This is a genomic window from Haloferax denitrificans ATCC 35960 (assembly GCF_000337795.1).
Lineage (GTDB): Archaea > Halobacteriota > Halobacteria > Halobacteriales > Haloferacaceae > Haloferax > Haloferax denitrificans.
This window is the reverse complement of record NZ_AOLP01000004.1, coordinates 168,044-224,716: the sequence shown is the minus strand read 5'-3', so window position 1 is coordinate 224,716 and position 56,673 is coordinate 168,044. Positions and strand designations below refer to the sequence as shown.

General features: G+C 62.2%; 55 protein-coding genes and 4 pseudogenes (2 of these 59 only partly in view). 25 read left to right on the top strand and 34 right to left on the bottom strand.

Annotated features, from left to right (window positions below; translation table 11 throughout):
- The 3 genes in view from C438_RS03910 to C438_RS03905 are tightly spaced (at most 10 nt apart) and all read right to left on the bottom strand, a layout consistent with a single transcriptional unit that may run on beyond the window.
- Positions 1-165, bottom strand: the 5' portion of a protein-coding gene (locus C438_RS03910) for a hypothetical protein (protein WP_449271564.1). 99 nt of this gene lie to the left of the window's left edge; only the first 165 of its 264 coding nucleotides appear in the window; the start codon lies at positions 163-165; its stop codon lies beyond the left edge, outside the window.
- Positions 116-238, bottom strand: coding sequence for a DUF7837 family putative zinc-binding protein (locus tag C438_RS20305; protein WP_449271563.1), 123 nt, complete (start codon positions 236-238; stop codon positions 116-118). Before C438_RS20305 ends, C438_RS03910 begins: the two co-directional genes overlap by 50 nt.
- Positions 239-248: 10 nt before the next feature.
- A complete protein-coding gene (locus tag C438_RS03905; protein WP_083899941.1) occupies positions 249-1,634 on the bottom strand; it encodes an ATP-binding protein in 1,386 nt (461 codons plus the stop codon).
- Positions 1,635-1,959: 325 nt separating this feature from the next.
- Here C438_RS03905 and C438_RS03900 point away from each other — a divergent pair, with 325 nt between their 5' ends.
- Together C438_RS03900 and C438_RS03895 are read left to right on the top strand one after the other, a co-directional pair.
- Positions 1,960-2,934: an aldo/keto reductase gene (locus C438_RS03900; RefSeq protein WP_004967966.1), complete on the top strand. Its 975-nt coding sequence runs from the start codon at positions 1,960-1,962 to the stop codon at positions 2,932-2,934.
- 355 nt (positions 2,935-3,289) lie between these two features.
- The gene (locus tag C438_RS03895) at positions 3,290-3,970 is read left to right on the top strand and encodes a helix-turn-helix domain-containing protein (RefSeq protein WP_004967965.1); all 681 of its coding nucleotides are present in this window, start codon (positions 3,290-3,292) and stop codon (positions 3,968-3,970) included.
- A gap of 45 nt (positions 3,971-4,015) precedes the next feature.
- Here the strand turns inward: C438_RS03895 and C438_RS03890 are convergent, their stop codons facing one another.
- The 5 genes from C438_RS03890 to C438_RS03870 form a co-directional block, all read right to left on the bottom strand.
- On the bottom strand, positions 4,016-4,777 hold the full coding sequence (locus tag C438_RS03890) for an SDR family oxidoreductase (RefSeq protein WP_004967964.1): 762 nt from the start codon (positions 4,775-4,777) through the stop codon (positions 4,016-4,018).
- Between the two features lie 1,288 nt (positions 4,778-6,065).
- Positions 6,066-6,269, bottom strand: coding sequence for a hypothetical protein (locus tag C438_RS03885; RefSeq protein WP_152421741.1), 204 nt, complete (start codon positions 6,267-6,269; stop codon positions 6,066-6,068).
- Between the two features lie 208 nt (positions 6,270-6,477).
- Complete coding sequence (locus C438_RS03880; protein ID WP_004967962.1) at positions 6,478-7,473, bottom strand: aldo/keto reductase; 996 nt, start codon at positions 7,471-7,473, stop codon at positions 6,478-6,480.
- Between the two features lie 139 nt (positions 7,474-7,612).
- Positions 7,613-8,464, bottom strand: a complete 852-nt coding sequence (locus C438_RS03875) for an aldo/keto reductase (RefSeq protein ID WP_004967960.1) — start codon at positions 8,462-8,464, stop codon at positions 7,613-7,615.
- A 52-nt stretch (positions 8,465-8,516) separates the two neighbouring features.
- A complete protein-coding gene (locus tag C438_RS03870; RefSeq protein WP_193363624.1) occupies positions 8,517-9,194 on the bottom strand; it encodes a helix-turn-helix domain-containing protein in 678 nt (225 codons plus the stop codon).
- Between the two features lie 284 nt (positions 9,195-9,478).
- Here C438_RS03870 and C438_RS20245 point away from each other — a divergent pair.
- From C438_RS20245 to C438_RS03865, 3 genes and pseudogenes are all read left to right on the top strand, one after another.
- Positions 9,479-9,680 (top strand): annotated as a pseudogene (locus C438_RS20245) (SWIM zinc finger family protein); the annotation flags it as partial.
- Positions 9,662-9,880 (top strand): annotated as a pseudogene (locus tag C438_RS18920) (transcription initiation factor IIB family protein); the annotation flags it as partial. The pseudogenes C438_RS20245 and C438_RS18920, both read left to right, overlap by 19 nt.
- Positions 9,881-10,382: 502 nt before the next feature.
- Complete coding sequence (locus C438_RS03865; protein WP_004967957.1) at positions 10,383-11,837, top strand: amidase; 1,455 nt, start codon at positions 10,383-10,385, stop codon at positions 11,835-11,837.
- A 438-nt stretch (positions 11,838-12,275) separates the two neighbouring features.
- Here C438_RS03865 and C438_RS03860 read toward each other — a convergent pair whose 3' ends face one another.
- The 4 genes from C438_RS03860 to C438_RS03845 form a co-directional block, all read right to left on the bottom strand.
- The gene (locus tag C438_RS03860) at positions 12,276-12,995 is read right to left on the bottom strand and encodes a cyclase family protein (RefSeq protein ID WP_004967956.1); all 720 of its coding nucleotides are present in this window, start codon (positions 12,993-12,995) and stop codon (positions 12,276-12,278) included.
- A 167-nt stretch (positions 12,996-13,162) separates the two neighbouring features.
- Positions 13,163-14,068 (bottom strand): ABC transporter permease, encoded by a 906-nt coding sequence (locus C438_RS03855; protein ID WP_004967955.1) that lies wholly within the window; start codon positions 14,066-14,068, stop codon positions 13,163-13,165.
- A gap of 103 nt (positions 14,069-14,171) precedes the next feature.
- Positions 14,172-15,710, bottom strand: coding sequence for a sugar ABC transporter ATP-binding protein (locus tag C438_RS03850; protein WP_004967954.1), 1,539 nt, complete (start codon positions 15,708-15,710; stop codon positions 14,172-14,174).
- Positions 15,711-15,843: 133 nt separating this feature from the next.
- Positions 15,844-17,232 carry a sugar ABC transporter substrate-binding protein gene (locus C438_RS03845; protein ID WP_239640634.1) on the bottom strand — a complete coding sequence of 463 codons (1,389 nt, stop codon included), beginning with the start codon at positions 17,230-17,232 and terminating at the stop codon, positions 15,844-15,846.
- A gap of 153 nt (positions 17,233-17,385) precedes the next feature.
- On the opposite strand from C438_RS03845, the gene C438_RS18915 reads away from it, so the two are divergent.
- Positions 17,386-17,787, top strand: a complete 402-nt coding sequence (locus C438_RS18915) for a VOC family protein (protein ID WP_004967952.1) — start codon at positions 17,386-17,388, stop codon at positions 17,785-17,787.
- Positions 17,788-18,050: 263 nt separating this feature from the next.
- Here C438_RS18915 and C438_RS03830 read toward each other — a convergent pair whose 3' ends face one another.
- From C438_RS03830 to C438_RS03820, 4 genes and pseudogenes are all read right to left on the bottom strand, one after another.
- Positions 18,051-18,914, bottom strand: a complete 864-nt coding sequence (locus tag C438_RS03830) for an MBL fold metallo-hydrolase (protein WP_004967950.1) — start codon at positions 18,912-18,914, stop codon at positions 18,051-18,053.
- 741 nt (positions 18,915-19,655) lie between these two features.
- On the bottom strand, positions 19,656-19,910 hold the full coding sequence (locus tag C438_RS20240) for an iron-containing alcohol dehydrogenase (RefSeq protein WP_204365895.1): 255 nt from the start codon (positions 19,908-19,910) through the stop codon (positions 19,656-19,658).
- 303 nt (positions 19,911-20,213) lie between these two features.
- Complete coding sequence (locus C438_RS03825; RefSeq protein WP_004967949.1) at positions 20,214-21,083, bottom strand: SDR family oxidoreductase; 870 nt, start codon at positions 21,081-21,083, stop codon at positions 20,214-20,216.
- A gap of 454 nt (positions 21,084-21,537) precedes the next feature.
- Positions 21,538-21,855: pseudogene (locus C438_RS03820) on the bottom strand (acyl-CoA dehydrogenase family protein); the annotation flags it as partial.
- A 37-nt stretch (positions 21,856-21,892) separates the two neighbouring features.
- Between C438_RS03820 and C438_RS03815 the strand changes: the two are divergent.
- Complete coding sequence (locus tag C438_RS03815; protein WP_004967947.1) at positions 21,893-22,549, top strand: ABC transporter ATP-binding protein; 657 nt, start codon at positions 21,893-21,895, stop codon at positions 22,547-22,549.
- 211 nt (positions 22,550-22,760) lie between these two features.
- Positions 22,761-23,282, top strand: coding sequence for a helix-turn-helix domain-containing protein (locus C438_RS03810; RefSeq protein WP_004967946.1), 522 nt, complete (start codon positions 22,761-22,763; stop codon positions 23,280-23,282).
- A 99-nt stretch (positions 23,283-23,381) separates the two neighbouring features.
- On the opposite strand, the gene gdoA is transcribed toward C438_RS03810, so the two are convergent.
- The 7 genes from gdoA to C438_RS03780 all read right to left on the bottom strand — a co-directional run bounded on the left by gdoA (position 23,382) and on the right by C438_RS03780 (position 31,692).
- A complete protein-coding gene (gene gdoA, locus C438_RS03805) occupies positions 23,382-24,458 on the bottom strand; it encodes a gentisate 1,2-dioxygenase (protein ID WP_049917710.1) in 1,077 nt (358 codons plus the stop codon).
- A gap of 103 nt (positions 24,459-24,561) precedes the next feature.
- On the bottom strand, positions 24,562-24,738 hold the full coding sequence (locus tag C438_RS19615; protein WP_004967944.1) for a Trm112 family protein: 177 nt from the start codon (positions 24,736-24,738) through the stop codon (positions 24,562-24,564).
- 70 nt (positions 24,739-24,808) lie between these two features.
- Positions 24,809-25,219, bottom strand: coding sequence for an acyl-CoA thioesterase (locus C438_RS03800; protein WP_004967943.1), 411 nt, complete (start codon positions 25,217-25,219; stop codon positions 24,809-24,811).
- Entirely contained in the window at positions 25,216-25,917 is a 702-nt protein-coding gene (locus C438_RS03795) for an acetate--CoA ligase family protein (RefSeq protein WP_004967942.1), read from the bottom strand. Before C438_RS03795 ends, C438_RS03800 begins: the two co-directional genes overlap by 4 nt.
- Entirely contained in the window at positions 25,910-27,325 is a 1,416-nt protein-coding gene (locus C438_RS03790; RefSeq protein WP_004967941.1) for an acetate--CoA ligase family protein, read from the bottom strand. Before C438_RS03790 ends, C438_RS03795 begins: the two co-directional genes overlap by 8 nt.
- A gap of 111 nt (positions 27,326-27,436) precedes the next feature.
- A complete protein-coding gene (locus C438_RS03785) occupies positions 27,437-30,463 on the bottom strand; it encodes an FAD-binding and (Fe-S)-binding domain-containing protein (protein ID WP_004967940.1) in 3,027 nt (1,008 codons plus the stop codon).
- Between the two features lie 350 nt (positions 30,464-30,813).
- On the bottom strand, positions 30,814-31,692 hold the full coding sequence (locus tag C438_RS03780) for a fumarylacetoacetate hydrolase family protein (protein WP_004967939.1): 879 nt from the start codon (positions 31,690-31,692) through the stop codon (positions 30,814-30,816).
- Between the two features lie 116 nt (positions 31,693-31,808).
- Between C438_RS03780 and C438_RS03775 the strand changes: the two genes are divergently transcribed.
- From C438_RS03775 to C438_RS03745, 7 genes are all read left to right on the top strand, one after another.
- A complete protein-coding gene (locus tag C438_RS03775; RefSeq protein WP_004967938.1) occupies positions 31,809-32,318 on the top strand; it encodes a gamma carbonic anhydrase family protein in 510 nt (169 codons plus the stop codon).
- A 339-nt stretch (positions 32,319-32,657) separates the two neighbouring features.
- On the top strand, positions 32,658-33,161 hold the full coding sequence (locus tag C438_RS03770) for a hypothetical protein (protein ID WP_004967937.1): 504 nt from the start codon (positions 32,658-32,660) through the stop codon (positions 33,159-33,161).
- Positions 33,158-34,669 (top strand): UbiD family decarboxylase, encoded by a 1,512-nt coding sequence (locus tag C438_RS03765; RefSeq protein WP_004967936.1) that lies wholly within the window; start codon positions 33,158-33,160, stop codon positions 34,667-34,669. Before C438_RS03770 ends, C438_RS03765 begins: the two co-directional genes overlap by 4 nt.
- Positions 34,669-36,174 (top strand): UbiD family decarboxylase domain-containing protein, encoded by a 1,506-nt coding sequence (locus tag C438_RS03760; RefSeq protein WP_004967935.1) that lies wholly within the window; start codon positions 34,669-34,671, stop codon positions 36,172-36,174. Before C438_RS03765 ends, C438_RS03760 begins: the two co-directional genes overlap by 1 nt.
- Entirely contained in the window at positions 36,171-37,148 is a 978-nt protein-coding gene (locus C438_RS03755; RefSeq protein WP_004967934.1) for an MBL fold metallo-hydrolase, read from the top strand. Before C438_RS03760 ends, C438_RS03755 begins: the two co-directional genes overlap by 4 nt.
- A gap of 56 nt (positions 37,149-37,204) precedes the next feature.
- Entirely contained in the window at positions 37,205-38,359 is a 1,155-nt protein-coding gene (locus C438_RS03750; RefSeq protein ID WP_004967932.1) for an acyl-CoA dehydrogenase family protein, read from the top strand.
- Between the two features lie 9 nt (positions 38,360-38,368).
- Positions 38,369-38,800 (top strand): pyridoxamine 5'-phosphate oxidase family protein, encoded by a 432-nt coding sequence (locus C438_RS03745; RefSeq protein WP_004967931.1) that lies wholly within the window; start codon positions 38,369-38,371, stop codon positions 38,798-38,800.
- Positions 38,801-38,836: 36 nt separating this feature from the next.
- Here the strand turns inward: C438_RS03745 and C438_RS03740 are convergent, their stop codons facing one another.
- Genes C438_RS03740 through C438_RS03720 form a run of 5 tightly spaced genes read right to left on the bottom strand, consistent with a single transcriptional unit; the run spans position 38,837 to position 41,324 of the window.
- Entirely contained in the window at positions 38,837-39,100 is a 264-nt protein-coding gene (locus tag C438_RS03740; RefSeq protein WP_004967929.1) for a PaaD-like zinc ribbon domain-containing protein, read from the bottom strand.
- Positions 39,097-39,876, bottom strand: a complete 780-nt coding sequence (locus C438_RS03735) for a Phenylacetic acid catabolic protein (protein ID WP_004967928.1) — start codon at positions 39,874-39,876, stop codon at positions 39,097-39,099. Before C438_RS03735 ends, C438_RS03740 begins: the two co-directional genes overlap by 4 nt.
- Positions 39,873-40,034, bottom strand: a complete 162-nt coding sequence (locus C438_RS03730; RefSeq protein WP_239640632.1) for a phenylacetic acid degradation PaaB family protein — start codon at positions 40,032-40,034, stop codon at positions 39,873-39,875. Before C438_RS03730 ends, C438_RS03735 begins: the two co-directional genes overlap by 4 nt.
- Before the next feature lie 38 nt (positions 40,035-40,072).
- Complete coding sequence (locus C438_RS03725; RefSeq protein WP_004967926.1) at positions 40,073-40,447, bottom strand: metal-sulfur cluster assembly factor; 375 nt, start codon at positions 40,445-40,447, stop codon at positions 40,073-40,075.
- Position 40,448: 1 nt separating this feature from the next.
- Entirely contained in the window at positions 40,449-41,324 is an 876-nt protein-coding gene (locus C438_RS03720) for a Phenylacetic acid catabolic protein (RefSeq protein WP_004967925.1), read from the bottom strand.
- A 198-nt stretch (positions 41,325-41,522) separates the two neighbouring features.
- Here C438_RS03720 and C438_RS03715 point away from each other — a divergent pair, with 198 nt between their 5' ends.
- The 4 genes from C438_RS03715 (at position 41,523) to C438_RS03700 (ending at position 44,338) form a co-directional block, all read left to right on the top strand.
- Positions 41,523-42,008 carry a GNAT family N-acetyltransferase gene (locus tag C438_RS03715; RefSeq protein ID WP_004967924.1) on the top strand — a complete coding sequence of 162 codons (486 nt, stop codon included), beginning with the start codon at positions 41,523-41,525 and terminating at the stop codon, positions 42,006-42,008.
- Between the two features lies 1 nt (position 42,009).
- On the top strand, positions 42,010-42,294 hold the full coding sequence (locus C438_RS03710; RefSeq protein WP_004967923.1) for a 2Fe-2S iron-sulfur cluster-binding protein: 285 nt from the start codon (positions 42,010-42,012) through the stop codon (positions 42,292-42,294).
- A gap of 438 nt (positions 42,295-42,732) precedes the next feature.
- Positions 42,733-43,554, top strand: coding sequence for an enoyl-CoA hydratase/isomerase family protein (locus tag C438_RS03705; RefSeq protein WP_004967922.1), 822 nt, complete (start codon positions 42,733-42,735; stop codon positions 43,552-43,554).
- 4 nt (positions 43,555-43,558) lie between these two features.
- Positions 43,559-44,338 (top strand): SDR family NAD(P)-dependent oxidoreductase, encoded by a 780-nt coding sequence (locus tag C438_RS03700; protein ID WP_004967921.1) that lies wholly within the window; start codon positions 43,559-43,561, stop codon positions 44,336-44,338.
- A gap of 70 nt (positions 44,339-44,408) precedes the next feature.
- On the opposite strand, the gene C438_RS03695 is transcribed toward C438_RS03700, so the two are convergent.
- From C438_RS03695 to C438_RS03685, 3 genes are all read right to left on the bottom strand, one after another.
- Positions 44,409-46,049 (bottom strand): acyl-CoA synthetase, encoded by a 1,641-nt coding sequence (locus tag C438_RS03695; RefSeq protein WP_193363623.1) that lies wholly within the window; start codon positions 46,047-46,049, stop codon positions 44,409-44,411.
- A gap of 139 nt (positions 46,050-46,188) precedes the next feature.
- On the bottom strand, positions 46,189-47,034 hold the full coding sequence (locus C438_RS03690) for a thioesterase family protein (protein WP_004967919.1): 846 nt from the start codon (positions 47,032-47,034) through the stop codon (positions 46,189-46,191).
- A 59-nt stretch (positions 47,035-47,093) separates the two neighbouring features.
- Positions 47,094-47,555: a MaoC family dehydratase gene (locus C438_RS03685; protein WP_004967918.1), complete on the bottom strand. Its 462-nt coding sequence runs from the start codon at positions 47,553-47,555 to the stop codon at positions 47,094-47,096.
- Between the two features lie 224 nt (positions 47,556-47,779).
- On the opposite strand from C438_RS03685, the gene C438_RS03680 reads away from it, so the two are divergent.
- The 3 genes from C438_RS03680 to C438_RS03670 all read left to right on the top strand — a co-directional run bounded on the left by C438_RS03680 (position 47,780) and on the right by C438_RS03670 (position 51,031).
- Positions 47,780-49,063: an ABC transporter substrate-binding protein gene (locus tag C438_RS03680; RefSeq protein WP_004967917.1), complete on the top strand. Its 1,284-nt coding sequence runs from the start codon at positions 47,780-47,782 to the stop codon at positions 49,061-49,063.
- Between the two features lie 85 nt (positions 49,064-49,148).
- Positions 49,149-50,009, top strand: a complete 861-nt coding sequence (locus tag C438_RS03675; protein ID WP_004967916.1) for a branched-chain amino acid ABC transporter permease — start codon at positions 49,149-49,151, stop codon at positions 50,007-50,009.
- Positions 50,006-51,031, top strand: a complete 1,026-nt coding sequence (locus C438_RS03670) for a branched-chain amino acid ABC transporter permease (RefSeq protein ID WP_004967915.1) — start codon at positions 50,006-50,008, stop codon at positions 51,029-51,031. The genes C438_RS03675 and C438_RS03670 overlap by 4 nt, the downstream gene beginning before the upstream one ends.
- Positions 51,032-51,224: 193 nt before the next feature.
- On the opposite strand, the gene C438_RS03665 is transcribed toward C438_RS03670, so the two are convergent.
- Positions 51,225-51,917 carry an ABC transporter ATP-binding protein gene (locus C438_RS03665; RefSeq protein WP_004967914.1) on the bottom strand — a complete coding sequence of 231 codons (693 nt, stop codon included), beginning with the start codon at positions 51,915-51,917 and terminating at the stop codon, positions 51,225-51,227.
- Complete coding sequence (locus tag C438_RS03660; protein WP_083874953.1) at positions 51,914-52,639, bottom strand: ABC transporter ATP-binding protein; 726 nt, start codon at positions 52,637-52,639, stop codon at positions 51,914-51,916. The genes C438_RS03665 and C438_RS03660 overlap by 4 nt, the downstream gene beginning before the upstream one ends.
- Positions 52,640-52,854: 215 nt before the next feature.
- On the opposite strand from C438_RS03660, the gene C438_RS03655 reads away from it, so the two are divergent.
- The gene (locus tag C438_RS03655; RefSeq protein ID WP_083899939.1) at positions 52,855-54,084 is read left to right on the top strand and encodes an FAD-dependent monooxygenase; all 1,230 of its coding nucleotides are present in this window, start codon (positions 52,855-52,857) and stop codon (positions 54,082-54,084) included.
- Here the strand turns inward: C438_RS03655 and C438_RS03650 are convergent.
- Positions 54,078-54,419, bottom strand: a complete 342-nt coding sequence (locus C438_RS03650) for a hypothetical protein (protein ID WP_004967911.1) — start codon at positions 54,417-54,419, stop codon at positions 54,078-54,080. The genes C438_RS03655 and C438_RS03650 overlap by 7 nt on opposite strands.
- 977 nt (positions 54,420-55,396) lie before the next feature.
- On the opposite strand from C438_RS03650, the pseudogene C438_RS03645 reads away from it, so the two are divergent.
- Both C438_RS03645 and C438_RS03640 read left to right on the top strand, forming a co-directional pair.
- Positions 55,397-55,660 (top strand): annotated as a pseudogene (locus C438_RS03645) (SDR family oxidoreductase); the annotation flags it as partial.
- 527 nt (positions 55,661-56,187) lie between these two features.
- Positions 56,188-56,673, top strand: partial view of a hypothetical protein gene (locus C438_RS03640; RefSeq protein WP_049917707.1) — the 5' portion only. It continues 204 nt past the right edge of the window; the window shows 486 of its 690 coding nt (coding positions 1-486); its start codon is at positions 56,188-56,190; the stop codon falls past the right edge of the window.

The following is a 56,673-nucleotide window of genomic DNA, read 5'->3' as shown; positions in this document are numbered from 1 at the left end:
AATCGTCGCCTTCGTAGGGACATCATCTGGAAGGTCGTCCGACCGTTCTTCGAACTCACCTTCCGGTGGCTCTTCCTCAAGACGAGCCTCGCGCTCCTTGTATTCGGCCAGTTCGTCACTCTGGGCGGACGACCTTGTCGCAGGAATCGAACTCAGCGAACACATCAGTTGACCCATTGCTATCCTCGACCTCAATGATTGACTGGTGTTTCGGAATGCTTGCACCTCGGACTTCCAAGAACTGTGTGTTACACGTTATTGGTTATGTGATCTAATCCAAACAGCCGCAAGTCATCCCGGTTTGCAACTGCCTCTTGAACAGTCTGGGTCGCCCCGCTCCGGGTGAACAGCGCATACTCTTTGTCAACACTCTCCTCTGTGTCAGGAGTCCACCTGATCTCTTCTGTATGTTCTTCGAGCGACGCAAGAGCACTATAGTCGAGCGGAGCATTCGTGAATTTACATTCCCCGACGACCATTGTTCCATCCGTAGTGAAACCAACGACGTCGACTTCGTGTTCTTTGTACCACCACCGACCGATATCTAAGAACGTTTTATTTGGATACAATCCAGGAAGTGCGTCTTGGCAGAGGATCTCAAACTGTGAACTCACGAAGTCAGGGAGTTCGGGCTCGATGACTGCCTCATACGCTTCGTCGCCCAATCGCTCGTATCGGTCTTCATTCCCGTATACAAATCGGAACCAGAACCGAAACAGTGGGTCGAGAATTCGGTAGCGGCCACGGCGAGAGCGAGCTTTCTCCTCTGTGAGTGGGACTTCGCGCTCGATGAGCCGAAGGCGCTCTAGTTTCTGGGTGTAGGTCGAAATCTGCTTTCCGTCGATCCCAACCATTTGTGCAATCTCGTTTGACATGGTATTCCCTGCAGCAATGGCCTTGAGAATTGCAAAGTATCGGTTCGGCTCAGTTAACTCAGTTCGAAGGACGTACTCCGGTTCGTTATGGAGGTATCCTCGCTGTGAGAGGAGGGATTCAGAAATCACGGTTCCGAGGTCGTGATCAAGATCGATGCCGTCGAGATAGTATGGGACACCACCGAAGACGCCCCACGCAAAAACCCGGTCTTCGGGTGTGTAGCTTTCGGGGAAGAACTCCTGAGCAGCAGCAAATCCGAGTTGCCGAAGATCAATCTTCTCGGTGAACCGCCCGTAAAGTGGGCTGTTTCCTAACAGCGTCGCCTCCTCCATCATACTAATCGATGAACCAACGAGAATGAGTGTTCCACTCGTGTTCTGCAGGCGTTGGTCCCACAATCGCTGAATTACCGAAGGGATGCTCTTGTCGGCGTCGATGAGATACGGGAACTCGTCGAGTACGACAACCCCTCCTTGTTCGACGAGGTACCCGAGTAGTGACTCCCAATTCTGTTTGATATGTTCAATTCCGGGAAAGGAACCGGTGGCCGTGTCAACGAATTCATCGAGTTGTACCTGTGGTGTTGTCTGCGTCGCTTGGTATACGACGGCGTCATCTCGCTGCGTGAGTGAGTGTTGAACGAGTTGCGTTTTTCCGAGACGACGCCGTCCAAAGATGACAATCATCTCTGGGCTGTCGGACGTGTAGCACTCTCGCAGCCGAGATAGTTCGACTTCCCGATTCACAAAGCGTTCCATAATCCTCAGTTATTCTTCTAAGAAGTTAACCGTGCCGATAACCAAATTCAGAATAGGCTATTCTGAAATAGGCTATTTCCGATCACTCTGTCAGACACACCACTATTGCCAGTAAAACCGGCAACCAACAACGAACGAGTACTCCGGCAAGTCTATTACTCCTCTCAACACCCGGTGAGTAGCGTCGAGGTTCGTTGGTTGAGGTCGTGTTCTCTTGCAAGGCCGACCCCAGTCTCGGTGGGGGAGTCTTTCAGCTTATAAAAACACTTCTTAGTTAGCAGAGGGCTCAAATGATTCCCGACTGTTCTTCGAGACGACTTCAATCATGGAATACACGACACTCGGTTCGACGGGCGTGACGGTCAGCAAAATCTGTCTGGGCTGTATGAGTTTCGGCGGGTCAGACCGTGGCGACATGTTTGATTGGACTGTAGGCGAGGAACAGGCCACCGAGGTAATCGACCGGGCGATCGAACTTGGGATCAACTTCTTCGACACAGCGAATGTCTACTCCTACGGAGATAGCGAGCGCATCCTTGGGAACGCGCTCTCTGAGTACAACCGCGACGAACAGGTCGTCGCCACGAAGGTTTACAACCCCATGCGTGAGGAGGATCCTAACTCAGGAGGTCTCTCTCGGAAAACCATCGAACAGGAACTCGATAACTCGCTCGAACGATTGGGAATGGACACGGTCGACCTCTATCAGACCCATCGCTGGGATTACGATACCCCTGTCGAGGAGACACTTCGTGCCCTCGACGATGCAGTTCGACGAGGTAAAACCCGCTACATCGGCGCGAGTTCGATGTGGGCACACCAGTTCGCCGAGGCACTCCATACCAGCGACAAATTGGGCCTCGAACGCTTCGCCACGATGCAGAACCACTATAACCTCGTCTACCGCGAGGAAGAGCGCGAGATGAACCCGCTGGCTGAAAAGGAAGACATCGGCCTCATTCCGTGGAGTCCGCTCGCGGGTGGCTACCTCGCTCGTCCGCACGAAGAACAGGACCAACTCCGAGATGTGGGTGAGGCAGGTGTGGAATACGATAACGGTCCGAGCCGGGAGATCAACGAACGGGTCGAGGAACTCGCCGACGAAATGGGTGTGTCGATGGCCCAGATCGGCCTTGCGTGGCAGCTCTCCAAAGACGGCGTAACCGCGCCGATCTACGGCACATCGAGCGTTGAGCATCTTGAAGACGCCGTTGAAGCCGTCGACCTTGACCTCTCCGAGAGCGATGTCGAGTATCTCGAAGAGCCATACGAAACGATGGAAGTCGTCGGTCACGACTAAACCGGAAAATCGACTACTAAACTACTCCCGAAGTCAGTTCTTGCAAAACAGGGTAAGGTGAGCGGTATTCGTCAGCGCTTTCATCGAATTCGACGATAGATGATCGTTAGAACGAACCGTCTGTGCCGATAGCTTCTGCCTCTGCCACATCTATGTGACAATTAAAAACTACAGGCAGTACGGTCTTCATACGGTTCCTGTCTGTTAAACTGGCTGAGAAGATCATCCAGCCGGTGATGAACTAATGGGCTACTCGTCCCAGACTAGATCTGGGACGAGAGTATATCCTTGTCGGACTATCGCCAGATTGCGGTTCTCGAGTAGGGGTTATAAGCATGGAGGGCAACCTACAGACATGGCTATCGTCGCTGAGGTTCTCCTCAAGTCGGAATCACTCCCGCTTGTCAAGCTAGCGCAGTCACTTCCGAACGATGAAATCACGCTGACCCAAGCAGTCAGCCTTGAAGATTCTCGCCAACTCTTCATGCTGAGTGTCCCCGCCGACGCACGCGAGGCGTTTGACGCGGCGGCAAGCGATCAACCAGAGGTTCTTGACGTGCTGTCGGTCGGCCAAACGCCAGATGGATGGTTCTATCAAGTCATCATCGACGAGTCCTCTGGTCTGTTTGATCCCCAAGAAATCGAAGAGATGGAGGGTGTGTTGATGGAGGCAACGATAACCGGCGATGGGTGGCTCGAGCGGAAAGTATTCGCCGACTACGATGCGCTCAGTTCGTTACGAGACCGGTGCCAGGTAGCGGGGGTTCAGTTTGAACTCATCAACATCGCCTCGAACCCTGAGAATCCCGACGAACGGGCTCAGTTTGGGCTGACTGACAGACAATACGAAGCGATGGCAATCGCCTTTTCGCTCGGTTACTACGAGACACCACGAGCGGCATCTACGGCCGATGTCGCAGACGAGCTCGATATTTCAGCACCCTCGGTCTCAGATCTCCTTCGTCGAGCCGAGCGGCAACTAATCAGTCAAACGCTCGGATTACGCAACCGCCTGACTGTTCAGGCTGCCCAGTAAAAACGTCTTCCCGGGAGTGGCGGTTCACCTATTCGTTGCGGGGAATTATATGTCCGGTTGCTGAGTCGGCTGAATGAGCACCTCGTTGACGCTGACGTGCTGGGGCCGCGTCACTGCGTGGGTAATGTTATCAGCGACATCTTCGGCTGACAGACCGGGAATCTCGCCGCTCGTGAGGAAGGCGCGGGTCTCGTCGTGCGGGACGTGACTCTGGAGTTCGGTCTCGACATAGCCCGGTTCCACGATCGTCGTCCGAATGCCGGCGTTCGTGACCTCGTCGTGGAGTGCCTTCGTGAAGCCGATGACACCGTACTTGGTCGTAGTATACACGGTCGAAGTTGCCATGGCTCCCTCCTCCCGTCCACTCACCGAGGAGAGATTGACGATGTGTCCTTCCCCCTGCTCCTGCATCACGGGTAGCGCTTCGTGAGTGAGGTTAATCAGACCGAGGAGATTCACTTCCACCATCTGCCGGATGTTGGACCGGTCAGCGGTTGCCAGCGGTTCGAGAAGCATCACACCGGCGTTGTTGACGAGGATATCGATACGACCGTATTCGTCCATTGTCGCCTCGACGAGTGCTTCGATGTCACCATCATCAGTAAGATCCGTCGGGACGGCGAGCGCGTCACCGCCATCCGATTTAATACTGTTCGCGAGCGCTTCCAATTCGTCTGCTCGACGAGCGGCAAGAACGACCGACGCACCTTCCGCAGCGAGAGATTCAGCAGTTGCTGCTCCGATACCAGAGGAGGCACCAGTTACGATAGCGACCGAATCGCCGAGGTCTTTTTGTTCAGGCATCATCTATACTAACGTGGTAGTTCGTACTGACCGTTGTGCTAACTGATTAGTCCCTTTATATACTTGTATTCTGGCAGGCCGAGATACCAGGGTCCCAACACCAGCTCGGAGCCGCTCAGTGAAACGTCGTCATCGACGAATGGATCCACTGAACGACTGGCCGCCCGACTGTTCTTGTGTTGCCTTCGAGTTCGCGAACTTAAGAACCTTCGTCGTGTATATAATCGGTTGTGTAATCGCTTGCTGGTCCAGTTACTGGCCTCAGTAGCCGTACAGAGCAAGAGAAGAGACGCTAACAGCCATCCGTTTTAGGGGCTACGGTCTCGCGGACCAGCCCAATTTGAGCGAGAACGAAACAGATCGCCGCCAGCGCTGAAGAGCACGAGCGCGGTCGTCGTCGTGGTACTCGTGAGTGGGCTTGACATTGCCTACGTGGCGGGACCGACGGTCTAAAATTGAATTTTTGGAAGTACAGAAAGGTCAACTGAGTGAGCCTCAGTCTTATACGTAGCAACGGACGACCTCTGTCCATGCCAACCGAATCTGAGTGGTCTGATATCGTATAGGCATCGTACGTCGAACGCTCACCCAGAAAAGACCCAGATGACGTCTCCATACTCAACATCAATGTGATCGACGAGAACACCTGCACCGCGCTGGTGAACTCGTCGGGGCCAGCTTTCGTCGACGGTATGGATACCGAGGGGTTAACGGCGAGACAGTTTGTCTGGAAGAGGTTGGTACGAAAGATGACAACTGAGAGCAGACCGTCAAAGCCTTGGTGATGAATTAAGCGAAACAGCTGGTGTCGTTCAGTTCCCATCCGGAAGATGAGCTTGACCAAGTGGCGACGATGCTGTCGGCCTCCCAGGCCGATTGGGGATCTCTTTTCAGATTCTTTTTCGTGAACAGTCCGATAACTGCGTCGTTATTATATCCCGGCAGCCCGGAACGGTGGTGAGCGACACCGACGGGATTCAGATATTCAAGACAGGTCAGGGCTGACTGTACAATGACTGTACAATATCTGCTCAACTATTGAGCAATTCAGCAAAAGTATTACCAATCAGTCGGCCAACGGTTATCTCAGGGGGTACCCACCAAAATGCTCGACTTCTTACCGCACGCTCTTGACATCGCGCTCAGTTCTGAGCTATTTAGAACGGCCGCAGAATTAGCTTTCGTCGGTGCTGTCTCCATCGCACTACTCAAACAAGCGGTTGAGTAGTGCCAGTAGGAAAGGACAATATTTTCGACGGCATCCCTCCGGAAACAGCCGGTAACCGCGGTTCTACTTCTCCCGCTCAATGTCGCCGGCGAGCGCGGCCTGCACGTCGTTGTTGACCACAGCTTGGTAGACAAACTCCGGGCAATCGTCAACGGGCCACAAAAACCCGTTTGCGGTTGTTGACGAAACTTCTGCGCCGGAGTCGTCCGTCACGACGAGCGTCTGGGACTGCTCGCCCTCCCCGTCGATGCGCCACGTCCACGTCATAGCCGACCCCATACCGCCCCCGAGACTCGGAATACCGAGCCGGTCCCTCCTGAGACCCACCCGAACACGTTCGGGACTTCAATTGATTGGCTGTCGAGGTCGTTGGGTTGGCTCGAAACCGTTTGGATGCCGTTCTTGTCCTTCTGTGGAGAATGGGTTTTGCTTTAGAGCCAGCTGAATAACGAAAACTGTCGCGTCTTCGTCAGATTTACTCGTGGCCTGCAATCGGGAGCGGTTCGTATGGCTCTTCGAGATAGGCTAGGTCTGACTCAGAGAGGTCGATATCGAGCGCTTCGACGGCATCTTCGAGGTGTTCGACGCTGGTCGTCCCGACGATGGGTGCATCAACGGCGTCTTGGTGAAGTAACCACGCGAGGGAGATCTGGGCCATCTTCACGCCTTTCTCTTCGGCGAGTTCCTCGACGCGCTCGTTGACTTTCGGTCCACCGCCGGCCCGGTACTCTTGGTGGCGCTCGGTTAGTTCTTCGCCGCGCGTCGTCGTCGTCATCTCTTCGTGGGGACGCGTGAGATATCCCTGTGCGAGTGGACTCCACGGAATTACGCCGATATCTTCTTTCTCGCAAAGCGGATGCATCTCGCGTTCCTCCTCGCGGTAGACGAGGTTGTAATGGTCCTGCATCGTCACGAATCGCTCTAGCCCGAGTCGGTCGCTCGTGTAGAGTGCTTCCGCGAACTGATGGGCGTACATCGAGGATGCTCCGACGTAGCGGGTCTGGCCACGGCGGACCGCGTCGTCGAGTGCGCGCAACGTCTGTTCGATGGGGGTATCGTAGTCCCAGCGGTGGATCTGGTAGAGGTCCACCGTCTCCATGCCGAGGCGGTCGAGAGAGTTCTCGAGTTCCTGCTCGATAGTCTTCCGTGAGAGTCCCGACGCGTTCGGATGGGGTTCATCCTCACCCGAAAAGAAGTTCGTGGGGAAGTAGCCCTTCGTGGCGACGACCTGTTCGTCGCGGTCGTAGTCGCCGAGAACGTCCCCGAGGATACGTTCGGATTCGCCCATCGAGTACGCATTTGCCGTGTCGAAGAAGTTGATGCCGAGGTCGATAGCACGCTCGATGATCTCGCGCGAGTCGTCCTCGTCGAGAATCCAGTCGTGCAGTTCGTTCTGAACGCCAAAGCTCATGCAGCCGAGACAAATCCGACTGACTTCCATTCCGGTCGAACCGAGGGTCGTGTATTCCATAGTCGCTCTCAGTTTGAACAAGGAACGTGAATCGCTTGGGTGTGATGCTAACGAAATACTGCGTTTAAGTACGCCCGTGACCGATGCGTACCACAATCACGTTGAGGCCCCCCTACGAGAATCGTTCCTGTAACCGGACTTAGGTCTCGCGCTCAGATTCTGCTAGCCATTTCACCATTTCAGGGTCTCGGTGGTCGAAGAACTGGCTCTCGCCTTCATCCAGTTCCGAAATTGTCTCCATTTCCGCCGAGGTGAGTTCGAAGTCGAAGACATCGAAGTTCTCGGCGATGCGCTCGTCGTGTACCGACTTCGGAATGGCGACGATTTCGCGCTGAATGAGCCATCGAAGCACCACCTGTGCAGCGGACTTGTCGTAGCGGTCTCCAATCGTGGTCAGCACGTCGTGCTCGAAGATGTTGTTCTGACCTTCGGCGAACGGCCCCCATGACTCGTGTTGAATATCGTGTTCATCGAGGAACGTTGCATCGTCGGTTCGCTGGTAGAAGGGGTGGGTCTCGATCTGATTCACTGCCGGGACGACATCGTTGTGGACCATGAGGTCCATCACGCGGTCTGGATGGAAGTTGCTGACCCCGATCGCTCTGATTTTGCCTTCCTCGTGGAGTTCCTCCATCGCCCGCCACGAGCCGTGGACATCGCCGTAAGGCTGGTGCATCAGATATAGGTCCAGGTAGTCGAGACCCAGTCGATCCATCGACCGCTCGAACGCGTCTTTCGTGCTCTCGTAGCCAGCGTCCGTTACCCAGAGCTTCGTGGTGACGAACACCTCGTCTCTCGGCACATCGCTCTTCTCGATTGCCCTACCGACCGCCTCCTCGTTCCCGTACGCTGCCGCAGTATCGATCAGGCGATACCCTGTCCGGAGTGCTTCGGTGACGCTTCGCTCACATTCTTCGAGGTCGTCGATTTGATACGTGCCGAAGCCGAGAATCGGCATCTCCACGCCGTTGTTGAGTTCAACTGTCTTCATGGTGGGGCTCTGTCTACCAAATCCGAGGGACTACAGCGAGATAGGGACGATGCTAATTGGAAACCGTGTTTAAGTGCCCCTGTGAGCGGAGCGCCGAAGAGAGAAGTTGACGCTCACCCCGCCTGAGGAGTCTCGATAGCGAGGGTTGGGAGATACCGAGCTCCTCGGCAAGCTCCTCCGTCGATGTCTGGCGTGGGCTCTCGTAGTAGCCACGAGACAACGCGAGCGTCAACGCCTCATATTGCCGTTCAGTCAATCCAAACGGGAGAGCGTCGTCTGATGTACTGGAAGTGGAGGTCATAGAGATGAGATCGAGCGAGATGCCGTAGTCCTCACAGCGGGTTCGAGACTCCAAGAACGCATCACGGTCTTTGTACACTTTCCTCTCGTACCAGCCATCTGGTGTGACGACAGTCGGTTCGAGCTTTGCTGCTACAGAACTGCCTCTATTGAATAACTGCGCGATTGAGTCGTCGAGGTCTATGGTAAGGTTGTGGACTGTTTGATCGCCCGCGTGGCCAATCGTTGTCGCCTCTGTGACTTCGTCCAGGGCTTCCAAGTCGGCTGCAGATACGTCACATTCGGAATCGATTTTCACGATGAACATCCGTGCGTCCTGTTCGAAACAGAGCCCGTGTACACACTCCACTTGATCTGGTGGGAGTGCTTCGGTGATACTAACGAGTGGGAGAGAAGGTGAACTGAGGAGAAACTCAGTAGTAACCGTCATGGGGCTGATTATGCTTCAAAGGTAGTTAACGCTCAGGGTTTCTCGGATAGGACTTGTTCGAGCAAATCAAATCGCGGTACGAGCGGGAACTCGGGCGACCCTGCCAACTCTGACTACGTCTTTCAGTCGCAACTCGCTTGGTCGGTGTAGCACCTGTATTGACTGCAGGACGATCAGGACAGGGCTGCTGAAAAGAATCCTACTTGAGTTCGTATTACCTGTCACTCTGTTCGGCAGCGTATTTTCATGCGCCGAAGGGGTGCGCGCAGTGCGCGCTAGCTATCATTACGCCAGTAATACTAGAGTCCGACCCACCTGCACGCGTCCTCAAGCGGGCGCAGTACGAGTCGTTCGCGCTCGAATTCGGAATGACGAGCCAGATTCGTGTTCGTGCCCGCCGATGCGAGCGGTGACGGTCCGTGTAAACATCGGGTTGTGGTCGCGATTCGCCCACGAATACTCGAACTCGCCGTGCAGATGCGCTTGACGTGACGGGCCAGATTCGGCGACGAGCACGGTCGTTGGCTGAGGAATCAAGCGACGAGTGGGCCCACCGTGGCGCGGATCCGCATGCAGTCGCTGCAGCGCGTGTGTACACCCCTGCGGCTGAGAGGGACTGGAAACTCACACAGTCGCGTGTTGCGGCCGCGAGTAATAACAGAAATACATTATGTAGTGAATATTGATAGCTATTACACCATTACTGTCTCTGCATCTACTATGTGTACACAATCACTAGTATATCAACATTTTCTTGCTGTAATTGATGACTTACAGGGTAATATTCCAAATCCATTGGCAGAATTTGTCTTTTTTGTTGGGGGTGCATTTTGACATTTGTCTTATGTAATATCTATAATATTCAATAAAATTCATATTAGTGGCGACGTCGTATGCGAGGAACTCTCCCGAGAACTATCTGAAAATCACGGAACTATCTCTCTCGAACCCTCTCCCGTCTCAGCGTACCGAGTGAACCCCTCTAATCGTGGTCTGTCCACTCTGGTAGACGTTGTTTTCGGACGGAAACGTGCTCGCTAACCGAACTATTATGCTCGTCACCCTCGTGGTTTGGAGACACATGACGACTTCTACTCACTCACAAGGACGCCTTCTCCGGAAGTGTCTGTAATGCCGATGCCTCTCTCATCTGTGTCTGCGAGGTGGATTCTCGAGGCAGGGACGACGATGGACTTCGATCTCTCTGAGGCCGATGCCGAGCGATTCGCTCAGAGAATATCCGACGAGATTCATGGGTACGAGACGTTAGACGCCCTCGCCCAACCCGACGCGGACGAATCACTCTCGATACGCGATGTCGACGAGCACGACGACCCACACAACGCCTACATCACCAGTTTCACCACCGAGGGTGGCGACGGCCCCCTACGAGGCGTAGACGTCGCCGTCAAGGACAACCTCGCCGTCGCTGGAGTGCCGATGACGTGCGGGTCACGAGTCTTCGAAGGCGTCGTCCCCCGTCGCAATGCGACCGTCGTCGCCCGTCTCGTAGATGCTGGTGCTCGACTCGTGGGCAAGACGAACATGGACGAACTCGCCTACGGCCCGACGAGCGAAACGAGCGCGTTTGGTGTCGTAACGAACCCGGCAGACGACGAACGAGTCGCTGGCGGGTCGTCTTCGGGGAGCGCTGCTGCTGTCGCCGAAGGCTCGGCAGACCTCGCCATCGGAAGCGACACCGGTGGGTCCGTCCGTATTCCGGCGTCGTTCTGTGGCGTGGTCGGCTTCAAACCTTCATGGGGGGCAGTTCCGCGAGACGGGTTCGTTGATTTAGCACCTACGCTCGACCACATCGGGACCCTCGCACCCGACGTCGAGACGACTGCTCTCGGGTTCGATGTAATCGGTGGCTACGACGCTCGGGACCCGTCTTCGGCACTCGCACGAGATATTCCAGTCGGCTCGTGTGCAGACGGACTGACCGACGTTCCCGACCCCGAGGAGCTCTCGTTCGGGGTGCCTGCCGAACTCCTGAGTACACACGTATCAGACCACGTCAGAGAACGATTCGAAGAGACGATTGCGACGCTGGAGAGCTCGGGTGCAACGGTCGAGTCAGTCCGATTGCCGACCGTCGACGATGCTGTGTTCGTCTGGAACGCTGTGACCAACGTCGAGTTTGCTGCGGCACTGCGCCGAACGGGACTCCCACTCGAACGGCCTGGGCCGTTCGACCTCTCTCGACTCGACGCAGCCGCTGGGAGACAAGCTACTGCTGGCGTCGGATTCGGCGACATCGTCCGAGAACGTGCACTGGTCGGTGCGGTCCTTCTCGACAGGTACGACGGCCGCCACTACATCCGCGCGCGGAACGTCTGTTCGACTCTCGCCGACGAGTTCGCTGACGCGCTCTACGGCCACGACGCTCTCGTCGCACCGACGATGCCGGTCGTCGCACCGGAAATCGGCGAACGCAAACCACATAGTTACGACTCGGACGACGGACTCGACGTCCCGCTCGCCTACAACACACGTCCAGCGAATCTCGCGGGCGTCCCGGCTGTGACGGTCCCAGACGGTTCCGATGGACTCCCGGTTGGTGTCCAGTTCCTGGCCGAACGGTACGAGGATGCCCACCTCCTCCGCGTCGCTCGTTCGTTCGAGAAGATACGAGACGCGTAAGCGGACGTCCCCATCCACTTTGGACGACGTGTGGTATGATTACGTTTCGATAGCCGTCACGAACTGCCCGTCGGCATCGAACTCGAGACGGAAGACCAACGGCGTATCGACGAACTCGACCGGAACCAACCTGTTTACGACACACTCGAACGAGACTGGTCTCGGGAGGTGTATGGGATTCCAGAGTAACTGACTGGACTGGAGGTGGGGGTACAAAATCAAACAGTGGCAGCAATGTCACACTGTTTTCCGAGTGAGCTTCCGACTGGCTTCGGTGATTGGGAAACCCAACTCGGGTGGATCCATCGTCGAAACAGTAACATCGCGGAAGCGAAGAAACCGAGTCGCGGTTCGCTGCTTTAGTTTAGGTAGTCGGCGGATTCGTCGGTTCCGTCGAACAAGTGAACGTCGGATCCATCTACCGCGGACGATGGCTGGTCAGTCGACGATGGCGACGGCGCGGATAGGCGATCCGGAGCCATCCTCGATCTTGAGGGGGAGGGTAATCAACAGGGAGAACGGTGGCAGTGCGTCTAGGGCCGTGAGGTTTTCTACGATGTACGTCTCGTTTCCTAGTAGTTCGTAGTGTGCTGGGAACGACTCGTCGTGTGCCACGTCGATTGCGGCGGTATCACAGCCGACGAGGGCGACGCCAGTATCAGTGAGATATTCCGCTGCTTCTCCGGAGAGTCCTGGCCAGTCGGCCATGTACTGGGTGCCGGCAGAGCCAGGAGCCCAGTGGCGGTCCCAGTTAAACCGGAAGAGGACGCGGTCACCCTCCCTGAGGTCCCCATGTTCTGCTTCCCATTGTTTGATGCGTTCGACAGGGACTGTGGTATTTCGCTCAATATCGGCGACGTCGATTGTGGCCGCTCGACCGATTAATTTTCCCAGTTCGATGGACGCGATATCGTAGTGTGCGTCGCCCTCTGCGATGAAGTGGAGCGGAGCGTCCATGTGCGTTCCGGTGTGTTCACCGAGTGTCAATCGGTAATGGCAGGCGACATCCCCCCGCTCGTAGGACTCATAGAGTGTGTGACCGTAACGCGCGTGGGTAGGAACGACGGGCATTCCTTCTTCGAGCGTTTGGGAGAGGTCAATGACTTCACCATCTGCAAGCGCGCTGAGCGCCTCCACCGCTCCGTCTTCGTAGCTCATCGTCGTCCCCCATTCGAGTGTACGGTTCGTTTTCTATTCGGTGCGGTGTGTTGAGTAAGTAGCTGTGTCATTGGTTTCGTCCGGTTGTTAGTACCTATCTCTGGTTCGAAGTGTCCCCGATTGGTCGGGCGTGCCGCGTCCGACCGGTCGGGAGGATGCTTGATGGATTATTTCACGATGTCGATCTTGTCACGGTCCATCGACATCGCAACAGCGAGGATGACGACGAACCCGAGGATGATCTCCTGAACGAACGACTGGATACCAAGGAGGTTCATGCCGTTCGTCAGTACGCCGATGACGAGGACGCCGAGAATTGTCCTGTGCGGACCGCCGACGCCGCCGGTCAGCGCGGTACCGCCCATCACGATGGCCGCGATGGACTGTAGGAGCAGACCGCTGCCCATGCCCGGTGTCGCCGAGGAGATGCGTGCGGTCAGCAGGACACCAGCAAGGCCACAGAGCGTCCCGGAGACGACGAACGCGCCGATCTTGTACCGGTCGACATTTACACCCGAGAAGTCAGCGACCCGTTCGTTCTCTCCGAGGGCGTACGTGTAGCGCCCGAATGTCGTCTTCCACGCCATCAGCGACACTAACACGTAAACGACCAGGCCCCAGACGACGAGGTTCGGAACCTGTGGGATGGTGTTTCCGATGGCAATCTGCCGGATGCCCGGCGCGTTGAACGGCACCGAGTAGCCGCCGGTCATCAACAGGGCCGACCCACTGAAGATGGATAGCGAACCGAGCGTTACGAGGAAGGAGGGAATCTTCCCCTTCGCGAAGACAACGCCGTTCAGCACGCCGACGCCCGTCCCTGCGAGGATGCCAAGCAGGAGAGCGAGCATACCGAGCTGGTAGTCGTTGATAAGTATCGCCGTGATGACCCCCGACAGCGAGACGATCGATTCGACCGACAGGTCGATGCTCTGCTGGAGGATGGGGAAGGTACCGGCCAAGGCGACGAACAGCAGAATCATGCTGTTCATCATCACGTTCCCGACCAGGTTGTCGTAGGTCAGGAACACTTCTGATGTGGCCGTAAAGACCGCTATCAGTATCAATAGCATCAGGAACGGACCCAAGTCTACGAGGAGGTCTGTGACCGAGCGGTTCTTTCGATACTCTCCGAGCCAATCGACAACTGGATTGCCTGAGGTTTCTTCTGACATTTTATATCATCTTTCTGATTAGTTCCGATTCCATTGGTTTATCTCCGGGTGGTGAGTCGACTACGTCAACCAACTCGCCTTCGTGCATCACGCCAATGCGGTTGCTCATCCCGATGAGTTCGGGTAGTTCGTCTGCGATGAAGACCATCGAGACACCGTCGTCGGCGAGCTGGCGGAGTATGCGGTACACCTCCTCTTTGGCACCGACGTCGATGCCGCGTGTCACGTTGTCCATAACGAGGACCGAAACCTCGCGCTGGAGATTCTTTCCGAGGACGACTTTCTGCTGGTTGCCGCCGCTGAGATTGATGAGCGGCGACTCGATGCTGGGCGTCTTGACGTTGAGCCGCTCAACGATGTCCTCTGCCATCTCGTCTTCCTTCTCGAAGTCGATGAGCCAGGGGACTGTTCCCAACCCAGGCACGCGGTCGGCGACGAGGTCGGTACCGATACTCGGCAACGAAACGTTGACTCGCAACGGTTGGTAGAGAAGCGTTCCCTCAGACTGGCGTTCTTTAGGGACGTAGCCGATACCCTGGTTGACCATCCGGTGGACGGAACCCGTCTCGACGGCGGTACCGTCGATGGCGAGCTCGCCGGTGTCCGCGGCGTCTACCCCGCTGAGCACGCGGCCGAGGGCGCTCTTCCCGCTACCCATCACACCACAGATTCCGAATATCTCGCCCTCGCGGACGTCGAAAGAGACGTCCTCGAAGTGTCCCTCGTTGCCGAGATTCGACACTGTGAGGGCTACTTCGCTGTTCTCGACGTCGCGCTGGTCGGAGGCCTGGTAGTACTCTTCCGAAACCTCGCGGCCAACCATGCTCTGTTGGAGCTTGTCCTCAGTGGCGTTTTCCTGCTCGAAATGGTTGACGATTTTGCCGTCCCGAAGGACGTAGATGCGGTCGCTGATCTCGAGGACTTCGTCGAGTTCGTGAGATACGAACACGAACGAGGCCTGGTCTCGGAGGTCCTCGATACGGTCGAACAACAGGTCACGGCCGTCCTCCTCGAGGCCCGCAGTCGGCTCGTCAAGCAGTATTATCGGGTGGTCGGTGTGGACCGTCTCGGTGAACGCCTTCGCGATGCTCAGCATCTGCCGGTCGCTGAACGAGTAGTTCGCGACACGTTTCTCGAGGTCCAGATCGATACCGAGTGAGCTCAAAATCTCTGCACCCTCGCGTTTGAGGGTGTCAGAATCGAGGACGCCAGCGGTCGAGTAGTCCGGGAATTGCTCCAGGAACAGGTTCTCGTAGCCTGATAGGTTCGGGATGACGTTGTGTTCCTGGTGGACGATAGCGACACCCTGATGGGATGCCATCCGAGGGTTCGTGATCGACACTCTGTCCCCGTCGACGTAGATGTGGCCCTGGTCTTGCTGGTAGATTCCACTGAGGATGTTCAGCAGGGTGCTTTTACCCGCACCGTTCTCACCCACGAGCCCTACTACTTCACCGGTCCGTAACTCGAGGCTGACATTGTCCAGCGCGACGACGTTGGTGAACTCTTTCCGGATGTTTTCGACTCGGAAACGGACCATCGAGTCAGAATTTTGTACGGCGTGGTCGGCTGAATCGACGTTTGAATTCATCGAACGACTCGGAGTGCCCCGGTTTTGGACGTTGGTTGTGTGGTGTTCATTCTTTGTTCGATATTACTGGTGACAGTTGGGGTTATAGGTACGGATTTGCCCCGTTCTGATTTCGTTGCTTGTAGTCCTCGTCAACTTGGTTGAAGAGGGCTTCGTCGTCGTAGGCATCCGGAATCTGCAGGTTGCTAGGCTTGTTCTCCTCCGTCCACTTGAGTTGCTCCCACTCGGACTTCCGAATGGGGACAATGCGGTGTTGGGGGTCCCAGTCGTCCCCACTTTCGTGGACGGACATCGCCTTCCAGTCGTACGGGGAGTGCCCGTCGCTGTAAGCGACGGACATGTACTTCTCCGGCGTGGCAAAGCGGGTGTTGAGGTCACTGAACTTCGACTGGTCCAGTTCCGGGTTGAGAACTGTCAGTGTCCGAACCCACAGCATGCGCTCCGGAACCTTGGGCCGCCATCCGTGGAGCCAGTCCCACGCCTTTGCGACGGCCCAACCGCCCTGCCAGAACGGTGGTGCTGCTTGCTCTTGGACCTGGTATGGTTCACCGGAGTCCGGCCCATTATTGCGGATGTACTCGATGTTCGAGAGCGCGCCATCGAACCCGGTGAACGGAATCGCCATGTCGTTCTCGGAGAGAATCGACGCCGCACCGAGACCGAGTGTGCCGTTGTTGCAGTAGACGCCGTCGATGTCGTCGCCGTAGTTCGAGACGAACGCTGACATCACTTCGCGTCCTTTCTTGCGGGTCCACCCACCGGAGTACTGGTGGGCGAGGACGTTGATGTCGGGATATTCCTCTGCGGCCTGCTTGAACCCCTCGTAGCGATAGGATCCGATGTGTCCCTTCGGGCCGAGGATGACGACGACGTTCCCCGAGCCACCCATCTCCTCGAAAAGGATTTTGGCGGGAATCGCTCCGGCGTGGAACGTCTCCGGAATCTGGTACTGGACGAATTCCGGACCCACAGAAGATGGCACCAGCCATTTGCCCATCGACCAATACTCAAAGAATGGGACGCCGTTGTCCACAGCAGTCTCCGCGAGCGATCGAACACCCGAGTCACTCGGTGCGGTGGCGGCTATCATATCCGCGCCGCTGGTAATCGCTCCTTCAATCTGTGATATCTGCTTGCTCAGTTGACCACCATGGTCCTGTGCGCTCGCAGAAAGGCCGAAGTCCTCTGCCGCCTCCTTCATCCCGTTGAGGAATGCCTTCCAGAGGTCTATCTTAAGACTGTCAGGGGACATGAACGCCTTGTCTATCGTCTCACTGTAGCCGTTGTCGTCCCCACTTTCTGCCGTTGATTCTGTTGGTGTATCGGTTCCACCGTTACCTGCCCCGTTGTCAGAGCCGCCAGTACACCCAGCGAGAGAAGTTATCGTTGTCGCGCCAACCACCCCACCGACAGCCTTCAGGTATCGGCGACGTTGTTGGTTGGTTCCCTCGACTCTGCTATGGTTTGCCATATGCAAGAACTCGGTTTGTATCCACCTCACAAAAGCCTTATGATTGTTGATTATATTACACGATAGTGCGTGTGAGACATCTGATGAAGTGGGGCTATTCGCACATCGTTGCATTTGAGTAACGTTTTCGTCCCTCGTCGTCCACTACAACGTATGGTCGTTCCAGAAACGTTCTCGCACATCGGTCTCCGTACGGTTAATGTCGCTAACACAGTTGCTTCCCTAGAAGACCTCTTAGGGGTCAACGTCATGGACCAGGGTCGAATCAAAAAGGGTGACTGGGAACGTGACGTTCAGTACGCTGCTCTCGAACTCGCCGACAAGACAGTTTTCGTCGTTCACCCCACTCCCTACGAGGCCGCAGGACTTGTCGAACCTCTCGAACCCGGTATTGCTCACTACGGAGTCGAGGTCGACAACATAGATACCGCACTCGAGGACTGGAATGACGACGAGATTCTCATGGAGCCATTCGAACTCGATGAAACACGGTACGCCTTCTGCAGTGGTCCCGATAATACACGAATCGAACTCGTCGAGTCGCCCACGGGCTGAGCTTGGCAATAATTGATGCCACGTCCTCTCCATGACGCCTATAGTGGACGACAGTCGTAGACGCCGTACTCAACTCTCGTGTTCTTCGCGCGTGCACGCAGGTTTGATTACTCCCGTCCCGTCGGGTGTGGGGTCGCCTTGCTCTCGACCGATGTCAACATCGTGAGCACCCTGCACGGTTGGACGGAGTTCGAGTTGTTCACCGCCGAATCCGTGCTTTTCGCCGAACTCGGCCGACCAGAAGCGAGTTACCAGTTGTAATTTCAACGATGGGACGATGGTGGAACGACACCGGTTGAATCCAGATCGACACGGTCACCGATACGCACAATTTCGAGACTGCGGGGGTACTCGAAAGATGCGACGTCTTCGTGTAGGGACTTCGGGTCGTCGAGCACGCCTTTCCACATATCGTAGTGAGAAGGCAGGAAGCGGTCAAGTTGGAGCGCGTTCGCCGCCTCGACAGACTCGCTCGTCGTCATGTACCACTTCGTGGAACGGGTTTCGTTTTCAGCCTCGTGGTAGACCCGCCCAACCGTACCAATCGCGAGAACGCCGAGGTCGATATCGAACTCGTCGCCGATAGCCTCGAATTCAGCAGCTGGTTTGCTATCACCGCCGTGGAAGAATGTTCCCGTGTCGTGCTCGATGACGTATGATACGGGTTCGATGGCGTCACTGTCGTTAGCACCACGGACGTGCACTTTAAAATCACCAACTGTGAATGAGTCACCCGCGGCAATAACCTCCCGCTGGTCCTCGTTGACACGCAGGTCGCCATGGTAGTCGGCTGACTCGTAGCAAGCACTTGGCGCGTAGAGCATCCCGCCATCGTCGAGCAACGGGCCGTAAGATGGTGGGTGCATATGGTCGATGTGTTCATGTGTAGTGAGGACACCGTCACACTCCGTTGCGTCGATAGGGTTCATGGGTACCGGAATCATCCGAACGAGCCCCGGCGGGCTTGCATCAGCGAAATAAGGGTCGATGTAGAGTGTAGTCGTCGCAGAACGAACGACGAAGCCGTTGCAACCGAGGTACCATATCGAGACGCCACCTGGGGAAGTCTGTTCGATTTCGCTGACGAGCCAGTCGCCCCACGTCGAATGTATCGTGTCTTCTGTCATGGCTAGAATCGACTCGTTCGGATGAGATACCCCGTACGAGTTTGAATCTTTCGGGGGTGTGTAAAAATTGATGTGTTTGTATCAGGATACCAATAGGAACGCGTTTCGGTGAGCATGAAGGCACGCCGTGGTAGTGACCGCCCTGAGTTGAGTTTCGTTTCTGTAAGACTATCCGCAGAGAGTATCGCACCAGAACGGGCGTCGATGGAGCGGCTCATTCTCTGCAAATCGTTTCGGGTTTCTAAAGAATGACAATCCCTAAGTTAGTGTCATTACCGAATGAGTCGGAAGGTCGTGAGGGTGGATGCAGATTGGAGACAAGTCACCACCTCGTAGAACAACGGTCTCGAAGGACAGAGTGACGGACTTTCTGAACTGCAATCTGGCGAGGCAGAAACGCTCCAAAAACTCAGTGTGCGACACGAGTGAACGAGTTTGCGATAGTTCAGATTGTATCGAATATAGAATTACAAACGTAATTGTGTAATTCTAATTGATCCATATCGATTTTTGTGCAACGATAGTGAACAAACGCGTATAGGGTTCTGGCCATGTGGAGCTACCACAGTATCGGTTCGCTTCGGAATCCGGAGAACAACGTCAACGTCCCGGTGTCTTCGTTGAGCTGTTTCACCGCATCCACGCTCTCGTAGCGAGGTCTAGCGTCGTGTCGCCGGGGGTCCCTCGCGCTGGCCGAGGAGGGTCGCAATTTCGGCGAACCGGTCGGGTTCAGACGGAACGTCATACTCCATAACGTGAGGGAGGGGTACCGCATTTGAACCCGTGGCCGATACCGTGTTCGACGACGAGTGGATAGGTCAACGCGTGAACCGCGCCGAGGCCTGAATTTACGAACGCCTGACCCGCGAGCGTCGCGGCGAAACACATATCGTAACGTGCTTGGTCGTTGGCCGCGCCTTGGTGAACTGCCTGCCGGAGATTCGATCCAATTAGCGTGTCTTTCGACGCTGTTAGGAATTGTGGGACACGTCTCAACTAAGTGGCTTCGTGAAGTGCTGATTCTAAGGACTGGGGTGTTCGTAGTTAGCGCAGATATGAAATATTCCCTAAATTTTTGATTAGCTCGTTGTCCATGCACGACAATGAGTTTAAGCGGCATCTGACGAAAACGGAGAACCAAACGGGAAAACCTTATGTCGCTATATAGAATCCGACACGGGTGGCTCACCGAGCATCGGAGGCTAGGCTAATTGCGAGTCGAATCCCCCGTTCGAAGGCGAGATTCCGGCGAAGTGCTCGATTCCTCCCCAGCCCGAACGGTGGCGTCTCGACCGGCGGCTACCCCGAGCCGTCACCGAGCCCCAGTTCGTCGTGGAATACCGACGTGAGGCGGTCGGCCGTCCAGCCGTTTTCGTTTATCGCGGTTCGCTCGATTTCGGGCTCCGAGAGGACGCTGACGGAGTCGCCGACGGCGCGTATCGTCCGGCCGGTGATACCGGCCGCGTCGTCGCTCATCAGCGCGGCGACGACCGGCGCGATTTTCTCCGCCGACTTCGACTCGTCGTCGAGGAGGCCCTCGGTCATCCGCGTGTACGCGATGGGTAACAGGGCGTTCACTCTGACGTTCGACGCGGCGAGTTCCCGTGCCGCCGTCCGCGTGAGTCCGAGGATGCCCGCCTTCGCCGCTCCGTAGTTCGCCTGCCCGACGTTCCCGAGCGCCGACGGACTCGTGACGCTCACGAAGGACCGCTCCGACGCGAGCCCGCCTTCGGTCTCCTCGTCGCGGTCGCGCCAGTGGCGAGCGAGGTTCCGGAGGAGCGAGAAGTGGCCGCGCAGATGAACGTGAATCACGGCGTCCCACTCCTCGCCCGTCATGTTCGTGAGATACGAGTCGCGGAGGATGCCGGCGTAGTTGACCGCCCCGTCGATTCGCCCGTACGCTTCGAGGGTGTCCTCTATGAGGGTCTCCGTGTACTCCAGGCTGGTTATGTCGCCGACGTGCGCCATCGCCTCGCCGCCGCCGGCTTCGATTGCTTCGGCGGTCGTCGCGGCTGGGTCTTCCGCGGTGCCCTCGCCCGCGATCGACGTTCCGAGGTCGGTGACGACGACTGTCGCACCGTTCGCGGCCAACTCCTCCGCGGTGGCTCGACCGAGGTCGCCGCCACCGCCGGCGACGACGTACACGTTTCCGTCAAGAAGGTTCGTCATTCGTACTGTTCTGCACTGTCAAACCTTATAAGATATACGTGCGTCTCGCCCCGCTTTCGACCCGTCGTTGCCTCTCGGTCGTTGGGTGCGACCGCGAACGCGACTGAGTATCTCGCGTCTCGACCCAAACGAATATACATTGATGTATACATTATATAATCATTCAATATGATCCTTCGTGTATGTTCGTTATTGTTCATGTCAGTTACGTGCATAGAGCTGTAATGGTGTGTGCCCGAACATGTCGGTTCTAGTTACTGTATACGTCTGTGTATACTCGCTCGGTTCACGGTGCTCCGACTCAGCAGGGCAGGAAACGGGCACCGAGAACAGTCTATGCAATGCTCTCGGTCGGAACACATCAATTCCCACAGCCCTCGCCGGCGGCGCGTCGTCGACGACGTGACGGCGGGACGGTGGAATGCGGGGCGGCCGTGAGTACGGTTGCGCTCCCTCAGAGAAGTTCGCGGGCGATGATGTTCTTCTGTATCTCGTTCGTCCCCTCGTATATCTTCGTGATACGGGCGTCACGGTAGTACTTCTCGACCAGGTTGTCCTCGACGTATCCCGGTCCGCCGTGTACCTGAACGGCTTCGTCAGCGACCTCGACGGCCCGTACGCTGGCGAACTGCTTCGCCATACTCGCGAGCTTCATCGCGTCGTCGTCCCCGCGGTCGCTCGCGGAGGCGGCGCGATAGGTCAGCGACCGAGCGGCCTCGACCGCAGAGCCCATCTCCGCAATCTTGTGTTGGATGGCTTGATACTCCTTAATCGACGACGAACTCGAAGCCGGGTACGAGACCGGACAGGTGCTGTTCGGCATCGACATGGCGATTTCGGAGGGCGAGACGGTCTCGCTGTTAGGGCGAAACGGTGCCGGGAAGACGACCACTATTCGCTCGATTGTCGGCGCTGAGACGCCTCGCGTAATCGACGGGTCGATGACGTTCCGGGGGACGGACCTGCTCGCCTGCCCGACACACGAAATCGCCGACCTCGGCCTCGGCTACGTTCCGGAAGAGCGGCGGTGCTTCCCGCGATTGACCGTCGCGGAGAACATCCACGTGGCGGCGACGTCCGTCGACGACCCCCTCCCCGAGTCCGAGATGTTCGAGTTCTTCCCCGAACTCGACCAGATACGCGACCGCGACGCGAAGAACCTAAGCGGCGGGCAACAGCAGATGGTCTCCATCGCTCGCGCCCTCGTCGCGAACCCGGAGTTGATGCTACTCGACGAGCCGTGCGAGGGCCTCGCGCCGACGATCGTCCGGCAGGTCGAAGCGGGCATCCGGCGGATAAACGAAGAGCGCGGCGTGACGGTGCTCATGGTCGAACAGAACGTCGCCGCGGCCATGGCAATCGCCGACCGACATTACATCCTGGAGGAGGGCAACCTCGTCAACGAGGTGACGACGGCGCGGCTCAGAGAAGACGAAGACCTCCGACAGGAGTATCTCGGCGTCTGACGCGTTCGACTCGCGTCCCGAGCGCGAGGGGAACCGAACGCTCGAACGCTCGCCGACTGTCCGTCTTCGGCTCGCGTCGGTCCGACCGACTGTGTCGATACGAGACTGGGTTCGGTGCGGCTTTCGCATCGGGACGGGTCTCCTCGGCGGGACACAAACTGCAGACGGCTCCGAAAACCTATCATACCCCGCCGTCGAAAATCGATTCAATATGACCAACAAACGACCCGACTGGGAATTCAAAGACCGCGATATCATCATTCTCCGCGAACTCGGCCGCGACCCACAGCTCTCCGCTCGGGAGCTGACGACCGTGCTCAAAGAGGAGTACGACATCGATGTCTCGCACGTGACGGTCAGCAAATCGATTCGCGACATGCGGAGCGCGGGCGTGTTTCGGGAGGCCATCATCCCGAACGAAGACTACTTCACGTTCTCGCTGATGGAGTTCAAGTTCAACCCGGAGAACTTCGCGGACCACTGGCGGGAGACGATGGAGTTCCTCCGCGATAGCCAGTACACGCTCTTTTATTTCCTCTCCGACGGCGAGTATCAGTGGAAGGCGGTCATGATGTTCCCGAGCCGAGAGGTGCAGTCCCGGTGGCTCCACGACTTCTACAAGGACCACGGGAAGATGGTCCACAACGTCCGCAGTTCGGTGATGACCAACGTGCTGAAGTTCGGGACCGAACCGCAACTGTTCGACCACCTCAAAGAGGACGCCGACGACTGACCGACGGCCGGAGTCGCGCTCCTGCCCGGCGGTACCCACTCGCCCCGGCGGTATCCGCCGAGGCGCGAACAGAATGGCCCGGAACTGGACCCCGCGAGGCTACGGTTCGGCCTCGGCGTAGAAGTTGAACGCCTCGAACACCGGGCGGTCGGTCATCCCGAGGAGAATCGCTTCGCCGTCGGGGTCGTGGTGGTGAATCTCGTCCGGCGGAATCACGAAGATGTCGCGTTCGCTCCATTCGAGCACGTCGTCGCCGACGTGCGTCGCGCCCTCGCCCTCGATGACGAAGTACGCGTCGACGGCGTTGTGGAAGTGCGGGTCGGTCTCCTCTTGGAGCAACTGCGCGCGGAACGACATCGTCGGGAACAGCGGCGGCTGTCCGGTCGCGGGGTTGACGTACGAGAGGCTGTAGCCGTCGTGCGGGTCCGGGTCGTCGTTGTCCGCTCGCTGTCGGAGAGTCTGGAGGGTGTCTTTCCAGCTGAATCGGTACGGCGGCGTCGCGGCGCAGTTCCCCTCGAAGGGGCCGGGAATCCCGTCTTCTTTCGTGTCCTCGAACGGGCGGGCGCGTCCGTACTGCGACTCCCAGTACCCCTGCGACTTCGTCACGGGCTGGCGGTCGAGTTCGTGGTTCTCGAAGGTGTTGCGCGCGTTGAGCGAGTCGAGGACGAGCGGGAGGTCGAGCACGTCGAGCCACGCGGCCGTCTCATCGCCGTCGTTGACGTGGTCGTGCCACTCCCACTGCGGCGTCGTGATGAGGTCGTTGTCCCGCATGGGGAACTCCTCGCCCGCGACGACGGTCTTCATGTCCTCGCTCCCGTCGATAGTGAACCGAAGCGCGTTCGCCCCGTGTCGGTGTGCCGGCGCGGTCTCGCCGGGCGAGACCGTCTGGACGCCGACGTAAATCGTGTTCGAGATGGCGTTTCGGTATCCCGTGTTGACGGGCACGGCGACGCGTCGCTGGAACCCCGGCGGGAGGTCCGCGATGGGGACGTCCTGTTCGATGGCGTCGATGGATGCCTGGATATCCTCCCACTTCCAGATGTCCGCCTCGAACCCGCCGAATTGGTTTCCGAAGTCCTTTTCGACTTCCCAGAGGGGTCGCAGGTCGTTCTCCTCGAGGAGACGCTCCGTGTCGGTACTCATCTCTAGGAGTTCCTTCGGCTCTTGTTCAGCCATGGTGTAAAGTTCCCGAGGATTCTTCATAAATGTATGGGTCCATTCTCGTCGCGTGGCGTCGCTACGGGCGGACGCCGTCACCCGTCACCCGCCACCCGGGTCGCTACTGGCTCACTTGCGCGTCGAATATCTCCTTCGAGGGGTACAGCTCGCGGCAGTCCTCGCAGACCATCTGCCCCTGAATGGCGTACTCCCAGAGCTTTCCGCCGCAGGTCGGGCAGTCGAAATGGGCCCGAACGAACGGGTTCGATTTGGCGTAGATGTTTTCGAACTCGGCCATACGGCCACACGGTTCGGACGTCACAAAAACATGTCGTCGGTCGCCTCGACCGCGGCGACGCCGGCGTGAGTCACCCCTCGGTGTACGGTTCGATGGCCTCTCGGAGTTCGACCGGGAGGTCGCGCGAACTGACGTCGTCCGTGCTCGCACAGACGCGGGTCTCGTGGCCGGTGAACGTCACCTCGCCGTCTTGGTTGCGCGCGACGTAGTCGAAGCGGAGGCTCCGGGTGCCGAGCGTCGGCGTGATGGTTATCTCGATTTTGTCGCCGGCTTCCATCGGGCGCTCGAACTCGAAGTCGATTTCGACGAGCGGGAGCCCGAAGTCGTATTCCAGAGAGATTTCCCAGAGCGGGAAGCCGACCTCCTCCATGAACATGTCCGAACTCTCGTGGAGCGTGTCGACGATGCGGGGGTAGTGCGCGATGCCGAAGGGGTCCGTGTCGGAGAACCGGACCGTCCACGTGCGCGTGAAGCCGGTCATTCTTCGAGCACCACGAGCGCGTCGAGTGCGGTCGCACCGCTCGGCGTCACCAACACCGGGTTCACGTCGATTTCGGCGATGTCCTCCCGCTCGACGAGCAGGTCGCCGACGCGCTTGACGACGCCCGCGAGCGCGTCGATGTCCGCCCGGTCGCTCCCGCGATAGCCTTCGAGAAGCGGCGCTGACCGCAACTCCTGTACCGCCGCCCGCGCCGTCGCCTGCGTGACCGGGGCCAATCGATGGGCGGTGTCTTCGAATATCTCGGTGAAGACGCCGCCGAGTCCGGTGAGCACGACGGGACCGAACGAGGGGTCCCGAAGCCCGCCGACGATGACCTCAGTGCCGGCGTCGACGTCGGCGGCGGCTTCGACCAGCACGTCGGCGTCGATACCGCTGTCGGCGGCGGCGTCGAAGACGTCCGCCGCGACGGCCGCGGCCTCGTCGGCGTCCGCGACGCCGACAGTCACGCCCAGTCCGCCCATCCACTCGCTTTTGTGGGTCACCGCCGGCGAGGAGACTTTGAGCACGACAGGGAACCCGATTCGCTCGGCCGCCGCGGCGGCGTCCTCGGGCGTCGAGGCGACTTCGAACGCCGGGGTCTCGATGCCCGCGTCGGCGAGAAGCCCCTTCGCCTCGGCCTCGGTGAGCGTCGTCCGGCCGTCGGCGCGAGCCCGTTCGATGGGGTCCGACTCACGCATTGTCGACCACCTCCGCGGGCGCGGCGTCCGCAGTGACGCGCGCATACTCGGCGAGCGCGGCGATAGTATCGGCGGCCCGCTCGGGCGACTCGAACACGGGGACGCCGACGGATTCGAGTTCCTCGCGGTCCGGTTCGAGGAGCGATTCGGGGCCGGCCGTCGCGAACACGACCGGCTTTCCGACGGACTCCGCGAGCCCGTCGAGGTCCTCGGTGGGGAACCCGAGCGCGGCCTCGTGAAGCTCGTACACGAGGACGGCGTCGACGTTCTCGTCGGCCGCGACCGCGCGGACAACCTCGCCGAACTCCGGCATCGGCCGCCCCGTGTCGACAGGGTTCGCCGAGTACGTGATGCCGGGGAGAATCTCGTTCACCGTCGCCCTCGTCTCGTCTTCGAGCGGCGGGAGCGAGACGCCCGCCTGTTTCAGGCGGTCCGCGATGATGATACCGGGGCCGGCCTGCGCCGTCACGACGCCGACGTTCGTCCCGTCCGGGAGCGGCGCGGTCGCCGCGACGTGGCCGGCGTCGAGGAGTTGGCTCGTCGAGTCGACCGTCGGCACCCCGTACTGCGCGAACCCGGCCTGATAGAGCGCGTGGTCGCCGGTGAGCGCGCCGGTGTGCGACTCGGCGAAGTCGCCGACGTCCGCTTCACCGACCTTGTAGGCGAAGATGGGCGTCTCCGCGTCGTAGCAGGTTTCGAGGAGCGAGCGCGCGTCGTCGGTCCCCTCGACGTGGAGTACGATTGCGCCGGTGTCGGGGTCGCCGTCGAGGTATTCGATGACCTCTTCGAAGCCGACGTTCGCGCGGTTGCCCAGCCCGACCATCGCGGAGAGCCCGCGTCGCTCGCGGGTCGCCTGAAACGCGATGGAGTGGGCGACGCCGCCGCTCTGGGCGACGATTGCGAGGTCGCCCGCCGGGAAGCTCTCGACGCCGGTGGCGAACGAGCCGTACAGCCCCGTCCGGGGGATGACGAAGCCGCTCGTGTTCGGGCCGAGCAGGGCGATGCCGTGTTCGTTGGCAGTCTCGGTGAGTCGGCGCTGTATCTCCGCGCCGTCGTCGCCGGCCTCGGCGAAGCCGCCGGAGTAGATGACGGCGGCACCCACGCCCGCCGCGCCGCACTCTTCGATGACCTCCGGCACGACCGGCGCGGGAACACAGAGCAACGCGAGGTCGACGTCGTCGTCGATGTCGGTCACCGACGCGACGAACGGTTCGCCGAACGCGGTGCCCTCGGCGGACGGGTTGACGGGGTAGACCCGCCCGCCGAAGTCGTGGACGTTCTCCATCGCCTCGTAGCCGATTTTTCCCTCCTTCGTCGACGCCCCGACGACCGCGATAGAAGACGGGTCGAACAGTCTGTCGAGTTCGAATTGGTGAGTCACGTCAGCACGTATTCGGAACAGGAGCATAGTGCTTTCGACCCCGCGGACCCGCCGTCGCGGGCGTCCGCGGGTCGGCGCTCAGGCCGACTCCGATGCGGTTCGGGACGGGCCGTTCTACCTTGTTCGGAGCCCCCCGTTCTACCGTGCGGTTCGGACGGCCCGCTCGACCTGTTCGATTGGTGTCGGGGGGCGTTCCGCGTCGTCGTCGCGGTCGCCGAGTTGGGTCCGACACGACGCGCCCGGCGCGACGACCCGCTGTCCGTCGCTCGCCGCCACCTGCTCGAAGAGGATGTCCCCGATAGCGTCGCTCATCGACCGGTGTTCGGCCTCGTAGCCGAAGCTTCCGGCCATCCCGCAACAGCCCGAATCGAGCGGGTCGACCGCGTAGCCGGCGCGCCTGAGCACCCCGACCGCGTGGTGGTCTTTCTTCACGGACTTCTGGTGACAGTGGCCGTGGTAGGCGAGCGACTCGCTCGGCGCGTCGAACGCCAGTCGCTCGTCGAGTCGGAACGAATCGAGGTACTCCATCACGCCGTAGGTGTTGCGAGCGACCCGCTCGACGGCGGGCCCCGAGAGCAGGTCGAGGTAGTCCGACTGGAGCATCACCGCGTCCGAGGGCTCGACCAACACCACGTCGCGTCCCGATTCGACCTTCGGGGCGAGTTCTGCGACGTTCTCGCGCGCCGTGTCCCGCGAGATATCGAGAAAGCCTTTCGAATGCGCGGGCCGGCCGCTGTCGGTGTGGTCCGCGAGTTCGACGCGAACGCCCGCCGCCTCCAGCACGCGCACGGCCGCTTTTCCGGGTTCCGGGTGACTGTAGTTCGTGTACGTGTCGACGAAGAAGACGGCCGTCCGCTCGGCGTCCGCCGGGGCGACCTGCGACCCGCCGCGGGCCTCGAACCAGTCGTGGAGCGTCTCGCGCTCGAACGACGGGAGCGTCGCCTCGGACGTGATGCCGACCGCGGACTCCAACAGGGACCGCGCGCCCGGGAGTTTCGTCGCCCAGTTCGAGACGGGCGCGAACGCGCTCCCCACCTTCGAGAGCGTGTCGACGTTGGCGAACAGCTTATCGCGGAGGCTCGCCCCCTCGCGGCGGTGGTACTCGTGGGTCATCTCGGCTTTCAGCTTCGCCATGTCGACCTCGCTCGGACAGTCGTTCGAACAGCCCTTACAGCCGATACAGAGGTCGAGCACCTCGTGCATGAACTCGACGTCGAACTGCTCGTCCGCCGAGAGGTCGCCGCTCATCGCCTGCCGGAGGAGGTTCGCGCGGCCGCGCGTCGACTGTATCTCCTCGCCGCTGGCCCGGTAGGTCGGACACATCACGCCGCCGGTCGTGTCTTGGTCGCCGCGACAGCCGGCACAGCCGTGACAGAGTTCGGCCATCCCCTCGAACCCGTTGTCGTTCGCCCATTCGAGCGCGGGGTCGAAGCCGGCGTCGAACTCGTAGTCGGGGTCGTATCGCAGGTCGTCGGTCATCGAGACGCGCCGGGCGCGCTCGGGCGTGTCGTCCGGGAGCGACTCGTCCGGTTCGTAGCCGCAGACCTGTCCGGGGTTGAGGAGCCAGTCGGGGTCGTACGCCGTCTTCAGCTCTCGGAACGTCTCCCACAGCGAGTCGCCGTAGAGCCTGCGGTTCCACTGGGTGCGCGCCCGACCGTCGCCGTGTTCGCCCGAGACGCTCCCGCCGAGGTCGACGACGAGCTCGGTCACTCGGTCGGAAATCTCCTCGTACGTCGCGAGGCCCTCGGCGGTCTTCGTTGTGACGAGCGGGCGGACGTGCAGGACGCCCGGCCCGGCGTGGCCGTAGAACGCCGCGAACGTCCCGAGGTCGTCGAGCACGTCGCGGAATCCGCCGACGAACTCGGGGAGGTGCTCGGCCGGAACGGCGCAGTCCTCGATGAACGAGAGGTGTTTCTCGTCGGTCGTCCGCGAGAGCAGAATCGGATTGCCGGCCTTCCGGAGCTTCCAGACGCGGCCGCGCGCCGCCTCGTCGTGGGCCTCGATGGCGTCGACGGCGCTCTCGCCGACGCGGTCCGCGACGAGCGCGTCGACCTTCTCGCGGCCGGTCTCGTCGTCTTCGGCGTAGAACTCGACGAGGAGCGCCGCCCGCGTGCCGTCGGGGAGCATCCCCACGACGTCTTCGAACTCCGAGGTGTCGCCGGCGAGGTCGATGAGCGTGTCGTCGATGAACTCGACGGCCGCCGGGTCGTGTTCGAGGACCGCCACGACGTCTCTCACCGCCGTCATCAGCTCGTCGTAGGTGAGAAGCGCGACCGCTTTGGTCTCCGGGACGGGTTCGAGCGAGACGGTGACCTCGGTGATGAGCGCGAGCGTCCCCTCGGAGCCGGCGAGCAGTCGAGCGAGGTTCACCGACCCCGACTCGGCCTCGTCGACGAGCCAATCGAGGTTGTAGCCCGAGACGTTGCGCTTCAGGTCGGGGTAGCGCTCGCGGACGAGGTCCGACTCGGATTCGAGGATGCGGTGGACTTCGGCGTAGACGCGCTCTCGGATGCTCCCGTCGGGGTCGGCCCCCTCGCGGAGCGCGTCCAGCGTGACCTCGCCGAACGTCGTCACCGTCCCGTCGGCGAGGACGGCCTCGACTTCCTCGACGTAGGCGTCGGTCTTGCCGTACTTCAGCGAGTGCGACCCCGTCGAGTTGTTCCCGATTGCGCCGCCGATGACGCTCCGGTTCCCGGCGGCGGGGTCGGGCGCGAACTTCAGGTCGTGCGGCGCGAGCGTCTCGTTCAGCTTTGCGAGCGTGACGCCCGGCTGGACGCGCGCCGTCCGCGCCTCGGGGTCGACCGACAGCGGCGCGTCCATGTATCTCGTGAAGTCGAGGACGACCGCCTCGTTCACCGTCTGTCCGGCGAGGCTCGTCCCGCCGCCGCGCGGGAGCACGGGGACGTCCTCCCGTGCGCAGTATTCGACGACCGCCGCGACGTCTTCGGTGTCCGCCGGGAAGACGACCCCGATGGGCGTCACCTCGTAGGCGCTGGCGTCGGTCGCGTACAGCTGGCGGGAGTAGGAGTCGAAGCGGACGTCGCCGCTGACGCGCCGTTCGAGCGCGGCGACGAGGTCCGGCCGTTCGACGTCGTCGCTCACGTAGTCGTAGTTCGTGTCCGATGCGTCTGCCGGGTCGGTGGCGGCTGTCTGTCGCGTCGTCATGCGGTGGTCTCGGATAGTAATCGCAACGTCTTGGTCGGTGGTCGCGTCGGCGAACTCGGTGCCGGGTCGGTTCCGCTCGTCCGCGATGAGGCTGTCGTCTCGGAGAGCCCCGAACCGACACCGGCGGCGGTCGCCGTTGACTCTCGTACACGCGAACGGACGAAGGCATCGTATTAGTGGCTTACGCTACCACACGTCATCCGGTCGCTCGTCGCACCGGTGGCTGGCTGAGCCACCGGGCGACCGGAACGCCACAGGACCGCCGGGCGACCGAAACGACAGGACTGCCGACGACCGGAGCGACTGACGCGTGGGCGGTCAGTCGGCCCGCAGAAAAACCGCGGAGCGGGTCAGTTCTGGCCGTGCTTCTGGACGTCCACGTCGGCGAACGACACGTCGCGTTCTTCGACGCCGACGGTCATCGAACCGATGTTCTCGATTGTCGCGTCGACGGTGTCGCCGTCCGCGAGGGGGCCGACGCCTTCCGGCGTCCCGGTCGTGATGACGTCGCCGACCTCTATCGTCGCGCCGATGGAGGCGTACTGGACGACGTCCGCGCACGTGTACACCATCTCACTGGTGTTTTCGGACTGACGGACCTCGCCGTTCACGGCGAGTTCGAGGTCGAGAGACTGGGGGTCGCCGACCTCGTCGGGCGTGACGACGCAGGGGCCGACGACGGTGAAGGTGTCGTAGGATTTCCGGTTCGAGCGGTCCTGGTCGCCGCGGACGGAGATGTCGAGGAGAATCGTGTAGCCGAAGATGTTCTCCCACGCCTCGTCGTTGGAGACGTCTTTCGACTCCTCGCCCATGACGAACGCGAGTTCGATTTCGTGGTCGATTCGGCGGTCGGAAAACGGGATGACGATGTTCTCCGAGGGGCCGATGACACTCGACGGGGCCTTCAGGAAGTAGCCCTTGTCCTTGATGGAGAACCACTCGTCGGTCGTGATGTCCTTGTCCGCGATGGCCTCCGCGATGTGGTTCTCGTAGTTGAGCGGCGCGGCGATGACCTTCCCGGGGCGTTCGACCGGCGCTTCGAGCGTGACGTCCGACACGTCGACATCGGCGTCGGCGTCGACGTACTCGCTCGCGTCGTAGTCCCCTTCCATGTACTCGACGAGCGGCTCGTCGCTCGTGAGCCCGAGGCGGTCGGTCAAATCGACGATACCCTCGCCGTCGTCGGTCAACAGACCGAGTTGGCTCTGGTTGAATCGAACGAACTTCATTACACTCGTTGATTTACCCGCAGGTGTTTAAATTACACCGGTTCAGGTAGACTGGGAACCCCATCCCGTCGCCGTGACACGAACCACTATACCGGTCGGCGTCGCACCGTGAGGTAATGCAACACACGTTCGACGGGATGGAACCGGTGATAGACGAACGCGCGTCCGTCTCGGAGATGGCGTACCTCGTGGGAGATGTCGCAGTCGGACCCCGCGCGAGTCTCTGGCCGTTCGTCTGCCTCCGCGGCGACCGGGGGGCCGTGACGGTCGGCGCGGACACCAACGTACAGGAGTTCACGATGCTCCACGGCGCGACGGTCGGGGACGGCGTGAGCATCGGCCACGGCGCGGTCGTCGATTTCGCGACCGTTGAGGACGACGCGCTCGTCGGGATGGGGAGCCGCGTCCTCGGCGGGGCGACCGTCGAGTCCCACAGCATCGTCGCCGCGAACGCCGTCGTCACCCACGACCAGACCGTGCCGTCGGGCCATCTCGCGTACGGCGTCCCCGCGGAAACCCGACCGCTTTCGGACGCGCAACTGGCCGAAATCGACGACACGCGCGACCACTACGTCGAACTCGGCAGGGAGTTCGTCGAAGCCGGGCCGCATCGCTACGTGGAGTGACCGCCACCGAGACCGCCACCGGCGGGGCCACGCAGTCGACAGCTCATCGGTTTTCAGACAATACCGTAGACGGACCGACGTGACGTACCGACCGCAGTGGGGGTTCGATGCGAACCCGACCGTGCGGTTCGGCGAGTATCGTTCCGCCGAACCGGTGTTCGACGCGTTTTCATATCCTGAATAATTGTGTACAATTGGCGGTATACTGTCAAGTATACCTGTGAAGTATTCTACGCCCTCGGGCCGGGTAGCCGCCGGTATCGGCACGATGACTTTATGCACCAGCAGTACGAGCGTGTCACCAATGGTGCTGGAAATCAGAGCAGGGGAGTGTGTCGGATGAGTCCGCAGTACATCACGTCCGAGGACCACCTGCCGGCAGACACGGGGGGGGAAGTGACGGTTCAGGTGACGAATCAGGAGACGAAGGAGATATTTCAGACGCGTGCGCGCCTCTCGCGGGACAGTCACGACCTCGACGACCCGGAACCGCTGACGGTGCTCCGCGGCCCCCACGAGAACGTCGAAGAGCAGTGGTATATCGAGATAATCGAGGCCGACCTCGACGGGGCCCCGGTCGACGACGGCGTCCTCGACCGATGCATCGAGCAGAGTCGAACGCAGTCCGACGTGGTCACGGTGCGAAGCGAGGACGTCCGCGCCCTCGTCACGTACCTCGTCGAGACCGGGGAGTACGACTCCGTCTCCGAGGCGGTCCGGACGTTCGTGACCCAACACCTCGCCGAGACCCGGCCGTTGCTCCTCGACCGATACGTCGAGCGACGAGTCCGCCTCGAACAAAACGACCTCTCGAGGCGGCTCACCGGTGGTGACGAGACGTGAGCGCCGACCACCCCACGGAGAGTCTCCGCGAGTACGTCGCGCGTCTCGAACGCCGGGGCGACGTCGCTCGCATCGACCGGTCGGTCTCGTGGGACCTCGAAGCGAGCGCGATAACGATGCTCGCGAACCAGCGCGACGACCGGATTCCGCTCTTCGAGTCGGTCGCGGACACGGACATCGACGCGCGACTCGTCGGCGACCCGTACCGCGGCAGTCGGCGGCGGCCGTGGGACCGAATCGCCCTCGCGCTCGGACTGGACCCGGGACTGTCCGCCGACGAGTACTACGAGACGGTCATCGACCGGCTCAAGCGCCCCATCGCTCCCGAAACCGTCGACGGCGGCGACGCGCCCTGCAAGGAGGTCGTTCGGCGCGGCGAGGACGCCAACCTGCTGTCGCTCCCGTGGCCGTACATCCACGCCGGCGACGGCGGGCGGTACTCCAACCTCCACACGATGGTCGTCAAGGACCCCGACTCGGAGTGGATAGACTGGTCGGTGCATCGGGCGATGGTGCAGGACGGCGAGCGCGCGAGCCTGCTTCTCCTCGCGGGCGAGCAGACGCCGAACATCTACTACTACAAGTACGAACGACGGGGCGAGCCGATGCCGGTCGCGCTCGTCATCGGGGGAGAGCCCGCGACGCAGGTGACCTCCTCGATGTGGATTCCCACGGGGCGCGACGAGGCGGGGTTCGCCGGCGGGCTGAAGCGCGAGCCGGTCGAACTCGTCGAGTGCGAGACGAACGACCTGTTGGTGCCGGCGAACGCCGAAATCGTCGTCGAGGGGCACGTAGTGCCGAACGAACGACTGGACGAGGGACCGTTCGGGGACTACTTCGGCTACATGCACGGTCCCCGCCGCTCCATGCCGGTCCTCCAAGTGGACGCGATTACCCACCGACGACGGCCCGTGATACCGTTCTGCGTCGAGGGCTCGGGCGTCGGCCACACGCTGAACACGAACGCGACGCTCGAAGTGGCGTGCGTCGGACCCGACGCCACGCTTGGTCTGCGAACGGCGGGCTACGACGTCGAGAAGTGCGTTCCGTGGCGGTTCACCTCCCGGACCGTCTACGTCGTTTCGACCGACGTCTCCCGCCCCGGATACCTCCACGAACTGGCGAACTTCATCTTCACCACGTGGGGGATGCTCCACGTCGACTTCTTCGTGTTCGTCGACTCGGACGTGGACCCGCTGTCGATTCGGGAGGTGCTCGAATCGCTCGCGCTCCACGCCGACCCGGAGTCGGACTTCCACCAGTTCGGCACGGTCGCGATGCCGAAAGTCCCCCTGAACATCTACCAGACGCCGGAGGAGAAAGGGGACGGCGAGACCGGCACGTCCAAGACCAAGACGACGAAGGCGTACATCGACGCCACTTCGGGCGACGACGACGGGAACCGCGCCGACGCCGGTCTCGACGACGACTTCGTCCGGGAACGCGCCCGCGAAATCCTCTCGGCGGCCGGTGTCACCGTCGACGGCACCGAGGGAGGGAGCCTGTAATGCTCGGCGTTCGCGACCTGCTCGACCGGCTCGACGACGCCGACGACCTGGCCCGAATCGACGAGCGGACGCACTGGGCGGACACCGCGTTCGCGGTGAGCGCCGAGGCGGCGCGGGCCAACGGGCCGGCCGTGCTCCTCACGGACGCCGGGGGCCACGCGCGACTCCTCGCCGGGGGACTCGGCGGTCCCGACCGGCTCGCGGTGCGTTCGCGCGACCCCTGGTCGCGTCTCGGCGCGGCGCTGGGACTCGGCTTCGACGCGGGCTACCTCGACGTGCTCGACGCGCTGGTCGCCGCCCGCCACGGCGGTCCCGTGCCCGCGGTGGAACCCGCGGCCGCCACCGAGACGGTGTCCGACCTTCGGTCGCTGGGACTCCCGGCGGTCTCGGACACCGGCGTCCCGGCGGTCACCCTCGGCCTCGGCGCACACTCGAAAACGGCCGACGACGGGGGCGATGCCGACAGCGAACGGGCGTCCGACGCGGTCGATACCGACGCGGTCGAGTGGTTCCCGGTTCGGGGGTCCGTCCGCGGGAGCAACGGGCTCAGGCTCTCGGTCCCGGCGGACCTCGCCGCCGACGTCGCCCCGGGGACGACCGTCTCCTTCGCGCTCGGAACGCCGCCGGCGGCGCTCGTGGGCGCAATCATGCGCTGGGTCGGCGAGACGCAGGTCGCCGGCGCGCCGGCCATCGCGAACGCGTTCGGGCCGGTTCCGGTGGCCTCGACGGCCGCGGGAGCCGTCCCGGCGGAAAGCGAGGTGCTCGTGGACGCGACGATTACGGGTCGCGCCGACGGCGACGACGCGGGTCGAGCGCCAGAGACGCGTCGGGAGCCGTGGGAGGACGCGATGGCGACCGCGACCGTCGAGGCCCGCGCCGAACGGGTGACCGTCCGCGAGAACCCGGTCGTCCCGTTCTCGCCGACCGGCGCGCCGATGGCCGACGGCCGCGCGCTCCTTTCGGTCATCGAGTCCGCCCGCCTGTACGGCCGCGTGAACAACTACTGGGGCGTCGCGCCGGTCGAGTGGCTCGCGTTGCCCGCGGAGACCGGACTCGGCATCTGCCTCGTCGCCAGCGAAATCCTGTACGCGGGCTTCGAGTGGCAACTCGCCAACACGCTGTTTTCGTTCTCGCGGCTCTTCGACAAAATCGTCGTGCTCGACACCGAGACCCGCCCGATGGACCTCGCGCGGGCGTTCGACGATATCTGGGTGAAGGCGCACCCGGCGAACGACTGGGAGTTCTCCGACTCCGCCGCACCCGCGGCGAGCGCGCCGTACTACCGACAGGACGGCGCGACGGGCGCGAACGTCTACGTCAACGCCGCGTGGGACCCCCGGTGGGACGAGGAGTTCATCGCCCCGCGCGTCACCTTCGAGACCATGTATCCCGAGGCGCTCCGCGAGGCCGTCCGGGCCGACTGGGCCGACATGGGGTTCGACCACGGCGACGAACACGAACCGCGGGGCCAGCGAGGCGACGCGACGGGCGGTGGTGACGAGTGAGCCCCGTCGGGCGGACAGAACGCATCGCGCACACCGCCGCGAGCCCCGAAGGCGAAAACAGCACGTACGTGCTCCCGGACCGCGGCGTCGTCGTCGACCCGGGGCCGCCGGGAGACGCGTCGTGGGAGGTTCTGCGGTCGGGGTTGTCGGCGGCGGGGCTCCCCGTCGAGCGGGTCGAGACGGTCGTCGTCACCCACTGGCACGCCGACCACGCCGGGTTGGCACCCAGACTCGCGGCGGCCGCCGACGCGACGCTCGCCCTGCACGAAGCCGACGCGCCGTTAGTCGCGGCGTACGCCGCCGAGCGGAACCTCCGACTGGACCGAGACGCCCGCCGCCTCCGCGAGTGGGGGGTTCCCGACGCCCTCGTTTCGGCACTTCGAGACGCCGACGAGCCGTCTCCGATGCCCGACGAGTACCCCGTCGTCACGCTCACCGACGGCGCGACAGTGGGGGGTGTCGAGGTCGTTCACGCGCCGGGACACACCGCGGGACACGTCGTGCTCGACGCCGGAGACGTCCTGTTTCTCGGTGACGCGGTCCTCCCGACGTACACGCCGAACGTCGGCGGCACCGACACCAGACTGACCGACGCGCTCGCGACGTACCTCGACACGCTCGACCGAATTCGAGAGCGCGCCCGCGAGGCCGACGCCCAGCCGGTCGCGTTCCCCGGCCACGGCTCGTCGGTCGAGCTCTTCGACCGAATCGACGCGATTCGCTCCCACCACACCGAGCGGGTCCGAACCGCCGTCGCGGAGCTCCCCGACCGGGACGGTGACGGGGTGACTCCGTGGGCCGTCGCGCGCTCGCTGTTCGGCGAGATGCGCGGTATCCACGCGAAGATGGGGGCCGGCGAGGCCGCCGCGCATCTGGCGTTCGCCGCCGACCGCGGGCTGGCCGAACGGGTCGCTGTCGGGCCGGACAGATACGTCAGGGGCGACGCTCGGTCGTTCGACGGCGTCGACCGCTGACCGAGCGGTCGCCGTTTCGCGTTACAGATAAGGTCCTCGACACACGAGGGGAGGGTATGACGTTACTGGAGCGTGCTCTCTCCGAGGAGCACCACGACGTGCTGGACCGCGCGGAAACGTTTGCGACGGAGTCGGTCGCCCCTCGCGCCGAAGAAATCGAGCGAAGTCGAGAGTTCCCCCGCGACGTCGTCGAGGCCGCGGGCGACGCCGGACTGCTGGGGATTCTCGTTCCCGAGGAGTACGGCGGCCTCGGCGGCGACTTCCTCTCGTACTGCCTCGCGATAGAGCGCATCGCCGAGGAGAGCGGCGCGGTGGCGGAGACGATTCAGGGCCACACGTTCGCGATGCTCCCCGTGTTGAACTTCGGCACCGACGCACAGCGCGAACGACTGCTTCCCGACATGGTCGCCGGCGACGCCGTCGGGTCGATGCTGTTGACCGAACCCGGCGCGGGGTCGTCGCCGACGGAACTCGGGACGGTCGCCGAGGCGACCGACACCGGCTACCGAATCTCCGGAGAGAAGTCGTTCGGGACGAACGCGGGCGTCGCCGACGTCCATCTCGTCGTCGCGCGGAAACGGCCACAGCCCGAGGACTCCCACGGCGTGAGCGTCTTTCTCGTCCCCAGCCCCGACGAGGTCGACGGGTTCTCGTTCGAGCGAGGGGAGTACCTCGGCATGCACGGGCACGTCACCGGCGATTCGACGTTCGATGACGTCGCGGTCGACGCGGACGCGCTCTTGGGAGCCGTCGGTCAGGGCTTCCGCATCGCGATGGGCACTATCGACATGGCCCGGACGGGACTCGGGGCCATCGGCTGTGGAATCGGCCGCGCCGCGTTCGACGAGGCGGTCGCGTACGCCGGCGACCGGCGACAGGGTGGCAAGGCCGTCGGCGAGTATCAGGCCGTACAGGTGCTCGTCGCGGAGATGGACTCCCGACTCGAATCGGCCCGCAGTCTCGTCTACGACTCCGCGGTCCGCATCGCCGACGGAGAGGGGGACACCCGCGTGTCGTCGCGGGCGAAGTTCACGGCGAGCGAGGCCGCGGAGTTCTGTGCCCGAAACGCCATGCAGGTGTACGGCGGGAAGGGCTACCGGACGGACTACCCCCTCGAACGGTACTACCGCGACGCCCGCATCCTCGCGATTATCGGCGGCACCACCGAGATTCAAAAGACCACGGTGGCGAGCGCGGCGCTGGGGCTCTGAGCGTCGCCCATGGTTCGGAACTACGACAGAATCGCTCTCTCCCGGGCGGAGCAGGTAGCGCTCATCGAGGAAGCGCCGGTCGCTCGCGTCGCCACCGTCGGTCCGGACGGCCTGCCGCACGTCGTGCCGGTCGCCGCCGCGGTCGTCGACGGTCGCCTCTGTTTCGAGACCGACGCGGACTCGGTCAAGGTCGAAAACATCAGGTCGACGGGCGTCGCCGCGGCGGTCGTCGACGCCGGGGAATCGGAATACGCCGAGCATCGCGGCGTCCAATGGCGCGGTCCGGCCGCCGTCGTCGACGACCCAGAACAGGTGGCGGACATCGAGCGCGCGCTGTTCGGCACCGTGAAGTCCATCCCGGACGCGAGCGGTCACGAGCGCGTCAAAATCGCGCTGACGCCCGAGCGAACCGTCTCGTGGGACTTTCGAAAGCTCGGATAAGTCGGATAGGACGAGGTCGAACGGGCGCGCTCCGGTTCAGCGCGTGCCGTCTCGGTCGCGGCCGGTCGACGGAATCGCGCCGTCGTACTTGATGCGCTCGAAGACGGTTCGACAGCCGTTGCAGTAGTACTGGCTCTTCGAGACTTCGCCGCCGAATCTCGACTCTCGTTCGGTGTCGCCGGAGCCGCAGAACGGGCAGACGGCCTCTGGTGGGTTGCCGTCACCGTCGCCGTCGTCCGTGTCGGCTCCGCGGTCCGATGCGCCGCCGCTCCCGCCGCCGAACGACTCGGTGGAACTCATTCGATGACGTACTCCCTGTTCGTGACGCCCTGCAGTTGGTCGGCGACGCGCTGGTCGATGTGACCGTCGCCGCTCCGGCGTCGTTTCTCGTCCCACTCGTCGGGGTCCGGCACGTCGTCCGTCAGCGCGGGGACGGTGACGTCGGTCCCCGCGAACAGGTCCACGTAGTGCTCGCGGAACGCCCCGCGAATCTCGGCGACCGCGCGGTCGGTGAAGTCCGCCTCGACGAGCGGGTCCTCGCCCGCGCCGTAGGTCGCGGGACCGATGAACGCGAGGATGCCCGGGAAGTAGCGTTCGAGAGCGGCCTCGACCGCCTCGGGCTGGTCGACCGCCAGCGTTTCGAGGCGAGCGTCGTGGTGTTCGAGATGGAAGTACTCGTCTTCGCCCATCTTCTGGACCATGCCGGTGAAGTCCTCGTGTCGGATGGCGTCGAGCAGGAGCCACGCGGCCCGGTCGGAGAGGGCCACCTGAACCATGAACGTCGGCCACGCCTCGGCCTCCTCGTCCAGCGGCTGGGCGTTGGCGTACTCCGCCGGCTCGCGGTCGGTTTCGAGCCAGTCGCGGTCGACGCCCTGCTTTTCCAGCAGGCGGAACAGCTGTCGGACCTGCCCGATTTCGTCCTGCCCGTTGGACGCGCCGGAGATGTCGTCTTCGAGGTTCGGTCCCTTCAGCATCCACTCCCCGTAGCGCTGGCCGAGGAGTAACTTCGTGTCGGCGATGGCCTGCACGTAGTCGCGGGCGACCGCAGGCCAGCGACTCTCGGCGTCTGCGCTCATGCGACACCTCGACTGCTGATGGGTTCTTCGTTGACTTCGAGGAGGTCCTCCTCGCGGACGACGCCCATGAAGTCCCAGTCTTCCTCGTCGTACGTTCGGTGGGCGTAGATTCGCGCGAGGCGGTCCGAGTCCGCCTGAACGGTTCCTGCGTGTATCATGTCGTCTCCGGATCTGTTGCGGGTGAATACGTGGTACTTCATAAGCCGATTCCTGCGTCTCGCAGTTCTTCTCGCGCGCGGTCGGTGAGCATGTCTTTCGACCAGACGGGGTCCCACGTCACCTCGATGGTGACGTCGGTGACGCCGCGGACGGTCCGAAGGACGGCGCGGACGTCGTCCTGAATCATGTCGTAGGCCGGACAGCCCATACAGGGGTAGGTCATCGTGACGGTGACCTCGCCGGCGTCGACCTCGATGTCGTAAATCATCGCCATGTCGACCAGACTGACCGGGATGTGCGGGTCGGGCACCTCGTCGACGGTCGCCCAGAGCTCCTGTTCGAACTCGTCGGCGTCCTCTTCGGGTCCGATGCTGAATCCGGCCGTTCCGGTGCCTGCGGTGTTCGCGCTCATACTACACTTTCACCTCTAACTTGCCGGACTGGAGCATGTTGACGTACTTCTCGTTGGCGGGGCCGCGCGAGCGCCATCGGTCGAGGACGTCGTCCCAGCCGATAGGCTCGTCGAAGCGCCACTCCTTGTTGTCGGCGTCGAACGCGACCGGCATGTCGTATTCGAGGACGTACTCCTCGGCCTCGTCGTCGAAGTGCGCGGGCACGTCGAGGTCCAGTTCGTTCGCGAGGGGGACGGTGTGGCTCATCCACTCCTGTCGGAGTTCGTCGTTGGTCTTCCCCTTGATGCGGTAGTCGAGTTGGTCGGTGTTGTGCTTCTTGCCGTCCGGCATGCCGAACCACTCGATTCCCATCGGGAACATCCAGTCGACCGCGTCCTGCACGCGCTGTTTCGTCTTCTCGGAGTTGTTGACCAGCCGGCGCATCCACGTTTCGCCGTGGCGGAGGTGGAACTGCTCTTCTTTGCCGACCTTCCGGAGCGCGCGTTTCCACGGGGCGTACGAGGTGTTCGCCTCGATGTCGCTCAGGAGCACCATCCCCGCGCGGTCGAACATCCCGTGAGCGCTCACGAGTTCGGCGAACGTTTCGAGGTGCTGGTCGAAGCCGTAGGTGTTGCGGAACTCGTGGGGCTCGCGCTCGTAGATGAGCTCTTCGCGGTCCTCGCCGAGGTCTTCGAGCAGTCGGTAGGCGATGTGACCGTGGCCGAGTTCGTCTTGGATGACGCTGATGCACGACGCACGCGAGTCGAGCGTCGGCGCGTTCATCGACATCTCGTAGTACGCGGGCGCACTCATGAGTTCGGTGTCCGCCGAGACCTTGAGGGTCGCCTTCAGCGCCTTCTTGTACCCCTCGGTCATCTCCGACACGTCTTCGATCATCCGACCGTTCTGTAGCTGGTTCTTAAATTGTTTTTCCGTTGGCATGGCTTGTCTAATCGAACTCATCAAACAATTAGAGTCGAACGTTATGAATGTTTCTCTGTCCCACCCCCGACCCGAGCGACGCGCCGGCCGTAATGTAACTCGACATATAGTTCGATACGAATATTTTAGGCAGTCGGCTCCAGTATCGGTTGTATGGGTATTCAGACACGTCACGCTGAAAACGAAGATGGAAGCGACATACTGGAGCTCTGGCACGGATTCACAGATCATCTCTCGCGGTTCGACGACCGATACGGCCACAGCGACCAGGCCGACGAACGCTGGCTCCGCTACTTCGAGAACCAGCTCGTCGATTCGAAGTACGGCACCGTGCTCTTGGCCGAGGTCGACGGCGAGGACGACCCCGTCGGCGTCCTCGAAGCCCGCGTGATGGGCGACCATCCGATTTTTCGACTCGCGAACCACGGATACATCCACGGCCTCTTCGTGCGCGAGGAACACCGCGGCGCGGGCGTCGCCGGCGAGTTACTCGACGCGGCGGCCGTGTGGTTCAAACAGGAGCCGCGGGCGGTCGACTACTACCGAATCGACGTGTTAGCGGACGACGACACCGCCGCGAAGATGCTGGAGTCCCACGGGCTGGACCCCGTCGAACTCGTCTACGAAGAACGCCTCTAACATGGTCGAATACTACGAAGTCGAGTTCGTCGACGAAGGGCGCACCATCCAGGTTCCCGACGACCGGCCGGTGTTGGAGGCCGCCGAAGAGGTCGGAATCGACCTTCCGTACCAGTGCCGAATGGGCGTCTGCGGCGTCTGTTCGGCCCTCCGAGTCGTCGAAGGCGAGGTCGATCAAGTGGAGGCGATGTTCCTCTCGGAGTCCGAAAAAGAGGAAGGCTACGTCCTGACCTGCGTCGCAAAAGCGCGGTCGGACCTGAAGCTTCGGTCGAACTGCGGCCCCTGAAACCCATTCTTTCGTCCGTTTTTGGCCGGCGATACCGACCTTCGAGCAGTCGCTTCTCGAACGCCACGACGAGATTACCGTCCCATCGAGTCCCCACCGTGGCGCTCGAACGACGGCAGTGTATACGTACCTGTATACAGCTCTGGACCGGAGTTCATCACGGTCGTTCGAGAAAGTACCTCCGAGGGTAGTTACAACCGTATGACTGTAATTGGTGGTGTGTCCGATGCGGTCCGAAGCCGATTCGGTCGAACTCGGTGACGGTCTCTACGAGAAGACATTACAGCCATATGTCTGTAATAGTTGGGCACCACAGCCGGCGTCACGCGGCGTGGCGCGCCGACCGACGAGTCGTATACGGTTCTGTATACAGGCCGGCCGTGAACGCGGGGGTGCGCGTCGTTAAGTATTAATAGCCCGCTAGGGAAATGACAGTCGATGTCAGACACCGACTTCGAGACCATCGACTGGTCGTTCGACGAAGAGACCGGACTGGGGCGTATCACGCTCGACCGCCCGAAGGCGATGAACGCGATTAACATCCAGATGCAACACGACCTCATCGACGCCTTCGACGCCTTCCAGGCGCTGGACGACGAGGCCGATGGCATCGCAGTCAGGGCCGTCATCGTGGATTCCGCGGGCGACAAGGCGTTCTGTTCGGGGTTAGACGTCGGCGAGATGAGCGACTTCTCGACGTACCACCAGAAAAAGCGCGTCCCCGACCTCTTCTGTGAGATGTGTGCGGCCTTCGAAGAGTACGATGCGCCCGTCGTCGCCGCCGTCGACGGGCTCTGTCTCGGCGGCGGGTTCGAAATCGTGATGTCGTCGGACTTCCGATTCGCCGTCGAGGCCGCCTCGTTCGGCCAGCCCGAAGTGAACTTCGGCGTCCTCCCCGGCGGTGCCGCGGCGCAACGGCTGACCACGATGGTCGGTGCCAGCCGAGCCAAGGAAATCACCATGACCGGCGACCGACTCAGCGCCGCCGAAGCCGCCGAGAGCGGCATCCTGACGGACGTCGTCGCCGACGCCGACGAACTCGACGAACGCGTCGACGAGCTGGTGTCGAAGCTCGCGAGCAAACCGCCGCTCGCGGTCCGCTCTATCAAACAGGCGGTCAACATCACGCGCAACGTCGGCTACGACGCCGGCATCGAATACGCCAGCCACGCGTGGCCCGCCCTCGCGCAGTCCGACGACTACGCGAAGGCAATCGACGCCTTCGGAAGCGACGAGCAACCGGAATTCGAGGGGAAGTAACGCCGTGAGCACCGACTCGCCGGACATCAGAGACAGCTTCGACTTCGAGGGGCGAACCGCCTGCGTGACCGGCGCCGCACAGGGCATCGGCGAGGCCGTCGCCGAGGCCTTCGCCGCCCTCGGAGCGAACGTCGTCGTCGCCGACATCGACGGCGCGGGCGCGGAGGCGGTCGCGGAGCGGGTCGCGGACGCGCACGGCGTCCGCGCGGTCGGCCTCGAAACCGACGTCTCGGAGTACGACGCGGCGGTGGCGATGGTCGAAGCGACCGTCGAAGCGTTCGGCTCGCTCGACGTCCTCGTCAACAACGCCGGGGTGGCGGGCGTCGAGAAGTTCCTCGACTCGGAGCCGGCCGACTGGGACGAGAAGCTCGGCGTCTCGCTGTACGGGACGCTCAACTGCACGCACGCGGCCCTCCCCGGAATGGTCGAGCGCGGCGACGGCGTCGTCATCAACTACGCGAGTTCGTCCTACCGGGGGAACGACCCCGGACTGGCGGTGTACGGCGCGGCGAAGGCCGCGAACCGCTCGTTCACGAAGACGATGTCCAAGGAGGTCGGCGGCTCCGGCGTCCGCGTCAACTGCGTCTGTCCGGGGACCGTCGAGACGCCGTCGACCAAGGCGTTCGTCGAGAAGTACCGGGAGAAACTGGGGCAGTCGTACGCGCTCGAACGGGTCGGCCGCCCCCAAGAAGTCGCCAACGCGGTGGTGTTCCTCGCGAGCGACGCCGCAAGCTGGATTACCGGCGAGACGGTTCACGTCGACGGCGGCTACATCCGGCGGTAGTCGTTCGACTTCGACCGAATTCTCCCGGGGCGAAACTGCCCCGACGACTCACCGTCAGATCGTCCGATTCTCAGGCTTCCTGCCGCTGGCGCTCGCGTTCCCGGAGCTTCACGCGCTGAATTTTGCCGGTCTCGGTCCGCGGAAGCTCGTCGACGTACTCGACGCGACGCGGGTACTTGTACGGCGCGAGCGTGTTCTTGACGTGGTTCTGGAGCGACTCGGTCAGCTCGTCGCTCGCGTCGAACCCGTCTGCGAGGATGACGAATGCCTTGACCACCTGTCCGCGTTCCTCGTCGGGCGCGCCGACGACGGCGACCTCGGACACCTCGTCGAGCTCCTGTAGCACTGCTTCGACTTCCGGGCCGGGGATGTTGTAGCCGCTGGAGATGATGAGGTCGTCCTCTCGGGCCTTGTATTCGAGGCGGCCGTCCTCGCGGTGGATGTAGATGTCGCCGGGGAGACTCCAGCCGTCGACGAGCGCGTTCTCCTGTTTCTCCGGGCGGTTCCAGTACGAGATGCCGGTCGGCCCGCGAACCGCGAGCAGACCCGCCTCGCCGCGCGGAAGCTCCTCGCCGGTGTCGGGGTCGATGACCTTACACTCGTAGCCGGGGACCGGGTAACCCGTCGCTCCGGGGTCGATGTCCTGGCCCTCCCGGTGGCTCACGAAGATGTGGAGCATCTCCGTGGTGCCGATACCGTCGTAAATCTCCACGCCGTAGCTGTCTTTGAACTTGTTGAACGTGCTCGGCGTCAGGGGCTCGCCGGCGCTGATTGCCATCCGGAGCGACGAGGTGTCGTACTTCTCAGGGCCTTCGGGGTGCTTCTGAAGAATCTGGTTGTACGCGGTCGGTATCGAGCAGATAATCGTGATTCCGTGGTCTTCGACGGCCTGAAGCAGGTCGCCGGGAGACGCGTTCTCGACGAGGCTCGTGGTCGCGCCGAACCGGAGCGGCATCGTCACCAAGTCGCCGTAGCCGTAGGCGAAGGGGAGCGGCGGATTCCCGCCGAACACGTCGTCTTCGGTGGGGTTGAGACAGTACCGGGCGTAGCTGTCCGCGGTCGCCAGCACCTGTCTGTGCGTGTGTGTCGCCCCCTTGGGTTCGCCCGTCGTCCCGGAGGTGTAGAGCATGAGCGCGAGGTCGTCGCGGGTCGTCTGGTAGGCGTCGAGGTCGTCGTCGGCCCCGGCGGTCAGCTCGTCGTAGTCCGTGTGGTCGTGTTCGACGCCGTTTCGCTCGACGACGACGACGTTCTCGACCGTGTCGGTCCGCGGGAGCGCCTCGTCGATTTCGTCGAGAAGCGCGTCGTAGACGACGACCGTCGAGGCCTCGGCGTTGTTGATGATGTGGACGAGCTCGGCCGCGCGGAGCAGTTTCATCGAGGGGAGCGCCACCGCGCCGATTTTCTGGGCGGCGAGACAGGAGACGATTGCCTCGGGGCGGTTCGTGAACCGAACGACCACGCGGTCACCGGGCTCGACGCCCAGATTCACGAGGCCGTTCCCGAGGCGGTTGACCTGCCGTTGCAGTTCGGCGTACGTCAGCTCCTCGTCTTCGAACCGGATGGCGACGTTGTCCCCCCGACCCTCCGAAACGTGACGGTCGACCAGTTCGGTAACCACGTTGACGTGCTCCGGGTAGTGGAGCTCCGGTAACGCGTGAACGAGGCTCGGTCCCACGTCTGGTAGGTACGACTCGGGTATCTTCTCTTGCATGGGCTGGCTGTATAATCAATATTAATCACGAAATATCTTGCGGTGTGTTCAGTAATAACCGCCTGTATACTGAGGGAACCCGACGACGGAGCGATTAACGCGAGAATACCGACGAGCGGCACGGCGACGGGTGATTTCGCTAGCCTTCGAAGGGAGCCAGCATCTCGGGGGTGAACGTCGTGGGGTTCCCCGCTCGGTCGAAACACCCGTACTCGGTGACGCCGGATATCCGAACGGTACCCTCGGTTCGGAACGCGTGTTCGACTCGAATCGCGTCGTCGTCGACCGCCCGAACGTCGCTTTCGACCGCGAGTTCCGAGTTGAATCGGACGGGCGATTTGAACTCCCAGTGCCAGTCGCGGATGCGGTACGGCTGTCGGTCGCCCGATATCTCGGCCAAGCGCACCCCGCTCGCCGCGAGAAACGACTCCAGCGCGACATCGGCGAACCGCGGGTACTCCTCGAAGTACGCGAGTTCGGACGACTCGATGTGCGGCGCGTTCACGCTGAACGACTCCTCGAACGTGGGATACCGATTCGGGTCGCTCTCGGGGTCGTCACCGGGGCCGACGTCGACCGTCCGGTCGACCCGGTGGTCGGCCAGCGTTTGTTTGACGTCTGCCGGGAGCGAGAGCGCACCCCCTTCGGGGGCAATCGTCACGTGGGTCATCCGCGCCGTCGAGAGCGGCTCGCCGTCGCCGTCGGTCGTCTCGTACACCAGTTCGAGACTGGAGTCGCCGACGCGGGTCGCCTCGACGTCGACCGAGACCGTCTCGCCGAAGGCGGGATACCGATAGACGGTCGTATCGACGCCGACGGGCGCGTAGGGAATCGCACCGTCCCCGACCAGTCGCTCGAACGGGTAGCCGACTTCTCGGGCGAACGCCTGCGTCGATATCAGTTGCCAATCGAAGAACTTCGCCCCGTGGACGAGCGGGCCGGCCATCTCGCCGAAGCGGAGTTGGTGGCTGTCTATAACTCGCATGGAAGATGATTTACTATCGGTGTACAATAGGGTTCAGATGTCGGCAAGGACGTGGCGTATCACCGGGAGGTGTCGGTCGGCCTCGTCAGGAAGATGTTCGTCGCCCGCCAGTAGATGACCTCCTCGTCGGCCCCGTTCGTCGCTTCGACTTCGGTCGTGATGTACCCCCTGTCGCCGCGGCTGGTCGACTCGGTCTTCTCCAGTATTCGGGCCTCCGCGCGGATGGTGTCGCCCGGATAGACGGGCGTCTTCCAACGGAGTTCTTCGAGTCCGAACGACCCCAGCGTCGCCGTCTCTGCGAGGAATCCGTCTACCAGCAAGCGCATGCACGACCCCGCGGTGTGCCAGCCGCTGGCGATGATGCCGCCGTACATCGTCTCCTCTGCGACCACCGGGTCGGCGTGAATCGGCTGTGGGTCGTAGCGCTCGGCGAATCGCAGGAGTTCGGTTCGGTCGGCCGTGTAGGTGCCGAGGTCGAGAACCTCTCCGACCGGGATGTCTTCGTAGTAGCGTTGTGACATCGAACAGTAAGTCACGCAAACGAAGTAATAAGTGCTCTGTCCGACGCACTCGCTCTCGCGTGGGCGCGCGGTCAGATACGTTCACCATCGACCGACAACATATCTACCGTGTCTCCCGCCGTACCCACCGTTCGCTGGCAAGCGACCGCAGAGGTGTCAGCCAGTCTAGGCGGACGACAACACACCACAAAGTTATTTAACCCCACTAATCAATGATGACATTCATGGTCGGGAAAAACCCAATTCGCAGACGGAACTTCGTGAAACTGAGCGGTGTTGCGGGCGTCGGACTGCTGGCGGGATGTGCCGGTGGCGGGTCCGGCACGGACGACGGGGCAGGGACCACTGAAGGCGAAACCGGAGGCGGCGGGACGACGGGGCAGACCGACAGTTCCGGGGGCGGCTCCGGCGAGTCCATCGTCATCGGTTCGCTCCAGCCGCTTTCGGGGTCGTTCACCCCGTGGGGGAACGCCCACCGCGCCGGGCTCGCGTTCGCCGTGCAGGAGGTCAACGCCGACGGCGGCGTCTTGGGCCGACAGTTGGAAATCGTCGAGTCGGACACACAGAGCGACGCCGGACAGGCCGACACTATCTTCCGCCGATTCGTCGAACAGGAGAACGCGGTGGCGACGGTCGGTCCCGTCTCGTCAGACGTCGGTATCCGAACCGCACGCACCGCACAGGAGCTCGAAGTTCCGATGCTCCTCCACATGTCCGGGACGAACCAAGCAATCACCCCGGAGACGACCTACACGTTCCGAGTCGGGTTGCTTCCGGCGGCCACGACGATGCAAGCGCAGGCGAGCCTCGTCGCCGAGGCCGGCTACTCGAACGTCGGCGCAATCATCGGTGACTACGCGTGGGGCCGCTCCGTCGAGGCGGGGATTCAACAGCACTTCGACGTGGACGTGAACGTGCAGGCCGCGCCGGTCGGCGCGAGCGACTTCAGGTCGTTCATCCGGCGATATCCGCAGGACCTCGAAATGATGGTGGCGACGGGCCACCCGCCGGGGTCGCTCAGCATCGCGGGCCAGTTGAACGAACTCGGGTACTCGCCGGAGGTCGTCACCGGCCCGAGCTTCCCGCCGGGCGTCATCGCGGGCGCGCTCGGCGACCTCGCCTTCGAAGGCGGGTTCACTCACGTGCACAACACCGACGTGTACAGCGACGAGTTCGCGGAAGTGGCGCGGCGCTTCGGCGAGTCGACGGGGAACCAGTTCGACACCCACACCGCGTACGGCTACGTCTCGGGGAAGATGCTGGCGCAGGCCATCGAAGACGCCGGTTCGACGGACTCGACGGCCATCGCCGACGCCATTCGGAACATCAGGTTCGACACGCTGTTCGCGAACCCCATCGAGTACACGGAGAACGGCGAGCTGAAAAATCAGGTGCAGATATACAGCCAACTGACGTCGGAAGCGCCGTCGTACTTCCCCGAGGGGAACTTCGGCTTCGAAGAGCAGTTCCGGACCGACGCACTGCCCGCACTCCCCGCCGACCAATGATGGCGCGATTCGGTCGGGGTACCGCCGTCGCCCGATTCGCCGCTCGGAGCGGAGCGACGACGACTCGGGACGGGAGGTGTCCCGTATGGTGACGGCGAGCACGCTCCTCGGCGTCGCCATGGACGGCCTCGCCTTCGGCGTGTTCCTCGCCCTGCTCGGCGTGGGCATCACCCTCGTGTTCGGCCTCGGCGAGGTGCTCAACCTCGCTATCGGCACGTTCGCCGTCCTCGCGGTGCTCGTCGCGACCCTCGTCGTCAACAGCGGGATGGGTCTCGTCGTCGCCGGCGCGGTCGCACTCGTCGTGGTCGCGCTGTTCGGACTGGTCGTCGACCGGACGATTCTCTCGCTCGTCTACCGGTCGGACGGCGAGGAACGCATCCTCCTCGGCATCTTCACGACGCTCGGGTTGACCGTCTTCCTCGACGGCGTCCTCATCAACTACTTCCCGTCGCGGTACACGCTCCCGTTAGACGTGGGCACCGTCTCCGTCGGCGGCGCGACGCTCACTGGGAGTTCGCTCATCATCGTCGCCATCGGCACCGTCGTTCTCGCGGTCCTGTTCGGGTTCTTACGCGGCACGTTCCTCGGGAAGGCCACCCGGACCGTGTTTCAGGACGAACGCGGCGCGCGTCTCGTCGGGGTCAACCCGCGGCGCATTCGGACGCTCATCTTCGTCCTCTCGGCCGCGGTGGCCGGACTCGGCGGGCTGGTGTTCGCCGCCGGCTCCGCGGTCGCGGTGTCGAACGGGTTCGAGTTCACGACGTTCGCGCTCATCATCTCCATCGTCGGCGGCGTCCGGAGCCTCGTCGGCGCGATTAGCGCCGGGGTCTTCCTCGGGCTCGTCAACCAGTTCGCCAACTTCTTCGTCGGGTCGTACGTCGCGACCATCATCCTGTTCGCGACCGCCATCGTCGTGCTCCTCGCCCGGCCGGAGGCGATATCATGAGTTCCAGACCGTCGCTCGGCACCGAGGTGCGAAACGTCGCCATCGTGGCGGTCGTGTTCGCGCTCGCACCGCTCGCGGTCCTCGGGAGCAGTTACTACGAGAGCGTCCTCGCCCACCTCCTGCTCATCGCGCTGTTCGCGGTCGCGCTCAACATCGTCTTCGGACACACGGACCAACTGTTCCTGTTCATGGGCGGGCTGGCGGGGTTCGGCGCCTACACGACGGCGATTTTGGCCGACGCGTTGGCCATCTCCGCGTGGGTCACGCTCCCCGTGGCGGCGCTGGCGTGCGGTCTCATCGGCCTCCTCGTCAGTTACGTCTCCGCCAAACGCAACTTCACCGTCGTCCTCATCTCCATTCTCACGCTGAACCTCCAACTCGTGTTCAGCGAGATATTCGTCGGCGCGCGGGGCATCACCGGCGGGTCGACCGGATTCCCGTACGAGTACTTCGGCCTCGAGGTCGTCGCCGACGCGGTCGGCATCGAGACGAAGCTCGTGCTCTACTACCTCGTGTTGCTCCTGCTCGTGGCGACGCTCGGGTTTTACCTCCGGCTCGTCCACTCGAAGTACGGCATCGCGTTCGACGCCATCAGGGAAGACGAGGTCGCGGCCGAGTCCATCGGCATCGACGTCGTCCGGTACAAGACCATCGCGGGGTTCGTCGCCGCCTTCCTCATCGGCTTGGTCGGCGCGTTCTTCGCCCGCGAGTCGGGGTACATCCTCCCCGGTGGCTTCACCTTCATCGCCGTCGACGTCATCGTCCTCATCGTCCTCGTCGTCGGCGGCCTGCGGACCACGATGGGGCCCATCGTCGGCGCGACCATCATCGTCGGTATCGAGGAGTTCCTGAGTTCGGCCCAGAGCCTCCAGACGTGGCGGTCCGCCATCTTCGGCGCGCTCCTCATCGTGTTGTTCCTCTACTTCCGACAGGGCGTCGTTCGCTCCGCCCGAGACGTGCTGAGCGACCTCGGTCTCACCGACGAACCGGAGGGGGGTGGCACGGACGTCGAAAGCCGCTGACTCGGACTCGGACTCGGACTCGGACTCGGACTCGGACGTTTCCTTCCTGTTTTCATTCTAACGCGGGCCGTCGATTCTCACACCACTACAGCGACGGCTCACCTCTCCAACGACCGAGAGTGACAGCCCGACAGCCCGCAGAGAAGCGACCGTCCCGTGAGAACCAGAACCGCGTCGGCGCTACACGTCAGCGCTACAGGTACGCCTCTTTGATGTGGTCGGACTCCAAGAGCGACGGCCCCGTGTCTTCCGTGATTATCTCGCCGTTCTCCAGGAGGTACGCCCGGTCGGCCAGCCCCAGCGCCTTGTGGACGTGCTGTTCGACGAGGAGCACGGTCACGTTATCGCTGATTTCCTCGATTTTCTCGAACACCCGGTTCGTTATCTTCGGCGCGAGCCCCTCCGAGGGTTCGTCGAGCGCCAGAATCTTCGGCCTCGCCATCAGTCCGCGACCGATAGCGAGCATCTGCTGTTGGCCCCCGCTCATCGAGGCCGCACGCTGGTCCTGTCGCTCTTCGAGAATCGGGAAGAGCTCGAACACCTCCTGCATCGTCTCGTCGAGCGACCCCCGCTGGGTGTACGCGCCCATCTCAAGGTTCTCGCGGACGCTCATGTCGCCGAACAGGTTCCGCTCCTCGGAGACGTGGACGAACCCGCGCTTGACGATATCGGAGGGCTCCAGGCCCGCCACGTCGTCGCCCCACGCGGTCACGCGGCCGTCGTCGACCGGGTGGAGACCCGACATGACCCGAAGGAGCGTCGATTTCCCCGCGCCGTTGGGGCCGACGATAGACACCACGCGGTCGTCTTCGGAGACGGTGAACGAGAGGTCCCACAGCACCTGAATGTTGCCGTAGGACACGTCTATCTCGTCGACTTCGATCATGCTTCGTCCCCCAGGTAGGCCTCGACGACGGCCTGATTGTCCCGGATTTCGGCGGGCGTCCCCTCCGCGAGCTTCCGCCCGCTGTTCAGGACGATAATTCGGTCTGCGACGCCCATGATGGCGTCCATGATGTGTTCGATCCAGAAGACGGAGATACCGCGTTCGTCGCGGAGTCGCCGTATCGTGTCGGTGAGGTCGGCTATCTCGCCGGGCGTGAGCCCGCTCGCGATTTCGTCTAAGAGCAGTAAGTTCGGCCGAGAGGCGAGCGCGCGCGCCAGTTCAAGTTGCTTTTTCTGTGCGATTGGGAGGTTGCCGGTCGTCAGCTCCGCTTTCTCCGTGAGGCCGATGAACGCCAGCGCGTCGTGGGCGCGCTCTTCGGCCTCTTCCTGTGAAATCGACTCGTCGGTGCCGAACAGCGCGCCCGTCATCACGTTCTCGAAGACGGTCATCTCGTCGAAGACGCGGACGATTTGGAACGTCCGAACCAGGCCCCGCCGTGCGATGTCGTGGGTCTCCAGCGCCACGATGTCGGTCCCGTCGAACGTGACTTGCGACCCGTTTTCCGGCTGGAGAACGCCCGTGATGCTGTTGAACAACGTGGTCTTGCCGGCCCCGTTCGGGCCGATGAGCCCGACGATTTCCCCGGAGCCGATTTCGAAGTTCACATCGTCGACCGCGACTAATCCACCGAATTCCTTGCGGAGATCGGCCACTGTTAACATAGTTCATTAAGATTGGGCAACCGTTATAACGTTTTCTCGTGCGCGCGGAACCGCCAACGACCACAAGACGAGTCGGTGACCGGTCTCGTGACGAGCGGTCAGTTGAACGCGACGTGCGACCCGGTGAGTACGCCGTCGGACCACCCGTCCGCCGACGGGGATGACTGCGCTGACCACAACGTATATGCCAGTCGTATCGTGATATCATATTATCTATGACGAACGATGACACGGAATCACCAGTGTTAGTCGCGGGAGCCGGCCCCGTCGGCATGACCACGGCGCTCGCGCTACACGCCCGCGGGGTGCCCGTCACGATTGTCGAAGCGGAGTCCGAAGACCGCGACCGCTCGGGGAGTCGGGCGATTTACGTGCACGGTGCGACGCTCCGAACCCTCGAACGCGTGCATCCCGGACTCGGGACGGGCCTCGTCGAGGAGGGTCTCGTCTGGCCGACTCGGCGGACGCTCTATCACGGCAGGGAGGTGTTCTCGCGGACGTACGACAGCCCCGGCGGGTCGGGCGACATCCCCCATTTCACGAGCATTCCGCAGGTGACGACCGAGGCGTACATGCACGAGGCGCTCGCCGAAGCCGGCATCGACATCCACTGGGACGCGGCGGTCGAGACCGTCGAATCGAGTCCCGACGGCGTCCGCGTCGAGACGGCGGACGGACAGACGTGGGAGACGCCGTATCTCGTCGGAGCCGACGGCGGGGGGTCGACCGCCCGGTCGGAAATCGGCGCACAGTTCGAAGGCGACCAGTCGGAGAACTCCTTTATCATCGCCGACGTCGACGAGGTCGAAGACGACCCGCTCCCGTTCGAGCGGCTGTTTCACTACGCTGACCCGGCCGTCGGCGACCGGAACGTCCTCCTCGTCCCGTTTACCGGCGGCTGGCGGCTCGACATCCAGTGCATCGAGGGAGACGACCCCGAAGAGCTCACCAGCGACGAGCGGATGCGGGAATTCGTCGCGGCGGTCATGGGTGAGAGGTACGCGGACAACATCGAGTGGGTGTCCACCTATCGGTTCCTGCAGGTGATGGCCGACAGCTTCGTCGACGAGCATCGCCGCGTTCTCTTGGTGGGCGAGGCGGCGCACCTGCTCGCACCGTTCGGCGCGCGGGGAATGAACTCCGGGGTCGCCGACGCGGACGAGGCGGCGTCCGCTATCGCGGTCGGCTACCGGGCGCACAGCGACGCGGTCGCCCGCGACGAGGTGGAGCTGTTCGCCGCTCGCCGCGAGAAGGCGGCGGAGTACAACCTCGACGCCGCGGGTCAGGCCCTCGACTATCTGCAGGGCGACGACCCGGTGACGGTGCTCCGAAAAGAGGCCGCGGCGTCGCTCGCCGCGTACTTCGAGCCGGCCGGCGAGTATCTCGACGACGCGCCGTACGGTCCCCACACGCCGCCGCCGATTGTCACGACCGGGAACTACTGACTGGACAGCGACTCGTCGAGCCCGAGTTGTTCTGCGACCCAGTGGTCGCGGACCGCGAACACCATCTCCTTTTCGTCGTCGAACGCCGTCGTCTCGGCGACGAACTCGTCCCACGTCCCGTCCGGAACCAGCGACAGGTCGTCGGCGGTGGTCGCGTCCGACGGACTGGCCTCGACCATCTCGTCGAAGCTGTCGAAGTCGGTGTAGGAAGTCATGAACGCCGAATCGAACAGTTCCCGAATCGGAATCTCGTCGCGGTCCTGTACGATGTCCTCCGCATCGGGGAGGTCGTCTGCGGCCTCGGCAGTCGCTTCAAGGTCGGATTCGAACGACATACCGAACGCTCGTTCCAGAGGTACCTAAAACCACCCGCTCGTGCGTGTTCGCGCGAGTGTGGTGGCCCGAAGTGCGGGTCTGGTTCGACAACCCGAGACCGACATCTGGTTTCGAGGTCGGTCGTCCGCGCGAGGTGTCCCGCGTAGCGGTTCGTCGTTGCGAACGTATTTAAATGACATTTCGCCTCGTACGATTGGCAGACCACTCACCGGGAACGGCGCGCACGGCGGTTTTAATTCAGGCACGACCGCCGCCATATGTCCGTAATCACACACATATCACTCGGCTCTCGATATGGCTTTTGTCGCGTCACCGAGGGGGCGATGGCTCGCGGCGTCGAATCGAGCGAGCGGACTACGTAACCATGCTTTCCGTATAGCACTGCAACCATACCGGTCGAAGCCCTCAATACGAGTATGTCAGTAGGATGTCGATGTGTTCGAGACGGACGGACCGTTAGTCCGCCGTCGAAATCGCTCGAGGGCGGCGAGGCGACACCGACGCGAACCACAGCGCGAGCGTCGGCGTGGCGACGGGCGACCTACGAGGCAGTCGGCCTGCTGGGTGTCGTCGGAGTCGTCTGGGCGGTACTACCGCGGACGCACCCGCTCCAGATGATGGTCGCAGTGAGCGCGGTGTACGGGCTACCGTTTCTCTGCGTGTCTGCCGTCCTGTGGACCCGAGACTACTCGAACGCTGTCGAACAGTGACGCTCCGCTGACGAGCGCCGCACGGCTCCGAGGCGGTCGGTTTTGGCCTTTCTTCGAGAGGTGACCGCAACTCGGTACTCGTACCGACCGCGGGAGCCGAGTTTTCTGGTCCGGGCCACCGTACCGCCACTGCAGGTACCGCCGGGGAACGAGCCGCTCGGGAACTGGGGTACTTAAACACCCATTCCAGATAGCATAACTGCGAAGCCAGTAAGCTGACTATTAACAGGTGATGTCAGAAGAATTCGGTTCGGAACTGGACGGAAAAGATGTTCAGCGACTCGCTCCGACTCGACGTGGCCGAAGCGGGCATCCACGTCTCGTCGATTGAGCCGGGGGCGGTCGACACGGAACTGCTCGACCACATCCCCGACGACGAGGTCCAGAAGAACGTCAAGGACTACGTCGGCACGATGGACGCGCTCGCGCCCGAGGACATCGCACGAACGATTACGTTCGTCGTCACCCAACCCGCACGCGTCGACATCAACGAAGTCCTCATCCGCCCCCTCGACCAGGTCCAGCCCTAATCGGCTTCGAACGGTCCCCCCTCGGACGAAGCGGCGGCCCGGCCCGACGCGGCCGAACCACCGACACAATGAGTATCTGAGCCGTTAAGTTAGTAGTGTATATTTAGAGCAATAGTGTCTGAGCGGGGTTATCTCCAACCGGATATACAACCGATACGAAAATTCCAGACAGGAGCGTTCTACCGCTGGATTTTTGAACTATCATCTGTCGAAAATTGTGTCGCTCGTCGATGACAGCGAGAGACTCTCCGTCGCGGTCGAGAGCGTTCCGCCCAGATGGTATCCGCTGATATTCAACCGATAAACGGCTTATTTCCTAAAATATCGCGGAGTATGAGCACCAGTTCGCGTGTGTGGAGGAGTCAGTCGACGTTTCACAGAACTCATCTAAAACACAATATTATGTAAGATGTATCAGAAAAACAGAATTGAAAACGCGCAGAGTGCCGGACGAACTACGGTCGCGGAAGCGACGCCTCGGAGAGCACCGCAGGGATGAAACCGGCGCGCTCGCAATCCGATGACGAGTGAGCGATTCCAACGAGACCGAACCCGAGATAGCGTGGACCGCGGCGGTACGTGGACTCCGGGGTCTCCCGATGCGAATCGCGTTCAACGGCGTCGACTTCGGCCGCGTGTTGTGGTGGGGCGTGTTCGCCGTTGCTCCCCTCGCGTTACTGATTTTCGGGGCGCTCGCCGGTGACAGCGGCCCGTTCGTGTACAGTATGTACTGCGCGGTGATACTGACGGCAGTCCTCCAGAGTTCGGAGCGGTTCGTCCGCATGAGCGTCACGGTCGACGGGGACGCCGGCGAGCTCGAAAGCACCTACCACATGGGCGACCCCTCGCTGTTTCGGAGCGACGAGGACGTGACCACGTCGCTCGCGGACGTCGAATCTGCCCGGTTCGTGACGCTCGGAGACCAGACTGCGGTCCGGTTGTTCTACGGGAAACCGTTCGTCAACAAGCCCTCGATGTTTCTCGTCTCGGACGAGTTCGAACCGCGATTTCGT

Bases quoted from the DNA above. Each gene is read 5' to 3' on its own strand.
- C438_RS03650 (WP_004967911.1), bottom strand. From the start codon at position 54,419: ATGTCGTTCGAATCCGACCTTGAAGCGACTGCCGAGGCCGCAGACGAC.
- C438_RS19615 (WP_004967944.1), bottom strand. From the start codon at position 24,738: ATGGCCGAGTTCGAAAACATCTACGCCAAATCGAACCCGTTCGTTCGG.
- C438_RS03785 (WP_004967940.1), bottom strand. From the start codon at position 30,463: ATGACGACGCGACAGACAGCCGCCACCGACCCGGCAGACGCATCGGAC.
- C438_RS03900 (WP_004967966.1), top strand. From the start codon at position 1,960: ATGGAATACACGACACTCGGTTCGACGGGCGTGACGGTCAGCAAAATC.
- C438_RS03690 (WP_004967919.1), bottom strand. From the start codon at position 47,034: ATGCGAGTTATAGACAGCCACCAACTCCGCTTCGGCGAGATGGCCGGC.
- C438_RS03850 (WP_004967954.1), bottom strand. From the start codon at position 15,710: ATGGTCCGTTTCCGAGTCGAAAACATCCGGAAAGAGTTCACCAACGTC.
- C438_RS03895 (WP_004967965.1), top strand. From the start codon at position 3,290: ATGGCTATCGTCGCTGAGGTTCTCCTCAAGTCGGAATCACTCCCGCTT.
- C438_RS03865 (WP_004967957.1), top strand. From the start codon at position 10,383: ATGGACTTCGATCTCTCTGAGGCCGATGCCGAGCGATTCGCTCAGAGA.
- C438_RS03890 (WP_004967964.1), bottom strand. From the start codon at position 4,777: ATGATGCCTGAACAAAAAGACCTCGGCGATTCGGTCGCTATCGTAACT.
- C438_RS03710 (WP_004967923.1), top strand. From the start codon at position 42,010: ATGGTCGAATACTACGAAGTCGAGTTCGTCGACGAAGGGCGCACCATC.
- C438_RS03660 (WP_083874953.1), bottom strand. From the start codon at position 52,639: ATGTTAACAGTGGCCGATCTCCGCAAGGAATTCGGTGGATTAGTCGCG.
- gdoA (WP_049917710.1), bottom strand. From the start codon at position 24,458: ATGGCTGAACAAGAGCCGAAGGAACTCCTAGAGATGAGTACCGACACG.
- C438_RS03655 (WP_083899939.1), top strand. From the start codon at position 52,855: ATGACGAACGATGACACGGAATCACCAGTGTTAGTCGCGGGAGCCGGC.
- C438_RS03675 (WP_004967916.1), top strand. From the start codon at position 49,149: ATGGTGACGGCGAGCACGCTCCTCGGCGTCGCCATGGACGGCCTCGCC.
- C438_RS03795 (WP_004967942.1), bottom strand. From the start codon at position 25,917: ATGCGTGAGTCGGACCCCATCGAACGGGCTCGCGCCGACGGCCGGACG.
- C438_RS03715 (WP_004967924.1), top strand. From the start codon at position 41,523: ATGGGTATTCAGACACGTCACGCTGAAAACGAAGATGGAAGCGACATA.
- C438_RS03775 (WP_004967938.1), top strand. From the start codon at position 31,809: ATGCAACACACGTTCGACGGGATGGAACCGGTGATAGACGAACGCGCG.
- C438_RS03680 (WP_004967917.1), top strand. From the start codon at position 47,780: ATGGTCGGGAAAAACCCAATTCGCAGACGGAACTTCGTGAAACTGAGC.
- C438_RS03880 (WP_004967962.1), bottom strand. From the start codon at position 7,473: ATGGAATACACGACCCTCGGTTCGACCGGAATGGAAGTCAGTCGGATT.
- C438_RS03670 (WP_004967915.1), top strand. From the start codon at position 50,006: ATGAGTTCCAGACCGTCGCTCGGCACCGAGGTGCGAAACGTCGCCATC.
- C438_RS03685 (WP_004967918.1), bottom strand. From the start codon at position 47,555: ATGTCACAACGCTACTACGAAGACATCCCGGTCGGAGAGGTTCTCGAC.
- C438_RS03830 (WP_004967950.1), bottom strand. From the start codon at position 18,914: ATGACAGAAGACACGATACATTCGACGTGGGGCGACTGGCTCGTCAGC.
- C438_RS03720 (WP_004967925.1), bottom strand. From the start codon at position 41,324: ATGATCGAAGACGTGTCGGAGATGACCGAGGGGTACAAGAAGGCGCTG.
- C438_RS03705 (WP_004967922.1), top strand. From the start codon at position 42,733: ATGTCAGACACCGACTTCGAGACCATCGACTGGTCGTTCGACGAAGAG.
- C438_RS03725 (WP_004967926.1), bottom strand. From the start codon at position 40,447: ATGAGCGCGAACACCGCAGGCACCGGAACGGCCGGATTCAGCATCGGA.
- C438_RS03855 (WP_004967955.1), bottom strand. From the start codon at position 14,068: ATGCTATTGATACTGATAGCGGTCTTTACGGCCACATCAGAAGTGTTC.
- C438_RS03825 (WP_004967949.1), bottom strand. From the start codon at position 21,083: ATGACGAACCTTCTTGACGGAAACGTGTACGTCGTCGCCGGCGGTGGC.
- C438_RS03780 (WP_004967939.1), bottom strand. From the start codon at position 31,692: ATGAAGTTCGTTCGATTCAACCAGAGCCAACTCGGTCTGTTGACCGAC.
- C438_RS03870 (WP_193363624.1), bottom strand. From the start codon at position 9,194: ATGACGGTTACTACTGAGTTTCTCCTCAGTTCACCTTCTCTCCCACTC.
- C438_RS03735 (WP_004967928.1), bottom strand. From the start codon at position 39,876: ATGAGCGCAGACGCCGAGAGTCGCTGGCCTGCGGTCGCCCGCGACTAC.
- C438_RS03790 (WP_004967941.1), bottom strand. From the start codon at position 27,325: ATGCTCCTGTTCCGAATACGTGCTGACGTGACTCACCAATTCGAACTC.
- C438_RS03885 (WP_152421741.1), bottom strand. From the start codon at position 6,269: ATGACGTGGACGTGGCGCATCGACGGGGAGGGCGAGCAGTCCCAGACG.
- C438_RS03875 (WP_004967960.1), bottom strand. From the start codon at position 8,464: ATGAAGACAGTTGAACTCAACAACGGCGTGGAGATGCCGATTCTCGGC.
- C438_RS03665 (WP_004967914.1), bottom strand. From the start codon at position 51,917: ATGATCGAAGTCGACGAGATAGACGTGTCCTACGGCAACATTCAGGTG.
- C438_RS03905 (WP_083899941.1), bottom strand. From the start codon at position 1,634: ATGGAACGCTTTGTGAATCGGGAAGTCGAACTATCTCGGCTGCGAGAG.
- C438_RS18915 (WP_004967952.1), top strand. From the start codon at position 17,386: ATGGTCGTTCCAGAAACGTTCTCGCACATCGGTCTCCGTACGGTTAAT.
- C438_RS03845 (WP_239640634.1), bottom strand. From the start codon at position 17,232: ATGGCAAACCATAGCAGAGTCGAGGGAACCAACCAACAACGTCGCCGA.
- C438_RS03860 (WP_004967956.1), bottom strand. From the start codon at position 12,995: ATGAGCTACGAAGACGGAGCGGTGGAGGCGCTCAGCGCGCTTGCAGAT.
- C438_RS03760 (WP_004967935.1), top strand. From the start codon at position 34,669: ATGCTCGGCGTTCGCGACCTGCTCGACCGGCTCGACGACGCCGACGAC.
- C438_RS03740 (WP_004967929.1), bottom strand. From the start codon at position 39,100: ATGAGTTCCACCGAGTCGTTCGGCGGCGGGAGCGGCGGCGCATCGGAC.
- C438_RS03750 (WP_004967932.1), top strand. From the start codon at position 37,205: ATGACGTTACTGGAGCGTGCTCTCTCCGAGGAGCACCACGACGTGCTG.
- C438_RS03800 (WP_004967943.1), bottom strand. From the start codon at position 25,219: ATGACCGGCTTCACGCGCACGTGGACGGTCCGGTTCTCCGACACGGAC.
- C438_RS03695 (WP_193363623.1), bottom strand. From the start codon at position 46,049: ATGCAAGAGAAGATACCCGAGTCGTACCTACCAGACGTGGGACCGAGC.
- C438_RS03730 (WP_239640632.1), bottom strand. From the start codon at position 40,034: ATGATACACGCAGGAACCGTTCAGGCGGACTCGGACCGCCTCGCGCGA.
- C438_RS03745 (WP_004967931.1), top strand. From the start codon at position 38,369: ATGGTTCGGAACTACGACAGAATCGCTCTCTCCCGGGCGGAGCAGGTA.
- C438_RS03810 (WP_004967946.1), top strand. From the start codon at position 22,761: ATGACCAACAAACGACCCGACTGGGAATTCAAAGACCGCGATATCATC.
- C438_RS03770 (WP_004967937.1), top strand. From the start codon at position 32,658: ATGAGTCCGCAGTACATCACGTCCGAGGACCACCTGCCGGCAGACACG.